The sequence below is a fragment of the Saccharothrix sp. S26 genome (assembly GCF_021390395.1).
Taxonomy (GTDB): Bacteria; Actinomycetota; Actinomycetes; order Mycobacteriales; family Pseudonocardiaceae; genus Actinosynnema.
On sequence record NZ_JAJUWT010000009.1, the window covers coordinates 56,932 to 114,602 of the forward strand.

Here is a 57,671-nt window from a genome sequence, read left to right on the forward strand (position 1 = left end):
GGGTCGGCGACGTAGACGTGGGCGAGCTGGTGGTCGGCCACGGCGAAGGCGCGCGAGGTCCACGGGTCCAGCAGCTCCATGCCGGCCTGGGTGTAGACCTCCAGCAGCCCGGCCCGGCGCAGCGCGCGGTTGACGTCCACCGGCCGGCGCGCCTCCGTGATGCCGTACTCCGACAGCGCCACGACGGTCGCGCCGGCCGCGTCCGCGTCGGCCAGGAGCGGGGCGAGGGCGGCGTCCACCTCGGCTGCCGCCCGAGCCGCCTCCGGACCGGACGGGCCGAACCGCTGGAGGTCGTAGTCGAGGTGGGGCACGTAGACGAGCAGCAGGTCGGGCCGCTCGGAGGCGAGCACGCGGCGGGCCGCGCCCACGATCCACTCGCTGGACTTCAGGGCCGCGGTCGGTCCCCAGTACTGGAACAGCGGGAAGTCGCCGAGCTCGCCGACCAGCTCGTCGTGCAGCGCGGGCGGGCGCACGTAGGCGTCGGGCGACTTGCGGCCGTCGGCGTGGTAGATCGGGCGCGGCGTCACGGTGATGTCGGTCGAGGCGCCCATGGCGTACCACCAGCAGATGTTCGCGGCGCGGTAGCCGGGGTGCGCGCGGCGGGCGGTCTCCCACAGCTTCTCCCCCTGCACGAGCCGGTTGTGCTGGCGCCACAGGTGGACCTCGCCGAGGTCGCGGAAGTACCAGCCGTTGCCGACGATGCCGTGCTGGGCCGGGGTGAGCCCGGTCAGCAGCGTGGACTGGGCGCTGCACGTCACGGCGGGCAGCACGGTGCCCAGCTCGGCCTGCCAGCCCCGGCGACCGAGCCGGGCGAGGTTCGGCATGTGCGGCAGCAGGGCGGGTGTCAGGCCGACCACGTCGATGACCACCAGGGGGTTCATGTCACGCTCCGTTCGCGAGGTGGTCGGTCGCCCAGCGCAGTTCGGCGGCGATGCCCGAGGCCAGGTCGGGGCCCGCGCCGGGCAGGACGGTCCAGGTGTAGGTCTCGACCTCGACGTGCGGCATCGCGCCCGCGCCCGCCCGGACCGCCTCGACCGCCGTCAGCAGCACGTCGGTGGTGGAGGTGAGCGGGGCGGCGGGGCGGGCGTGCAGCGGCACGTGGAAGTGCACCCGCCACGGGTGCGTGGCGGGCAGGTCGTCGAGCGCCTCGGGCAGGTCGTCGGCCGCGAGCACGCCCTCGGGCGCGTTCTCGCGGACCTGGTGCAGGTAGCGGGGCTCGACGAACGCGGCGATGGCCTCGCGGCCCTCGTCCGTGCCCGGTTCGGCGACCTCCAGGGCGGCCGACGCCTGCACCTTGACCACGGACAGCCCGCTGCGGTGGATCGCCGCGACCGCCTCCGCCGGGTCGGCGAACGACACGGCGAGGTGGCAGGTGTCGAGGCAGAGGCCGACGTGGTCGTGGTCGACGCGGCCGGCCAGCCAGTCGACCGCGTCGGCGACGGTGTCGAGCACGCACCCCGGCTCCGGTTCGACGGCGAGCCTGATCGGCCGACCGTGCCGTGCGGCCTGCGCGCGCAGGAACCGGGTCAGCTCGTCGAACGAGTCCCGCGCCCCCGCGTCGTCGTCGCTCGTCCACGGCTCGCGCCAGGCCAGCGGCAACGTCGAGATGCTGCCGTAGGACGCGGAGTCGGGCAGCAGGTCGGCCAAGGCGGTGGCGCACGCGATCGTGTACGACAGGCGTCGCGGGTCGGTCCAAGTCGGGTGGTAGACGGAGTGCTTGACCACCTCGTGGTGGAACCCGCCGTACGGGAACGCGTTGAGGGTGCTCACCTCCAGTCCCCTGGCCCGCAGCTCGCCCGCCAGCCGGAGTCGGGCCGCCGGGTCCTCGGCGAGGCCGCGGGCGACCGGTTCGGCGAGCCACAGGCCGAGCGCGAGCACGTCCGCGCCCAGCTCCTCGCGCACCGGGACGGCGTAGCGGTCCAGCTGCGCGACCACCCCGGCCAGGTCTTCGGCCGGGTGGACGTTGGTGCAGTAGGCGATGGGCGTCACGGGCGCTCGCCCCGCAGCACGGAGTTGCCGGCGAAGGTCTCCCCCGGCGTGACGTCGTCGAGCACGAGCCGTCCGCTCTGGCCGTAGAAGTCGAGCGGGTTGCGCCACAGCACCTGGTCCACGGCGGCCTCGTCGAACCCGGCCGCGAGCATGGCCAGGCCGGTCTTGTGCGTCTTGAGCGGGTCGGACCGGCCCCAGTCGGCGGCGGAGTTCACCAGCACCCGGTCGGTGCCGTACTCGCGCAGGATGGCGACCATGCGCTCTTCGTCCATCTTGGTGTCCGGGTAGATGGAGAAGCCCATCCAGCACCCGGAGTCGGCCACGGCGCGGACCGTCGTCTCGTTCAGGTGGTCCACGAGCACGCGTTCGGCCGGGAGTCCGGACTCGCGGACGAGGTCGAGCGTGCGCGCGGTGCCGGCGGCCTTGTCCCGGTGGGGCGTGTGCACCAGGGCGGGCAGCTCGTGGCGGATGGCGAGTTCCAACTGGCGCGCGAACGCCTCGTCCTCCTCCGGGGTCATCGAGTCGTAGCCGACCTCGCCGACCGCGACCACGCCGTCCTTCTCGAGGTAGCGGGGCAGCACGTCCAGCACGGGCGCGCAGCGCGGGTCATTGGCCTCCTTGGGGTTGAGCGCGAGGGCGCAGTGGTGCCGGATGCCGAACTGCGCGGCCCGGAACCTCTCCCAGCCGATCAGCGAGTCGAAGTAGTCGGTGAACGACCCGACGTTCGTGCGCGGCTGGCCCAGCCAGAACGCGGGCTCGACCACCGCCCGCACGCCGGCGGCGTGCATCGCCTCGTAGTCGTCGGTGGTGCGGGAGGTCATGTGGATGTGCGGGTCGAAGATGCGCATCAGTCTTGGCTCCTCAGCAGGTAGAGCGCGTCGTCGGGCACCGTCCGCCCGGCGGCCCGGCGTTCCTCGGCGAACGCGGCGACCATGCGCTCCAGTTCGGCGTCCGCGCGCCGGTCGAGCCCGGCCACGGCGGCGAGGGGAATGCCGAGGAACAGGCACTTGAGCACGCCGTGCCGCCACGTGTGCGCGTCGAGGTGGGTCGCGGCGAACGGCCCGAGTGCCGCCGCGACCAGCCGGGTGTCGTTGCTGCGCAACGCGTCCTTGACCAGGTCGACGCCGGCCTCGGGTACCTCGTCGCCCACGGAGGCGAGCGCGCGCAGGACACCGCGCCGTTCGGCGTCGTCGCCGTGGCGGTACAGGTCGGTCAGCTCGGCGGCCAGCTCCTCCGGCCCGGTGACCGCGGCCAGGGCCGCCAGCAGCCTGGTGCGGGCCCGGTCGTCCACGGTTCCGCGCACGACACCGTGCGGGTCGGAGTCGGGGCTCACCGGAGTGCGGCCGACCTTCCGGCCGACCGCGGGGAAGAGCGTGCGGACGGTCGTCGGGTCCGACCGCACCGAGCGCACGGCGTCGGCCAGCCACGGGTGCGGTAGCGCGGCTCGCAGCGCGCTCAGGGCCCGGCGTGCCACCTCGGGTGCGGCGTGGCTGTGCCGGGGCAGTTCGACGGCGGCCAGCCCGGTGTAGCCGATCTCCTCCAGCGCGGCGAGGGTGGCGGGCAGGTCCAGCGAGCCCTCGCCGAACTCCAGGTGCTCGTGCACGCCGGGCAGCATGTCGTCCAGTTGCACGTTGAGCAGCAGGTCGCCCGCGCGGCGGACGCAGTCGGCGGCGTCACGCGGTTCGACCGCGACGCAATGGCCCACGTCCAGGGTGATGCCGAGCAGGGCGGGCGAGCCGAGTTCCTCGCGCAGTCGCAGCGCTTGGTCGAGGCGTTCCACCAGCATGCCGGGCTCGGGCTCCAGCGCGAGCGGCACGCCGTGCCGGGCCGCGCCGTCCAGCACCGCGGTGACACCGGCCTTCATCCGCTGCCACGCCTCGTCGTCGTCCACGCCGGCGGGCACGATGCCGGACCAGAACGAGACGCAGTCCGCGCCGAGGTCGGCCGCGATCTCCAGCGCCCGGAGCAGGAAGTCCACCCGGACGTGCTGCTCGTCGCTGACCATGGTCGGGTGGTGCTTGCGCCGCCGGTCGAGCAGGAACCGCGCCCCGGTCTCCACCACGACGCCCAGGCCCAGGCTGTCCAGCCGGGCGGCCACCTTCTTGACCTGCCGGCCGACATCGGGTGCGAACGGGTCGAGGTGGTGGTGGTCGAGCGTGAGCGCCACCCCGGTGTAGCCGAGGTCGGCGATCACCGAGAGCGCGTCGTCCAACCGGTGGTTGGCGAACCCGTTCGTGCCGTAGCCGAGGTAGAACGTCATGTGGGGCCTACTTTCCGGCTCAACGCGCGGGCGAGGGGCAGGACGAGCGCGAGCGCCGCGGCGGCGCGCGGCGAACCGCCCCTGGCCGCGAGGGCGCACTGCAACGGCACCATGCCGTGGATACCGGTCTTCGTGGCGGAGCGGACCGCGGTCGCGCCGGGGTCGCGCACGGCGGCCAGTTGGGCGCGGCCGACCGTGGCGGCGTACGCGGCGGCGCCGACGACCGCGCCCAACCGGTCCCGCCAGGTCCGGCCCGGTCGGGCGAGGACGGCCGCGGTGGTCGCCGCGGTGCCGCCGAGCACCGCCTTGGCCGTGCCCGCCGCCGCGCCGTGCACCTCGCCGCAGGACAACACCGTGACGCCGAGGGTGTGACCGGCCATGACGGCGGCCGCGGGCAGCGCGCTCGCCGCCCGTTCCCGGCCCGCGCCCAACAGCACGTCCAGCCCTCGGCACGCGGCCATCGCCAGCGGTCCGGCGGCGGTGTCCTTCAGGACCGTGTCGTAGGACCACACCGCCGCCGCCAACGGCACCGCGACCGCCAGCGAGTCACGGCCGCCCGCCCACGCGGCCAACCCCAATCCGGCCGCGCTGAGCGCGGTGGCGGTGGTGAGCGCGGCACGTGGGCTGATCCGGCCGGAGGGGATGGGCCGCTCGGGGCGTTCGGTCGCGTCCAGCGCGCGGTCCGCCCAGTCGTTGAGCGCCATCCCGGACCAGTACAACGCCACCGACGACAGCGGCAGCAGCAAGCGCCTGCCGCGCAACGGCGCACCGGACGCCGCCGCACCGGCCAGGGTGTCCCCGAGCACGGTCAGCGCGGCCGGCGCCCGGACCAGCTCCGCGTAGGCCCTCACGCCAACTCCCCCGCCCACCGGTACAGCTCGCGGGTCTGCTCGGCGAACCGGTGCTCGTCGCTGCCCAGCGGGTCCTTGAAGAAGAAGCCGAGCGCCCCCAACGCGCCCACCCGGCCGGCCGCGTGGGCCGCCGCGACCAGCCGGGTCAGGTCCAGCACGAGCGGCGCGGCCAGTGCGGAGTCGAGCCCCGTCCAGGTCAGTTGCAGGGACATGCGCGCGCCGAGGAACCCCTCGAACGACACGTGGTCCCACGCCGTCTTCTGCTCACCGAGGTCGGGCACGTTGTCGATGTGCAGCGGTGCGGTGACGCCCTCGCCCAGCAACACGGCCAGCCCGCGGGCCTTGGACTCCAGCTTGCTGCCGGCGTGCGCCGGGTCCTCCAGCGTCGCGCCGTCACCGCCGCCGAGCAGGTTGGTGCCCGACCAGGACCGCACCCGCAGCGCCCGCGCGGTGAACATCGGCGCGAGCACGGTCCTGAGCAGCGTCTCCCCCGTCTTGCCGTCACGTCCCGCGTACGGCAGGTGTTCGCGGCGGGCCAGCTCGTCCAACGCGGGCAACGCCACGCCGGTCGACGGGGTGAAGTCCACGAACGGGCACCCGGCCGTGAGCGCCGCGTACGCGGCCACCGAACTGGGCGGCAGCACCGACCGCGCCGGGTCGGCCAGGGCCTGCTCCAACGCGGCCAGGTCGCCGTGCTCCGGCGCGACCGGCACCGGCGGCTCGGTCGAGGACACGTTGACCACGACCACGCGGGCCAGGCCGTGCCGCTCGCGGAAGTCGGTGATGTCGGCGGCGAGCCGGCGGGCCGCCTCCGCCTGGCTGCCCCGGTGGGTCACGGGGTGGTAGCCGGGGCGGATCTCGGCGTCGGCCGCGTTCAGGCCGTCCGCGACGGCGGCGAGCAGCCGGTGGGGCAGCACGCCGCCGGCGACGAGCTGCTCGGCGCGCTTGAGCAGCGGTGTGTCGACCACGTCGTGCCCGCCGACGACCAGGTGGTGCCAGCCCGGCATGGGCACACCGGCCAGCTCCGGTCGTTCGGTGACGCACCCGGTCGGCGGCGCCAGGCCCGCCCGCAACGCCAGCAGCCCGCTCGTCGCCGTCGTCGCGACCGATCCGCGTGCCCCCATCAGCCACAGCCCGGTGGGTTCGTCCGTCATTGGCCACCCTCCTCCGCCCGCTCACTCACGAATCCGGTCACCGGCCGGTGCCGGGACGCGGACGTCCCGGCACCGGCCGGGTGGGGTGCGGTCCGGCAACCGCCCCCACGTCCAGCCGGCCGGAGCCACACCGGCTCCGGCCACTGCCCTCGGCTACCTCACCTGCCCGCGCAGCGCCGCGATCACCACGTCGGTGTCGGCGACGAGCAGGTCGCGCACGGTCCGGTCACCCACCTTGCGGGAGACCGAGGTGCGGAAGCCCTCCAGCTTGTCGATCGCCTTGGCCGTCTTGCCGTCGAACAGCAGCCGGCGGGCGTCGTCCAGGTCGCGGTCGAGCCCGCGCGCGGTGGACGACGGGATTCGCCGTTCCGCCGCGAACCGGTCGACCAGGGCCTGCAGGTCGGGCAACGAGGTGGTGACCGTGAACGACACCACCACGTCCCGCTTGTTGCCCGCCTTGTCCGTCGCGGTCAAGGTCAGGGCGTGCGCGCCGAGCGCGAGCGTGTGCAGCGCGACGCTCGTGCCCGACGTGATCGGCTTGCCGTCGAGCGCGGCGGTGACCGAGGCGACCCCGGAGACGGTGTCGTCGACCTGCCACGCGACGACCCGGTCCTCGGCGTGGCCGTAGCTCACCCCGTCGTGCAGCCCGGTGACCTTCACCGCCGGCGCGCTCGCGTCGACCTTGACCGACACCGAACCGGCCGCCGACCGGTTGCCCCGCACGTCGGTGGCCCGGTACTCCACCGCGTGCGTGCCGTCCCCGGTCACCCGCACCGGCGCGGTGTAGGGCCGCCAGTCGCCGCCGTCGACCCGGTACTCCGTGCTCGCCACGCCCGAACCGGCGTCGACCGCGGTGATCGTCACGGTCGGCGAGGTGGTCCACCAGCCGCCCGAGCCGTCGGGCTGGGCCGGGTCGACGGTCGCGGTGACCTCCGGCGCGGTGGTGTCCACGCCCGACACGCGGAAGTAGTCGAAGTCGACCGTGACCGGGCCGTTGGTCTGCGACGGGCCGATCGCCATCAGGCCGAACTTCGCGTCCGGCACGTCGTTGGTGACCGGGTCGCCCAGCGACGTCCACGTGGTGCCGCCGTCGCTGATCTCGGCGCTGTAGCTGTTGCCCGCCTTCTTCAGCCTCAGGTGCCACCACCCGCTCTCCGGTGTGCCGATGGCCAGGGCCCGGTTGCCGCCCGAGCCGAACTGGCCGTTGTTCTCGGCCACCAGCTCCGCGCCCAGCGTCACGGCCTGGCCGGGCGCGTTGCGCGCGACCACGTCGAACTTCACGTAGTCGTCGTCGTTGGCGTACACCATGAACCCGGCGAGCTGCCACTGCTCGACCACCGGCGCGGCCATCCGCGTCTCGATCGTCCAGTCACCGTCGGGCGCGTCCTGGAGGACGAAGTTGCGCGGGTTGTCGTTGGACCCGCCGTTGATGTCACCGGGCAGGGTGTCGATGCTGAGCAGGCCGCCGGCCACCCGCATCGAGCCCAGGTCCGGCCGCACCACGGCGTCCCAGCGGCAGCCGTCGAGCCGGTCGCCGTCGAACTCGTCGTTCACCGGGACGTCCCGGCCGGGGTCGGCGCAGGTGATCGGCGGCATCGGCGCGTTGCGCACGACCACCGGCGTGGACACCTTCTTGGACCGACCCGCGGTGTCGGTGACGGTGACCGACGCCTGGTAGGTGCCGTTCGCGGCGTAGGTGTGCTGCACCGTGGTGCCGGTCGCGGACGTGCCGTCACCGAGGTCCCACGCGTAGGTGAACGGCGCGTCGTTCTCCGCGTCGGTCGCCGTCGCGGTGAGCTTGGTGGTGAACGGCGCGGTGCCGGTCGCCGGGTCGGCCGTGACGACGACGTGCGGCGCGGCGTTGACCGACACGCCCTTGCCGATGAACGTGAACGAGTCGAGCGTGAACTGGTTGGCCGGGCCGCGGGACACCGCGACCAGCTTGAACGTGCCGCCGGGGTCGGTGACGGCGACGTCGGGCGCGGTGGCGTACCGGTCGAGGCCGCCGGTGGCCGGCACCGCGATCGTGGCCAGGAGGTCGCCGGTCGGCGAGTCCTTGCGCAGTTCGATGGAACCGCCGGCGGCCGTGGACGCCACCCGTGCGGTGACGCGGTCGATCTGGTGCAGGTTCACCGGCTCGAAGGCGATCCAGTCGCCGTCTCCGAGGTCGCCGACCCGCTTGCCCGACTCGGCGGCCGCGTCGGCCGTGACGAGGACCCCGGACGACTGCTGGTGGAACTCGGCCTGCTTGTGCTTGGGCTGGATCACCGCGAGGTCGCGGCCGACCAGCGGCGGCAGGGCACCCGCGCCGCCGTCGGTGTAGGACGCGTCGACGGAGTAGAAGATGTCCGCGTCGGCGTGGCCCTCGTCGACCAGGGTGGCGAACTCGCCCTCGCAGGCGTTGATCTGGTCGATCGGGTGGGCGTGCGCCTCGTGGCCGAGCGCGGGTTGCAGGACAGCCTTGGCGCAGTTCGGCTCGCCGTCCTCCGGGTCGGTGATGTCGAGGTCGAAGGCGACCTTGTCGCCGAAGTCGAAGAACCCGCCGTCGACCGGTGCGGTCATCCTCACCGCGGGCGCGGTGTTGCCGACCGTGACCTGCACGTTGGTCACGCCGCTCTTGCCCGACGCGTCGGTCACGGTGAGCTGCGCGTTGTAGACGCCGTTGGACTGGTAGGTGTGGGTCGGTTCGGCCTCGGTGGACGTGCCGCCGTCGCCGAACGTCCACGCGTAGCTCAGCGGCGTGTTCTCCGGGTCGGTCGACTGGGTGCCGGAGAACTCGACCGGCAGCGGGGCCTGGCCCGAGGACGGCGTGGCCGTCGCCTTCGCGGTCGGTCGCCGGTTGCCCTGGGTGTAGTCGATCCGGTAGATGCCGGAGTCGGGGTTGTCCCGGCCGTAGCCGCCGCCCCACTCCACGATGTACATGGCGCCGTCCGGGCCGAACTTCATGTCCATCGGGGCCAGCGTCGTGACGCTCTTGAGCCACTCGTTGATCTTGAGCAGGCCGCCCTGGTCGTCCTGCGAGAACGTCCAGAACCTGTTGCGCGCCCAGTCGTAGAAGAACGGCTTGCCGTCGTAGTACTGGGGGAACTTCACGTCCGATTGGAGGTTCGGGTCGAACTCGTAACGCGGGCCGGCCATGGGCGCCTCGCCGCCGGTGCCCATCTCGGGGAACTCGTCGCCCTCGGCGCCGTTGCCGTACCAGACGTCGGCGGCCTTGGCGGCGGGCAGGTTCGTCAGGCCGGTGTTGTTCGGCGAGTCGTTGACCGGCTTCGCGCAGTCGAACTTGGCCTTGGAGGTGTTGGTGGCGAAGTCGAAGTCGTTGAACGGCGTGTTGTTGCCGACGCAGTAAGGCCAGCCGTAGTTGCCCGGCTCCTTGATGACGTTCCACTCGACCAGGCCGCCGGGACCGCGCGAGGGGTTGTCCCCGCCGGCGTCCGGACCGTAGTCGGCCATGTAGAGCGTGCCGTCGGAGGCGACGTTGAAGCGGAACGGGTTGCGGAAGCCCATGGCGTAGATCTCGGGCCGGGTCTTCTCCGTGCCCGGCGCGAACATGTTGCCCGCCGGGATGGTGTAGGTGCCGTCCGGCTCCGGGTGGATGCGCAGGATCTTGCCGCGCAGGTCGTTGGTGTTGGCCGAGGTCTTCTGCGCGTCGAACAGGTCGTGGCCGGGGCGCTCGTCGATCGGGGCGTACCCGCTGGACTGGAACGGGTTGGTGTCGTCGCCGACGCCCACGTAGAGGTTGCCGTTGGGGCCGAACTCCAGGTAGCCGCCGGTGTGGCCGGGCTCCTCGCGGCGCGAGGCGGGCACCTCCAGCAGGACCTTCTCGCTGTCGGGGCGGATCACGTCGCCCTCGACGGTGAACCGGGACAGCCGGTTGATCTCGGCGTTGCCCGCCGGGGAGTAGTACGCGTAGAGGTGGTTGCTGGTGGCGAAGTCCGGCGCGAGCGCCAGGGACACCAGGCCGTCCTCGCCGCCGCTGTAGACGGGCAGCGACAGCGCGGTCGACGTGGCGCCGGAGGCGGGGTCGTGCACCCGGATCTGGCCGAGCAGCTCGGTGAAGAACACCCGGCCGTCCGGCGCGATGTCGAGCGTGGTGGGCGCGCGGGTGCTGTCGTCCAGCGTCACCTTCTCGAAGCTGGTGTCGACGGTGGCGCCGCAGTCCGACGGCACGACGCCGGCGGCGGTGCGGATGCCGCCCAGGACGTGCGCGACGAAGTTCGACTCGGTGTAGTCGGCGGCGTTGTGGCCCATGCCGGTCGCCCAGACGCGGCCGCCCTCGGCGTCACGGCACCAGCTGATCGGGTGGTCGTGGCCCATGGCCTCGGAGCCCGGGTCGTAGGTCTTCTCGTCGACCTCGACCAGCGGGTGGACCTTGCCGCGCATGCTGGGCTTGAAGTTGTACCACTCCTCGGCCTTCTGCCAGCGGTCCGGCAGGTGCTTGGTCGACTCGTGCACCTCGTCGACCTGGTAGGAGGTGGCGGTCAGGCCGTTGGCGGAGTGCGCGGTCATGTGCGCGCCGCCGTTGACGAAGTCGTCCCACCACGGGAACGACGACTCGATGTTCATGTCGGTCGCGTTGTGGACCGCGACGATGCCGCCGCCGTTGTTGACGAACTTCTTCACGGCCGCGCGCTGGGCGTCGGTGTCCCAGACCATGCCGCCGTTCTGGAGCATGATGACGACGTCGAAGCCGGACAGGTTCTCGTCGGTGAACTGGTTGGCGTCCTCGCTGTGGACCACCTCGAAGTGGTGGTCGGCGGCGAGCTTCTCGACCATCGCCACACCGGCGGGGATGGAGTCGTGCCGGTAGGCGCCCGCGGCGGTCTTGGTGAACAGCAGGGCGCGGAACTCGGCCGGCGCGTCGTGGCCGGGGTGGGCCGCCGCGGTCGCGGGCAGCAGCCCGGCCACGACGAGGGCGGCCAGCACCAGGGCGAAGACCCTGGGCGAGCGGAATACAGGGGTTCTCACTGTTCTTCACACGCTTTCTGTTCCGCCCGGCGTGCCGGCGCCGGTGTGTTTCGGGTGACGGGCGGTCAGCGGGTGCCGATCACCTCCTTCAGGAACCTCAGGCCGTCGGTGGCGAGCGCGTCCTGGGTGGGCGCGAGCGGTCGCCAGATGGACGCGGCGGTCGCGATGCTGGCGTTCTCGCCGGTGAACGACTCGATGCACAGCGGCCCGGTGTAGCGGGCCTCGGCGAGGGCGGCGACGACGTCGGCCCAGTCCAGGTGGTCGTCGCCGGGCGTGCCGCGGTCGTTGCCGCACACCTGGACGTGCGCGATCCGGTCCCGGGCCGACCGGATCGCGTCGCCGACGTGCTTCTCCTCGATGTTCTGGTGGTAGACGTCGACCGCGACGCCGCACCCGTCGACGGGCAGGCCGTCGAGCGCGGCGAGGGTCTGGCCGATCGTGTTGAGCAGGCTGGTCTCGTAGCGGTTGAGCGGTTCGACGGCCACCCGCACGCCGGCGGCGCGGGCGTGCTCGACCACCGGGGCGAGGTTGTCGCGCAGTTCGGCGAGCCGGTCGTGCCGCTCCCGGTCCGTCATCCGCCACGTGCGGCCGACCGAGGCGTAGGCCGGGCCCGCGATCGCGGCCGAGCCGACCTCGGCCGCCACGTCCACGACCCGCCGCAGGTAGTCCTGGGTGGCCGCGACGGTCGCGGCGTCCGCCGCGACCAGCTCCCGGCCCGGCGGCATGACCAGGCACACGGCGGCCGCGAGCCCGTGGTCGGCCAGCACCCGCGCGGCCCGCGCCGGGTCCCAGTCGCCGACCTGCTCCACCGGGAGTTCGAGCACGTCGAACCCCCAGCCGGCCACCCGCGCGGCCAACTCGGCGAGGGTCGCGTCGCGCAACGGCGACGTCCACACCCACGTGCTCACACCGATCGCGTGCACTGTTCCTCCGTCCGGGCCGGGTCGTCCGGTCACTTCCAGGGCGCGGGGTAGCCGGGCATCGACTCGCAGCCGCACATCGCGTAGTGCAGCGGCGGCATGTCCTGCTTGAGGAAGTCCTGGAGGGTGTCCTGGGTGACCTTCGGCTGCGGCAGCACCCATTCCTTCGGCACCTGCCGGCCGTTGAGGATCTTCAGCGCGGCGATGACCGGGGTGCGCCACTGGTAGGTCGGGTAGGTCGGGGCGACGGCGGTCATCTTCTCGTCCGCCCACAGCCGCAGGAAGTCCTGCTGGTCCTCGCCGACGAACGCCGGGATCGGCACGCCCGCGTCCTGGAACGCCTCGACCGCGGCCACGGCCGTCGCGCCCGCGTCCATCCAGACGCCGTCGATCTGGCCTTCGCGCTGGAGGTAGTCCCCGACGATCGTCTTGGTCTTGGCCGCGTCACCGTCGGTGAACTCGACACCGACGACCTTCAGCTCGCTGCCGGCGAAGATCTCGTTCGCCGCGGCCCACCGCTGCTCCAGCACGTCCACGCCGGGCAGGATGCGCAGCGCGAGCACCTTGCCGCCCGGCTTCACCTTCTCCTTGAGGAACTCCGCGCCGTCCGCGCCGAACGCGAACCCGCCGATCGGGTGGATGAACGTCACCGGGCAGGTGGAGTTGACGCCGCGGTCGAACACGATCACCGGGACGTTGGTCTTGCACGCCGCCTCGATGGCCGGGGTGAGGGTGGCCGTCGTGTTCGGGGACACGATGAGCGCGCTGCACCCCTGCGAGGCGAACGACTGGACGTCGCTGATCTGCTTGTCGTCCTTGGCCTCCGCGTCGAGCACGGTGAACTTGGTGATCTCCGGGTGCAGCTTCACCTCCTCCTGCATGGTCTTGAAGCCGACCTGCCGCCACGGGTTGTCGACCGAGGCGTTGGAGAAGCACAGGTGGTAGCCGCCGCCCGGCTTGGCGTACTTCGCCGTGTCGACCAGCTCGGGCGAGATCATCTGCTCCCACGGCTTGTCGGCCGGTCCTTCGGGCGTGGTGGAGCGGAACTTCAACTGGCGCTCGTAACGCGCCTGGTCGAAGAACTCCGACTTCGCGCCGGCGTCCTTGGCCGCGCCCGTCGTACCGGGCGTGCCGGTGTCGGCGGGCAGGTCGCTGCTGCAGCCGGCCATGGCCAGCAGGCCCGCGACGGCCACGACGGACCACTTCCTGTTCATCGGATCTCCTTGTGCGGCGGGTGCTAGGGACGTGCGGGCTCGGGCGTGCGGGCGGCGCGGGACTTCAGCCGCGCGGTGACGCCGAGGGAGGCGTAGGCGACGGCGGCGATGATGATCACGCCTTGGACGGCGGACTCCAGCGCGCCGGCGACGCCGAGCAGGTTGAGCAGGGAGAACAGCGATTCGAGGGTCAGGGCGCCGGCGGCCGCGGCGACGACGGAACCCCGTCCGCCGCCGAGCAGGACGCCGCCGAGGACGACGGCGGTGATGGCGCGGAACTCCAGTCCCTGGCCGACCTGCGCCGACACGCCCGCGAACCCGCCGAGCAGGATCGCGGCCAGCGCCGCGAGCAGCCCGGACAGCGCGAACGCCAGCACCTTCAGGCGGTCGACGCGACCGCCGGCCAGGCGCACCGCGTCCTCGTTGTCGCCGACCGCGACCAGCGTGCGGCCGGTGCCGCCGCGCATGAACAGCACCGCGGCGACGAGGACGGCCAGCAGGATGACCACCGACCACGGCAGGAGGCCGAGGACGGGCAGGTCGACGCCGCCGCGGCCGAACACCCGGAACGACGGTGACAGCGCGCCGCGCGGTGCGCCGCCGGTCCACAGGAACACCGCGCCGTCGAGGATGAGCAGCATCCCGAGGGTCACGATGAACGACGGCACCAGCAGCTTGGTCGTGACCAGCCCGTTGACCAGGCCGACCAGCAGGCCGAAGCCCAGCAGCAGCGCGATCACCCACACGGTGTTCGCGTCGTCGCCTTCGATCAGCCGCGCGGCGATCACCACCTCGGCGGTGACCAATGAGCCGACCGACAGGTCGAACCCGCCGGAGACGATGACGAAGTACTGGCCGATGGCGAGCAGCACCAGCGGCGCGGCGCGCTTGAGCAGCGCCAGGTAGCCGGCCGGTTCGGCGTAGGCGGGGCCGGCGAAGGCCAGCGCCACCAGCAGCACGGCCAGGACAGCCAGCACGGGCGCGGTGCCGTCCGCCAGGCGGGGCCGCCACGTGGTCGGCGCGTTCACGCGGACCTCCTGGTGAGCTTGCGGCGGGCGTAGAGCGCCACCGCGACGATGAGGACGATGCCGCGCACGACGTCCTTGAAGAACGGGTCGACCGCGAGGTCGTCGAAGATGGTGTCGAGGGTGGCCAGGATGAGGACGCCGCCGATCGTGCCGACGACACCTCCCCGCCCGCCCGCCAGCGCCGTGCCGCCGAGCACGACGGCCGCGATGGACTCCAGGTCGTACCCGGCGTCGGTGCCGACGTACGGCGCACCGGACCCGAGCCTGCTCGCCAGGAACACACCGGCCAGACCGGCGGCCACGGCGCACAGCACGTGGGCGGTGACGATCGTGCGGCCGGTGCGCACGCCCGAGAGCCGCGCCACGTCCACGTCACCGCCGACCGCGTAGGTGTGGTAACCGGGGCGGGTGCGCTTGAGGTAGAACCACGCCGCCGCGGCGACGAGCAGCATGAGCAGCACGCCGATCGGGATCGGGCCGACGCGGTCGAACCCGAGGTGCTGGAACGCGCGCGGCACGCTGCCCGCCGGGCCGGTGTAGTTCTGCTCCAGGTAGCCGCGCAGGATCAGCGCCACGCCGAGGGTCGCGATGAACGCGTTGACCTTGAGCACCGTGACGACCAGGCCGTTGACCAGGCCGACGACGGCGGCGACGCCGAGCGCCAGCAGCACGCCGGGCACGATCATCCCGTCGCTGCCCGCCATGGTCTGGGCCGCCACGAGCGAGCACAGCCCGACCAGGTAGGCCACCGACAGGTCCAGCGACCCGGTGATGATGACGATGGTCTGCCCGACCGCGACCAGCCCCAGCACGGTGCTGCGGGTCAGGATGTTGAGGATGCCGCCCTGGTCGAGCAGCACGCCGCCGTTCAGACCGACCAGGACGCTGCCCGCGACGAGCAGCGCCACCAGCGCCAGGTAGACGGTCACCGTGGGGGTGAGGCTGATCCGCCGGGCGCGGCGCCGGGTCGCGCCGGTGGTCAGCTCGATCTTCTCGTGCACGACGCTCACGCCACTTCTCCCCTGCCGTGCCCCGTGGCCAGGCCCATGACGGCTTCCTCACCGGCGCCCGCGGGCAGCTCGCCCGCGATCGCGCCCTCGTGGACGACCAGGATCCGGTCGCTCATCCCGATCAGCTCCGGCAGCTCGGAGGAGATCATCAGGATCGCGACCCCGCTGCGGGCCAGCTCGCGAAGCAGCCGGTGCACCGCCTGCTTCGCGCCCACGTCGATGCCCCGCGTCGGCTCGTCCACGACCAGCACGCGCGGTCCGACGGCGAGCCACTTGGCCAGCACGACCTTCTGCTGGTTGCCGCCGGACAGGTAGCGCACCTCCTGGTGCTCACCCCGAGCCACGACCGCGACCGACTTCAACAGCTCGCCGAGGTCCGACTTGCGCCGCCCCGGGCCGCCGGTCAGCGCGGCCCGGCGGACGAGCAGCGCGTTGTCCCGGATGGACTGCCGCAACGCCAGCCCTTCGCCCTTGCGGTCCTCGGTGACGTAGCCGATGCCCAGCCGCACGGCCGCACGCGGGTCGGTGATCCGCCGCGTGACGCCGTCGACCTCGAGCGTGCCGGTGGTGAACGGCTCCACGCCCCAAATCGCCCGCGCGATCGCCGACCGCCCGGAGCCCTGCAACCCGGCGACGCCGACGATCTCACCCGCCCGCAGCTCGAACGTGATGCCACGGACCCGGGCGTTGCCCGCGCCGCGCAACGCCAACCGCACGTCACCCAGCTCGCCCGGGGTGGCGCGGTCGGGGTAGAGCGCGTCGAGCGAGCGCCCGACCATGTGGCGCACGAGCTGGTCCGACGTCAGCTCGGCGGTGAGGGCGGTGGTGACGAACGCGCCGTCCTTGAGCACGGTGATCCGCTTGCTGAGGTCGAACACCTCGCGCATCCGGTGCGAGACGTAGAGGATCGCGATGTCCCTGGCCCGCAAGCGGTCGACCAGGTCGTACAGCAGCTCCACCTCGTGGTCGGCCAGCGCGGCGGTCGGCTCGTCCATCGCGAGCACCCTGGCGTCGGTGGACAGCGCCTTGACGATCTCCACGACCTGCTTCTGCGCCACCGACAACCGGGTCACGGTCTCGGCCGGGTCGATCCCCTCCTCACCGAGCCAGTCCAGCAGGCCCTTGGTGTCCGCCTCCATCTTGCGGCGGTCCACCTGCCCCCGGCGGACCGGTTCGCGGCCGAGGTACACGTTCTCCGCGACGGTGCGGTGCTCCAACAGGGTGAACTCCTGGTGGATGATCGCGATGCCCGCGGCCTGGGCGTCGCGGGGCGTGGCGAACACGACCGGCTCGCCGTCGACCTCCACCCGACCGGAGTCCGGCCGGTGCACGCCCGCCAACACCTTGAGCAGCGTGGACTTGCCCGCCCCGTTCTCGCCCATGAGCGCGTGGACCTCGCCCGCGCGCAGCTCCAGGTCCACCCCGCGCAGCACGGGCACGCCGAGGAAGCTCTTGGTGATCCCGGTGAGGCGGACGACGACATCACCGGCGGCGGTCATCGGTCCACCTCGGTCCACTCCCCCGCGGCCGCGGCGGACCGCAGGACCGCTTCGGTGATCCGGACGGTCCGCAGGCCGTCGGCGAACGTGGGCAGGCCATCCGGCCGATCCTCGTCCAGCACGGCGCGGTAGGTGTCGGCGACGAAGGCGTCGAAGCAGTCCTGGTAGCCCTGCGCGTGCCCGGCGGGCAGGCGCGCGTACCGGGCGGCGGCGGGCGAGAGGGTCTGCGGGTCGCGCACCAGCACCTGGTTGCCGCCGCGGCCGCCGACCCACAGCCGCTCCGGGTCTTCCTGGTCGAACGCGTAGCTGGCCTCGGTGCCGGAGACCTCGACGTGCAGCCGGTTCTTGCGACCGGCCGCGACCTGCGAGACCACCAGCGTGCCGAGCACGCCCGCCTCGGTGGCGAACTGGACGACCGCCGCGTCCTCTGTCGGCCTGCTCGACGGTCGCGCGTGGACGGTGGTCGTCTGGGCGGACAGCCGGTGGATCCGGTCGCCGGTGACGAACTCGACCAGGTCGCACCAGTGCGAGCCGATGTCGGCGAACGCCCGGGACGGTCCGCCGACCACCGGGTCGACGCGCCAGTCGTCGTCGGTCGGCCGGGACAGCCAGTCCTGGAGGTAGCCGCCGCTGACCGTGGACACCGCGCCGGCCTGGCCGTCCGCCAGCCTGGACCTCAGCTCCCGCACCATCGGGTGGAACCGGTAGACGAACGGGACCGTCGCCACCCGGCCGGCGGCCACCGCCGCGTCGGCCAGGCTCGCGGCCTCGACCCCGTCGACGGCCAGCGGCTTCTCGCAGATGACGTGCGCGCCGGCGGCGAGCGCGGCCCGCACCGCTTCCGCGTGCCGGGCGTTGGGCGTGCACACGTGCACCACGTCGACCCCGGCTTCGGCGAGCAGGGCGTCGAGGTCCGGGTACCCGCGCTCGGCGCCGACGGTCCGCGCGGCGCGATCCGCGCCCTCCGGCGTGCTCGCCACCGCGGCGACGACCGACGCCCCCGCGCGGCGGGCCGCTTCGGCGTGGACGCGGCCCATGAATCCGGCACCCACCACGGCGACGCGCGGTGTCCGAGTCTCGGCACGACCGCTGTCGGCCGCTTGAGTTAGGTGGGTCACAGTCATGTGGCGAACCGTAGGAGCGGTAATGGCGGATGTCAATCAAAAGTCGGACAGGTTTCGACGACAGCCGCCGTAAGTCCGTCCCTTCTGGTTCAATTGCGGTGTGAAAGAAGACGGTCCCCCGCTCGGCGCCGCATCTCCCGGGGAGCTGCTGCGCCTGCTGCGCGACGGCGTGCCCCGCACTCGTTCCGAGCTCACCTCGGTGACCGGCCTGGCCAGGTCGACCGTCAGGGCGAGGCTGGACGCGCTGCTGGACGCCGGGCTGGTCAGCGACGGGGGCAACGAGGCGTCGACCGGCGGGCGACCGGCCGGGCGGTTCGTGTTCAACGCCAGGGCCAGGGTCGTGCTCGCCGCCGACGTGGGCGCGACCCACGCCACCATCGCGGTGACCGACCTGACCAGCTCGCCGCTGGCCGTGCGCCGGTTCGGGCTGGACATCGCCGAGGGACCGGACGTGGTGCTGCCCCAGCTCATCGCGGGCTGGCGGTCGGTGCTGAAGGACGCCGACCTGACCGCGACGCGCGTGGCGGGCGTCGGCATCGGCCTGCCCGGCCCGGTCGAGCACTCCACCGGCCGGCCCAACAACCCGCCGATCATGCCGGGCTGGGACGGCTACGACGTCCCCGGCCACATCGGCGCGGAGCTCGGCGTGCCGGTGCTCGTGGACAACGAGGTGAACCTGATGGCGCTGGGCGAGCACACGAAGTGCTTCCCGGAGGCCGAGCACCTGATCGTGGTCAAGGTCGCCACCGGCATCGGGTCCGGCTTCATCAGCAACGGCATGCTGCACAGGGGCGCGGTCGGCGCCGCCGGCGACCTCGGCCACATCCTCGCGCCCAACGCGGGCGACGTGCCGTGCCGCTGCGGCAACACCGGCTGCCTCGAAGCGGTGGCGAGCGGGTCCGCCATCGCGGCGGAACTGCGGGCCAAGGGGATCGACGCGCGGACGAGCGCCGACGTCGTGGCGCTGGTCCGGGCGGGCAACCTCGAAGCGGGCCAGGCCGTGCGGCAGGCGGGCCGCGCCATCGGCGAGGTGCTCGCCGCGTCGGTGAGCATGTTCAACCCGTCGCTGATCGTCGTCGGCGGAACGGTCGCGCTCGCCGGGGAGATGCTGCTCGCCGGCGTGCGGGAGGCGATCTACCGACGTTCGCTCCCACTGGCCACCGAGAACCTGCGCATCGTGCCGTCCCAGGCGGGCGACGACGCAGGGGTGCTCGGCGCGGCGGCGATGGTCGTCCAGTACGTGCTCTCGCCGGACGTCGTGGACCGGCAGTTGGCCTGACCGGCGGGGCTGCACCCCGTGGCGTTACCCGACCGACCAGGAGGCGCGCTGTGACACCGGAAGCCACCGCCCGTGCGCGGCCGACGCGCGAGGTCGTGGCGTGGAGCCGCGGCATGGTGCAGCCGGCCCTGCGTGCCGCCGTCGACACCCTGCCCGCCTCGGTCCGGCGGGTGGCCGGGTACCACCTGGGGTGGTGGGACGAGCACGGCGAGCCGACCGACGCGGGCGGCGGCAAGGCGATCCGCCCGGTGCTGGCGCAACTGGCCGCCGAGGCGGTCGGTGGTGCGGCGGGTTCCGCCGTGCCGGCCGCCGTGGCGGTCGAGCTGGTGCACAACTTCACGCTGCTGCACGACGACGTGCTCGACGGTGACCTGATGCGACGTCACCGCCCGGCGGCGTGGCGGGTGTTCGGCGTCCCGGACGCCGTGCTGGCCGGGGACGCGATGCTGGCGCTGGCCTTCGACGTGCTCGCGGGCAGCGGGCACCCGGCCGCGCTGGCCGGTGTCCGGGTGCTCAACGCGGCGGTGCTCGGCCTCGTCGACGGCGAGCAGACTGACCTCGCGTTCGAGACCCGGCACGACGTCGAAGTGGCCGAGTGCGTGGCGATGGTGGAGCGCAAGACCGCCGGCCTGCTGGCCTGCGCCTGCGGCCTGGGCGCGTTGTTCGCCGGCGCCGGCCCGGCCGAGGTCGCGTGCCTGCGCGACTTCGGCCTGCACCTGGGGGTGGCGTTCCAGCACGTGGACGACCTGCTGGGGATCTGGGGCGACGCGGCGGTGACCGGCAAGCCGGTGCACGGCGACCTGTGCGCCCGCAAGAAGTCCCTGCCGGTGGTGGCCGCCCTGACCTCCGGCACGCCGGCGGGCCGTGCGCTCGCCGCGCTGTACGAGGGCGACGGCCAGGCGGTGGCCGCCGACCCGGCGCACGCGGCACGCCTGGTGGAAGCCGCCGGCGGCCGCGCGTGGAGTGAACAGCAGGCCGCGCTGCACCTGGACCTGGCGTTGCGCCGCCTCGACTCGATCACCCCCGCGCCCCGCGCGGCCGCGGAACTGGCCGCCCTGGCCCACCTGATCGTCCACCGCGACCACTGACCGCAGCACGACCTCCGCGACAGGCCCAGGCCGTGCCCTTTCCTGACTGTGGTCCTCCGAACCACCTGCGTGGCGGCACGGTGGAGCACGGCAGGTCGGGACGTTGGGCGACTCCCAGCGCCAGTCGAGGTGCCCCGTGGGCCCGGTCGATCAGTGGGCGACGTTGTGACCCGCCGGTCGGCAGAGGGTGGACGGCGAGGCTGCACGGCCAGGTCGCGCGAGGCACGCGAACGGTGGGGTGCGCTGAGGGCTGTTCACCGGGCGAGGCGTCGTCGGTTGGCCTGCGCCGGCGTGATGGCCGAAGGTGTTCCACGCTGACCGAGGCGGCCGTTGTCGATCGGTGACCACGGAGTCCACCCGACGGCCGAGTCCCGGCAGGTGCCGGGCATGTCCTTCGCCGGCAGAGAGAGGGTCATGGTGGCGTGGTGGGGTGTCCGGACGGTTGTCGCGCTCGTCCTGGCCGCGGCCGGTGGGGCCAAGACGGATACCAGGGCAAGCGTGTACGACGCACCGCATCTGTCCGGGTTGGACTTTGCGGAGCCGTATCGTGGGCAAGGGCGGCATATTCGAAGGTTCCGACCTGACGTACCGGGCAGGCGCCGCGGAGATACGCCGCCAATGGAACGACGTCAAACAAGACTCCATCACCAGGGTGATCGAAGCACCCTGACCGCAACGGCGCTCGCCGGCCCGGTAGGAACAGGCACGGGCGGCTGACCCGCGCGCACGGGACACCGATGGGGTCTTCCCAAGGAGTACGGCGAGACCCGGGCGGCCGGCATGGTGGAGGCGCTCATGTGGGACAAGCCGTGATCGCAACAGATCTCGCCGAGCGCGTCCGCGCCTTCACGGTGTACGACCGGCGTCCCCCTGGGTCTGGTGGTCGTCGAGGTGCCAGATCTCCCGCATCGGGGCCCACCAGTGGCCGGAGCCGGGTTCGGCCAGGGATTCCTGGCAGGGGTCGGTCAGGGTCCACCAGCGCTGGGTGTCGGGGTCGGCGGCGATGCGGGCCTGGTCGGCGGCGTGGTCGTCACCGGTGTACTCGTAGTAGCCGAAGAGCAGGTCGTCGTGCAGGAAGATGGTGAAGTTGCGGATGTTGTTGTCGAGCATGGCGCGCTCGACGGAGGGCCAGACCTCGGCGTGCAGCCTCTGCCTGCACCGCCGACGACCTGCTCCAGCCGAACCTGTCCCGCGGCGCCATCTCGGCCATCCGCCCCGCGCCCGGCTACGTGGTGACCGGGTATGAGGCGGACGACCTCTCCGGCACGTCGTGGCGGTTCACCACCGCCACCCCGGACCTGCGCGCCACCGGCGCCCCACGGCCGCATCCGCTCACTGCGCGTGGAACCGGACCCGGGTCGTTCGTTCCGGGTGATCAACGTGGTCGACGGCCTCGCCCTGGACAGCGGCGGCACGGTGCCGTCGGGCGCGATGAAGGTCTGGTCGCCCGACGACAGCCCGAACCACCAGTTTCGCCTGACCGCCGTCGGTGAGGGCTACTACAAGCCGGTCAACCGCGCCAACGGTCCCGTCGTCGACGGCGCGGGGGCGACGCGGTCGGTTCCGGCTCGCCGGCGAGGCAGTGGGCCGACGACGGCAGCGACGACCTGAAGTGGAGGCTCGCGAGGGTGGCCACGCGGTCAGCCCGTACCACGATCGGGTGAGATCGCCGCGAAAATGTACGGAAACACTGTTCCCGTACCTCGGTTGAATATGACGAGCCCCGAAACCACCCCCGCCACCCCCACACCCCACCGCCGCAGGTGCCCTCCTCAGCCACGAGCCGGAGGAGGCCCCGGTTGCGCGGACGATGCACCCCGCTCCACGTCCCTGAACCCGCTGCCGCAGCCGTGCCACCGCCCCCGCCGCTCCACTGTGGCTTCCGCACGCCCGCCGTGCTCGCCGTGCTCGCCGTGCTCGCCGTGCTCGCCGTGGCGACGGAACCGCGCCCACCCCTCGTCCACCGACGGGCGAGAACCCGGAATTGTCGGGGGTGGCTGCTAGCTTGCCCGCGGGTTCAGGCAGTGCGTGATGGGGAGGGCACAGTGGCAGAGGTGGCGTTGCGGCCGATCGAGGATGCCGACCTCGATGCGCTGTTCGAGCACATGCGTGACCCGGAGTCGGTGCGGATGGCGGCGTTCACCGCCAAGGATCCCGACGACCGCGAGGCGTTCGACGCCCACCTGGCGAGGGTGAGGGCGGCTCCCGACACGACGTTGCGGGCGGTGGCGGTGGACGGGCGGTTCGTCGGCACCATCTCCAGCTTCGTCATGGACGGCGACACCGAGATCACCTACTGGATCGACCGCGCGGTGTGGGGCCAGGGGGTCGCCGGACGAGCCCTGGCCCTCTTCCTCGACGCGCTCCGGGTCCGGCCCCTGCACGCCCGCGCCGCCAGTGACAACCTCAGATCGCTCGCCGTCCTGCGCAAGGCGGGGTTCGCGGTGGTCGGCACCGAGGTCTCCTACGCCTCCGCCCGTGACGCCGAAGTGGAGGAGACCATCCTGCGCCTGGACCGGTGACGGCGCCCGCTCAGCCGCCGGTGGAGAAGGCGGCGTCGAAGGAGGCCGTGGGCGGGTCGAACGCGTTGCGGCGGACGAACTCCAGGGCTTCGGGCGCGCCGATGAGGCGGTCCATGCCGGCGTCCTCCCACTCGACGCTGATCGGGCCGTCGTAGCCGATGCTGTTGAGCATCCGGAACGACCGCTCCCACGGCACGTCGCCACGCCCGGTGGAGACGAAGTCCCAGCCGCGGCGCGGGTCGGACCACGGCAGGTGCGAGCCGAGGCGGCCGTTGCGGCCGTCGCCGACCTGGCGGCGGGCGTCCTTGCAGTCGACGTGGTAGATCCGCTCGCGGAAGTCCCACAGGAAGCCGACGGGGTCGAGGTCCTGCCAGACGAAGTGGGAGGGGTCCCAGTTGAGGCCGAACGCGGGCCGGTGCCCGATCGCCTCCAGCGCGCGCACGGTGGTCCAGTAGTCGTAGGCGATCTCGGACGGGTGCACCTCGTGCGCGAACCGGACGCCGACCTCGTCGAACACGTCGAGGATCGGGTTCCAGCGGTCGGCGAAGTCGGCGTACCCGGCGTCGATCATCGACGGCGGCACGGGCGGGAACATCGCGACGGTCTTCCAGATCGAGGAGCCGGTGAACCCGACGACGGTCGACGCGCCGAGCCTGGCGGCGGCCCGGGCGGTCGCCTTCATCTCCTCGGCCGCCCGCTGGCGGACGCCCTCGGGGTCGCCGTCGCCCCAGATGCGGGAGGACAGGATGCCCTTGTGCCGCTCGTCGATCGGGTCGTCGCACACGGCCTGGCCGGTGAGGTGGTTGGAGATCGTCCACACCTTCAGGTCGTGCTTGGCCAGGATGGCCAACCGGTCGGCGACGTAGTCGTCGTCTTCGGCTGCTCGCCAGGGGTCGAGGTGGTCGCCCCAGCAGGCGATCTCCAGGCCGTCGTAGCCCCAGCCGGCGGCCAACCGGGCGACCTCCTCGAACGGCAGGTCGGCCCACTGGCCGGTGAACAACGTGATCGGACGCGCCATGGTGTTCTCCTCTCAGACGTCTCGCCAGGTGCCCGACGTCGCGCTCGCCTCGACGGCGGCCAGGACGCGTTGCACCTGGAGCCCGTCGGCGAACGACGGGGTGGGGTCGGTTCCAGCGGCCACGGCGCGGACGAAGTCGACGGCCTGGTGGGTGAACGCGTGCTCGTAGCCCAGGCCGTGGCCGGCGGGCCACCAGGCGTCGACGTAGGGGTGCTGCGGTTCGGTGACGACGATGCGGCGGAAACCCGCGACCGCGGCGTCCTCCGCGCCGTCGTAGTAGTGCAGGACGTTCATGTCCTCGAAGTCGAACGCCAGGCTGCCCGCGGAGCCGTTGATCTCGATGCGGATGGCGTTCTTGCGCCCGTTGGCGAACCGGGTCGCCTCGAACGAGCCGAGCGCGCCACCGGTGAACCGGGCCAGGAACAACGCCGCGTCGTCCACCGTGACCGGCCCGGTGCGGTCGGCCACGGCGGTGCCGGACAGGCCGGAGTGCTCGGCCGCCAGGGGCCGTTCGGTCACGAACGTCTCCAGCGTGCCGGACACCTCGCGGATGGTGTCGCCGAGGATGAACTGGGTGGCGTCGACGATGTGCGCGCCGATGTCGCCCAGCGCCCCGGAGCCGGCCCGCTCCTTCTGCAACCGCCACGACAGCGGCGCGGCCGGGTCGACGATCCAGTCCTGGAGGTACTGGGCGCGCACGTGGTGGATGCGACCCAGGCGGCCCTGCGCCACGAGGACGCGGGCCAGGGACAGGGCGGGCACGCGCCGGTAGGTGAAGCCGACCATGGCCCGCACGCCGCCCGCGGCGGCACGGGCCGCCGCTTCCGCCATCGTCTCCGCTTCGGCGACGGTATTGGCCAGCGGTTTCTCGCACAGCACGTGCTTGCCGGCGGCCAGGGCGGCGACGGCGATCTCGGCGTGCGTGTCGCCGGGCGTGCAGATGTCCACCACCTGGACGTCGTCGCGCTCCAGCACGGCCCTCCAGTCGGTCGCGGCCTCCGCCCAGCCCAGTCGCTCGGCGGCGGCCTCGGCGCGGGCCCGGTCGCGGCCGCACACGACGGCCATGACCGGGCGCGCGGGCAGGTCGAAGAAGCGGGGCGCGACGCGCCACGCCTGGGAGTGGGCGGCTCCCATGAAGGCGTGGCCGATCATCGCGACGCCCAGTGTCGTCGTCGTCAACGCGGTGATCTCCTAGGACTCGAAGGCGGTGGGCAGGTAGCGGTCGACGTTGTCCTTGGTGACGACCGGGGCGTAGAGCTCGACCTGGCGCGGCACCTCGACCTCGACCAGGTCGCCGAGGCTCTTGCCCTGCACGGCCAGGCGGGCGAGCCGGATGCCGTCCGCGCCCTGGGTGGACGGGTAGACCACGGTCGCGCGGTGCAGGCCGTTGCCCGCCTTGATCTCGCGCATGACGTTGGCCGAGCCCGCGCCGCCGACCATGAAGAACTCGTTGCGGCCGGAGTTCTTGATCGCCGCCGTGACGCCGACGCCCTGGTCGTCGTCGTGGTTCCAGATCGCGTCGATGCGCGGCGCGGCCTGGAGCAGGTTCGCCGCGGCCCGTTCGCCGCTCTCCACGGTGAACTCGGCGGCGACGCGGTTGCCGACCTTGAGCCCGCAGTCGCCGAGGGCGTCGGCGAAGCCCTTGCTGCGGTCCTGCGTCAGGGGCAGGGAGTCGATGCCGGCGATCTCGGCCACGACCGCGCCGGACTTGCCCGAGAGCTCCTGGCAGATGTAGGTGCCGGCGGACACGCCCATGCCGTAGTTGTCGCCCAGCACGGTCGAGCGCGCGGCGAACGGGCTGCCGAACTCGCGGTCGACGTTGATCACCGTGATGCCGGCCTTCATCGCCTTGAGCGCCACCGGCGTGAGCGCCGCGCCGTCGAACGGCAGCAGCACGATCGCGTCGACCTTGTCGTTGATGAACGTCTCGACCTGGCTGATCTGGAGGTTGACGTCGTTGGTGCCCTCCACCACCTTCAGCTCGACGTCGGAGTACTTCGCCGCCTCCGCCTTGGCGGCGTTGGTGATGGCGGCCATCCAGCCGTGGTCGGCGGCGGGCGCGGAGAAGCCGATGACGACCTTGTCGCCGGGCTCGTCGTTGGCGACCCGGGCGCCACCCTGGTTGCCGCTGCCGGCAGCGGGCTCGGGGGTGTTGCCGGTGCAGGCGGTGAGCGCGAGGCCGACCGACAGTGCGGCGATGAGGCGGGTTGTTGCCTTGCGTGACATGGTTGTGCTCCTCGGAGTGGCGGCGGGGTGGGTCGGGGGTCAGGCCCCGCTGCGGCGGGCCAACCGTTGCTGGAGCAGGACGGCGACCACGATGATCGCGCCCTTGGCGACGGCCTGGGCGGAGATGGACAGGTTGTTGAGGGTGAACACGTTCGACAGCGTCGTGAAGATCAGGACGCCGAACACGGTGCCGGCGATGGTGCCGCGACCGCCGGAGAGCAGGGTGCCGCCGATGACCACGGCCGCGATGGCATCCAGCTCGTACAGCCCGCCGTGGGTGGAGCTGCCGGTGGTGGTGCGGGCGATGAGCATCACCGCGGCGATGCCGCAGCAGACACCGAGCAGCGTGTAGAGCAGCACGGTGTGCCGCCGCACGTCGATGCCGGCCAGCCGGGCGGCCTCGGGGTTGCCGCCCACGGCGAACGTCCGCCGCCCGAACGTGGTGCGGTTGAGCACCACCCACCCGACGACCGCGACCACCGCGAAGATCACCACCAGCACCGGCACGCCGAGCACCGACGCGTCGAAGAACGCGGTGAAGCCCGGCACGTCCACGATCTGGGTCTTGCGGTTGGAGATGATCTCGGCCAGGCCGCGGGCGGCGGCGAGCATGGCCAGCGTCGCGATGAACGCCACGATCCGCCCGTAAGCGATGAGCAGGCCGTTGACCAAGCCGCAGCCCGCGCCGACGGCGAGCGCGGCGAACACGACCACCAGCCAGTGGGTGTCGTTGGCCATGGACTGCGTGGCCAGGGTCGTGGCCCAGACCGAGGACAGCGCGACGATCGCGCCGACGGACAGGTCGATGCCGCCGCCGGTGATCACGAACGTCATGCCGATGCTGACCACGCCGATCACGGCGGCCAGGCGCAGGATGGTGAGCACGTTGTCGACGTCGGCGAAGCGGTCGCCCGCGGTGGCCACGCCGACCAGGCACAGCAGCACCAGGGCGACGACGAGGCCGGTGTTGCGGCCGGCGGCGGACCCGAGCAGCGCGGTGACGCCGCGCTTGGCGTGGTTCGCGGTCGGCGGCCGGTCCGCGGTGGTCGCGGCGGTCTTCCCGTTCATGCGGCGGTTCCTTCCATGACCAGGTCGAGGACCCGGGATTCGTCGATCTCGCCGGCCGGTCCCTCGTGGACGACCCGTCCTTCGCGCACCACCAGCACCCGGTCGGCCAGGCCGAGCACCTCGTCGACCTCGCTGGACACGACCACCACGGCCACGCCCCGCGCGGCCAGGTCGCGGATCAGCTGGTAGATCTCGCTGCGCGCCCCGACGTCGACGCCCCGGGTCGGCTCGTCGAGCAGCAGCACGCGGCACTCGCGCAGCAACCACCGCGCCAGCACGACCTTCTGCTGGTTGCCGCCGGACAGGGTGCGCACCGCCCGGTCCACGCCCGGTGGTCGGACGTCCAGCGCCGTGGTCAACTCCTGCGAGCGGGCGCGCTCCGCGCCGTTGTCGAGGAAGCCGAAGCGGGCGAACGCCGACAACGTGGACACGGTGATGTTGCGGTACACGGCCTGGTCGAGCAGCAGCCCCTGGCTCTTGCGCTCCTCAGGGCACAGCCCGACCCCGGCGCGCACGGCCGCGCCGACGCTGCCGCGCCGCAGCCGCCTGCCGTCCACCTCGACGGTGCCGTCGGTCGGCTTGCGCGCGCCGTAGACGGCTTCGAGGATCTCCGAGCGGCCCGACCCGACCAGACCGGCGAGCCCGACGACCTCGCCCGCCCGGACGGTGAGGTCCACGCCGGAGAACCGGCCGCCGGCGGCCAGTCCCCGCACCACCAGCACGTCGGGCGCGGACGGGTCGACCGGCACGCGCGGCGGGAAGTCGTAGGCCACGTCACGGCCGGTCATGAGCCTGATCAGGTCGGGGGTGCGGGTCTCGCGGGCGGGCAGCCCGGTGGCCACCGTGCGGCCGTCCTTCAGCACGGTCACCCGGTCACCGATCTCGCGGATCTCCTCCATCCGGTGCGAGATGTAGACGATCGCCACGCCCTGCGCGGTCAGCTCCCGGATGACGCGGAACAGCGTGCGCACCTCGTCCTGGTCGAGCACGGCCGACGGCTCGTCCATGATCAGCAGCCGTCCGTCGCGGGACAGGGCGCGGGCCATGCTGACGATCTGCTGGTTGGCCGCGGACAGCCGGCCGACGTCGCGGTCGGGTGGGATGTCGGGGTGGCCGAGCCGGTCGAGCAGTGCCTTGGTGCGGCGGTGCGCCTCCGCGCGGCGGGTGAACCCGGCCGTGGACAGCTCGTGGCCGAGGAAGACGTTGTCGGCCACGGACAGCCCGGCCACCAGGTCGAGCTCCTGGTAGATGGCGGCCACGCCGCTGCGCATCGCGGCGGTCGGGTTGTCGAACGACACGACCTCGCCCTGCCACCGGATCTCGCCCTCGTCCGGGCGGTGCGCGCCGGCCAGCACCTTGATCAACGTCGACTTGCCCGCGCCGTTCTGGCCGAGCAGGCAGTGCACTTCGCCGGCGCGCACGTCGAAGTCGACCCCGCCCAGGGCCGTCACGCCGGGGAAGCGCTTGACCACGCCCCGGACGGACAGCAGCGGCGCTGTCGTGGTCGTCATACGGTTTCCTCCTGTGCCAGGGGCTTGTCGACGGGCTCGACGAGGACGGGGTCGCGGAACACGCGGTCGAGGACCTGCGACGCCCCGCCGCGCACGGAGCCGGAGAAACCCAGGGGTGAGAACGCGACCCGCGTGCCGCCGCCGTCGCGGGCGAAGACGTGGCCGCGCAGCTCGTCGCGCAGGGAACCGGCGATCCACGGTCGCAGCGCGGCGAAGTAGCCGCCCAGGACCAGCACGTGCGGGTTGAAGACGGTGACCAGGATGCCCGCGCCGACGCTGAGCCACCGGTCGACCTCGGCGATGGCGTCCAGCACCCGCGCGTCGCCCGCCGCGGCCCGGTCGCCGATCTCGGCGAGCCGTCGTTCCAGGTCGGGCAGCGGGTCCTGTTCCGGGTCGTGCGCCGACGTGTGCGGCGGCTCGTGCCCGGGAACGGCGGCGAGCAGCGCGTTGAGGCCCACGGCGGCTTCCCAGCAGCCGGTGTGGCCGCACGCGCACTGCGGTCCGCCCTCGCGGACGCGCATGTGCCCGGCCTCGCCGGCGAAGCCCCGCGCGCCCCGTAACAACCGTCCGCCCACCACGATGCCGCTGCCTATCCCGGCCGCGCCGGTGACCAGGATGAGGTCGCCGTCGCGGTCCAGCCCCTGCGCCTCCACCTCGGCCAGCGCGGCGAGGTTGGCCTCGTTGTCCAGCAGGACCGGGTACGGCGGCTCGCCGAGCAGCCGGTTGATCTCGGCGACCACCGGGACGTCGGTCCAGCCCAGGTTGGGTGCGGCGCGCACCACGCCGGTGTCGGCCTCGACCAGGCCGGGCACGGCGATGGCGACGCCGACCGGGTGGACCCCGACGCCGAGCAGCGCGGTGTCGAGCAGCCGGGCCAGGCGGGACAGCACCAGCGCCGGGTCCATCGCGGCGGTGTCCAGCGCGATGCGCTGCCGCGTCACCACCTGACCGCGCAGGTTGAGCACGAGCACCGACAGGTAGCCGACGTTGACCTCGGCGCCGACCGCGACGACGTGCTCGCCGTCGAGCCGGATGATCTGACCGGGCCGCCCGACGGTGGCCCGCTCGGTCTCGCCCTCCCCCACCAGGCCGCGGTCGACGAGCTCGGCGACCAGGCTGGACACGGTGGTCTTGTTCAACCCCGTCTCCTCGGCCAACCGCGCCCGTGAGCGCGGCCCGTGGTCGCGCAGGTGCGACAGGACGACGGAGAGGTTGTGCCTGCGGACCGTGACGTGGTCCGCGGTCGATCCGCCCGCGCGCGGACGAGTCGGCCCGTTCCTCATGGCACTCCTCGGTTTCGGACAGGGGGACGTGGGCGAGCGAACCCGGGCAGGGTGAGACGGCCTGAGCGGGTGGGTCGGGTGCGTCAGGCGGGGTGGGGCGGGCAGGTCGCGGGGGGTGGCAAGCCGGGCGAGGTGAGGGTGGGTTGGGCCTGGGGCGGGTGAGACCGGGGTCGGTCTCACCCGCGCCCGTCAGATGTCCTGCAAGGTGTCGTCCCGGCCAGGTCGGGGCGTGTACCGGCCGGTGGCCTCGACGTTGCCCGCCACGTCGATCGACCGGTACTCCACGTACTGCTTGCCGTTCGGCTGGACCCGGATCTCCTCGCCCCGGTGGACCTGCCACTTGCCGCCGGAGATGCGGTACTCCGTGCGGGCCACGCCGGAGGTGGCGTCGGAGGCGGTGAGCTGGACGCGGGAGGCCGACGAGCCGCGCTTGGCCTTCGTGACCGGTGGGGCGGTGTCGACCTTCACGTCGACCGACTGCTCGGCGGAGGTGTTGCCCGCCGCGTCGGTCGCCCGCACGGAGACCCGGTGGCGGCCGTCGCCCACGGGCACCGCGCCGGTGTAGGGCCGCCACGGGCCGCCGTCGAGCCGGTGCTCCAGCACCGGGCCGCCGGACGCGTCGTCGGTGGCGGTCGCGGACACCAGTGCCCGCTGCGTCCACCAGCCCTCGGGCCCCGGCGCGTTGTCCGTCTTCACGGTGAGGCGCGGCGCGGTGCGGTCGACCCGCACGGTCACCGTCTTCTCCGCGGAGACGTTGCCCGCGGCGTCGGACGCGCGGAACGCGACCACCCGTGCACCGTCGTCGGCGAACGACAGGGGCGTCGTGTACTGCGCCCAGGCGCCGTCACCCACCCGGTACTCGACGCGCACCGGGCCGCTGCCGTCGTCGGTCGCGGAGGCGGTGACGGTCACCGGAGCGGTCCACCACCCGCTCGCACCCGGCGCGGCGGGGTCGGTGACCACCGACAACGTCGGCGCCGTGTGGTCCGTGCTCACCCGGAAGTGGTTGAACTGGGCGGGCTTGGCCGCGGTCTGGCCGCCGCCGAGGGCGAACAGGCCGATCCGGGCCCCGGTCAGGTTCGCGTTGACCACCGGTTCCAACGACGTCCAGGTCCGCCCGTCCGCGCTGTAGGAGCCGGTGTAGGTGGAGCCGGACTTGGCCAACCTCAGGTGCCACACGCCACCGGTCAGGCCGCCGACCCCGGGCTGCGGCTGGCCCACCACGTCACCGCTCTCCGACCGCAGCTCCACCCCGCGCTGGACGGGCGTGCCCGCCTCGTTGGTGGCGATGTGGTCGAGCTTGACGTAGTTGGCGTCGTCGACGTAGGCGATCAGCCCCGCCTGCTGGTAGCGCTCGTCGAGCGCGGACGCGTCGACCTCGGTCTCGATCACCCAGTCGCCCTCGGGTGCGCGCTGGAGGATGAAGTTGGCCGGGGCGTCGGCCGAGCCGCCGTAGATGTCGCCGTCGCTGGTGTCGATGCGCAGGCTGCCGTCGGCCACGCCGTAGCGGGTGGGGTCGGGCCGGACCACCGCGTTCCAGCGGCACCCGTCCAGCGCCGTGCCGGCGAAGTCGTCGTTCGGTTCCACCGACGCGGTGTCGTCGGGGGTGAGGGTGAACCAGTCGAACTCGGCGTCGACCACCGGGCGGTCGCCGCCACCGCCCACGAGCGAGAGCAGGCCGACCTTCGGGTTCACCAGGCCCGCCAGCGACTTGGTCTGCGGCATGTCGGTGAACGCCTGGCCGTCCGCGCTGTAGGACGCGGTCAGGTTCTGGCCGTCGCTGGTGAACCGGACCCACACGGTGTCGGGGTAGGCCGCGCCCAGCGGCGCGGTGTTCGAGTCGCCGACCTCGTTGGGCTGCCCGGCCTCCTCGCGGATGAACTGGAAGATCCGGTTCGCCGCGTCGTCGGAGTCCGACCGGCCTTCGAGCACCATCTTCGCGTAGTTGTCGTCGTCGCCGTAGATCACCAGACCGGCCTGCTGGTAGGCGCGCCGCGCGGGCAACCGCACCTTGGCCGTGGCCTGGAACGGTCCGGACGGCAGGTCCTGGAGCACGATGTTGGGCGTCGTGTTGGTGGTGCCGTAGATGTCGGACGGCGCGGTCGGCAGCACCAGGTGGCCGTCGCGCACCGCGAGGTCCTGGTTCTCCCGCACCACGGTGGTCCACCGGTCGCGGTCGAGCGCCGTGCCGAGGAAGTCGTCCGAGCGACCGGCGAAGCAGGTGACGTCGGGTGCGCGGACGGTGATCTTGACGGTCTTCGTCGCGCTCGCGCCGCGGGAGTCGGTCGCGGTGACCTTGGCGTTGAACGTGCCCGCCGCGGTGTAGGTGTGGCTGACCGTAGCGCCCGTGGCCGTGCCGCCGTCGCCGAACACCCAGCTGTAGCCGATCGGGGTGTCGCCGTCGGGGTCGGTGGCGGACGCGGTGAAGTCGACCTTCAGCGGCGCGGTGCCGGACGTGGTGCTCGCCGACGCCTCCACCGCGGGCCGCTGGTTGTGCGTGACGCCACGACCGGCGAACTCCAGCCAGTTGACGTTGGCCAGGTAGCTGGTGGTGGTGCTGCCCTGCGGCCTGCGGGTGACGAAGTACAGCTCGGAGGAGGCCGGGACGTCGTCGGCGATGTCGGCGGTGACGGTGGTCCAGTTCTGCCAACCGCCCGTGCCGGCGAACGTCGCCGTGCCCGCGAGCGGGCCGTCCGGCGCGCCGACGCGGACCTCGATCCGACCGCCCTGCGACCCCGAGGCCACGCGGAACCGCACCTGGTCGATGCCCTGGAGCGTGGCCGGGCGCAGCGAGAACCAGTCGCCGTCGGTGATGAACCCGATGTTGCGGCCGCCGCCGGTGTCGGTGGTGTCCTCCTCCTGCACGCCCGCCGCGTCGTCGCCGACGCCGTCCGCGGTGCGGCCGGTCCCGGTGTGAAACTCGGCCTCCTTGTGCTTGGGTTGCAGCACCAGGATCGACTCGCCGGTCAGCGGGGACGCGCCGTCGCCGCCCTTGTCGGTGTACTTCGCGGTGAGGACGCCGAAGATGTTCGCGCCCACGTGGCCCTCGTCGCCGGACATCAGCGCCAGGCCCTCGCAGCCGCGGTACTGCTCGTAGCCGTGGGAGTGCTCGTCGTGGCCCAACGCGGGCTGCACGACCACGTTCTGGCAGTCGACCGTGCCGTCCTCGGCGTCGGTGACCGTGACGCGGTAGGAGACCTGGTCGCCGAAGTCGATGAAGCCGCCGTTCGCCGGCGCGGTCAGCGTGACCACGGGCGGGGTGTTGCCGACCACGATCGACACGTTGGCGACCGCGGACCTGCCGCCCTGGTCGGTGACGGTGAGCCGGGCGGTGTAGTCGCCGTTGGCCGTGTAGGTGTGGCTCGGCGCGGTCTCGGTGCTGTCGGTGGTGCCGTCGCCGTCGAAGTCCCAGGCGAAGGTCAACGGGTCGCCGTCGGGGTCGCGTGACCCGGCCGAGTCGAACCGCACGGTCAGCGGCGCGTGCCCGGAGGTCTTGTCGGCCTTGGCGACGGCGACCGGGCTCCGGTCCCCGCGCACGTAGTCGATGCGGTAGACGCCGCTGTCGGCGTTGTTGCCGCCGAACCCGGAGCCCCACTCGATCAGGTAGAGCGAGCCGTCCGGGCCGAACTGCATGGCGTGCGGCCGGTTGAACGGCATCCCCGGCAGCATCCGGCTGATGTCGGTGACGCCCGTGCCCGCCTCGTCGAGCTGGAGGGAGAACAGCCTGTTGTCGTTCCAGTCGCCCCAGATCGCCTTGCCGTCCCAGTAGGCGGGCCACTTGTGCTCGGAGGCCAGGTCGGGGTCGTACCGGTAGGTGCCGCCCGCCATCGGCGCGCCGCTGCCGCCGATCTCGGGGTTGCCGGTGCTGGTCTTGCCCTGCCAGATCTTCGTGCCGATGGCGGCGGGCAGCTCGGTGATCCCGGTGTTGTTGGGCGAGTTGTTGACGGGGTGCGCGCAGTCGAACTGCTGGCCGGACGCGCCGGTGGCGAAGTCGTAGTCGACGTACGGGGTGTTGTCGCCGACGCAGTACGGCCAGCCGTAGAAGCCGGGGCGGTCGACGATGTTCCACTCGACGCGGCCGTCCGGACCGCGCCGGGGGTCGCTCTGACCCGCGTCGGGGCCGTAGTCGGCGACCTGGAGCTTGTTGGTCAGCGGGTCGAGGCCGATGCGGAACGGGTTGCGGAAGCCCATGGCGAAGATCTCGGGCCGGGTCTTGGCCGTGCCCGGCGGGAACATGTTGCCCGCCGGGACGGTGTAGGTGCCGTCGGGCTGCGGGGTGATGCGCAGGATCTTGCCGTTGAGGTTGGCGCTGTTGGCCGCGGAGCGCTGCGAGTCCCAGGCGGCACGGCCGGCGCGCTCGTCGAGCGGCGAGTAGCCGTCCGAGGCGAACGGGTTCGTGTTGTCACCGGTGGTGATGTAGAGGTTGCCGTCGTTGTCGAACTCCAGCGCGCCACCCGCGTGGCAGCACTGCTCCCGCTGGGTCGTGACGGTCAGCAGCACCTTCTCGCTGCCGGGCACGATCACGTCACCTTGCAGCGTGAACCGCGAGACCCGGTCGACGGCCTCCGCGCCCGCGGGCGAGTAGTACAGGTAGAGCTGGTTGTTGGTGGCGAAGCCCGGGTCGAGCGCGATGCCGAGCAGGCCGAACTCCTGTCCGGTGTAGACGTTCAGCGTGCCCGCGGTGACCACCGCGCCGTCGCGCCGGACGATGCGGATCGCGCCGTTGCGGTCGATGTAGAACACGCGGCCGTCGTCGGCGATCGCGAGCTCCATCGGGTTGGCGGTGGTGTCGTCGAGGGTGACCTTCTCGTAGGCGTTGGTGCGGGTGGCCGTGCAGTCGGCGTCGACCGCACCGGCCGCGGTCTGGATGCCCTTGAGCAGGTGTTGCAGGAACGCCGGTTCGGCGTAGGAGTCGTCGCCGTGGCCCAGGCCCGTGTACCAGGAGCGCCCGCCGCGGTAGTCCTGGCACCAGGCGATCGGGTGGCTCGACCCCATCGTGCCGCCGGTGTAGCTGGTCTCGTCCAGCTCGGCCAGCACGTGCACGTCGGCGGACGGGTCGGCGCGGTAGTTGTACCACTCGTCGGCGCGTCGCCAGGTCCGCGGCAGGTGCGCGGTGGACGGGTGCGCCGGGTCGGTGACCTTCACGGTCGCGTTCTGCGGTTCGGGGTGACCCGCGAAGTACGCGCCCACCAGGTCGCCGTACCAGGCCCAGTCGTACTCGGTGTCGGCGGCGGCGTGCACGCCCGCGAACCCGCCGCCTGCCTCGATGTAGCGCTCGAACGCGGCCTGCTGGGTGGCGTCGAGGACGTCGCCGGTGGTGGAGAGGAACACCACGACCTCGTACTGGGCGAGGTTGGTGTCGGTGAACGCGCCGGCGTCCGCGGTGGCGTCCACGGTGAAGCCGTGCTCGACGCCGAGTTGGCGGATCGCGGCGACACCGGTGTCGATCGACGGGTGGCGGAATCCCGCGGTCTTGGTGAAGACGAGGGCCTTGAACGTCTCGTCGCCGTGGCCCGGGTGGGCCTGGGCCGGTGCGGTCAGCGTGACCAGCGACCCCAGCAGGGCCACCACGACCGCGGTGATCGACCACCGTCTCCGGCCGTGCCTGGACGATCTCGTCATTGAGGCCTCCCACCGGACCGCGGGCAGCGCCGCTGATCACAGGATTCGTCTGTCGGGTAAACAAACTAATGACGCGTTTTCCGGGGGGTCAAGGTCGCCGGCATGTCCACAACTCGCCAATCCGCGACCTGCCGGAAAAGGGCGACTAGCGCATTCGGCGGATTTACTCGACCGCTGGGTGACCGGACACTTCGCGCGCACGTGCACGTCACCCGCGCGGTGACGAGGTCGACGATCCCCCGCCGGGCAACGGTGTCGCGGGATCGCGCGCGTCCGGTCGACCAGCGGCGTGCCGTCGAAACCGGTACCGACCGCCGCGCAGTCGGATGAGTACTACTCATCCGGGTGGCGGATGCCTCGACCCGGACCCTCGACGGCCGCGTCGACACGTCGTGCCGGCCCGGCCGGTCGGGAGGTTCGCAAGTAGTACCTGCGCATCCCTTGACTTCGGCGACGTGCGACCGCTGTCATTGTGCGTCGGAGGCGGTCGGGTCATCGGCCGCAGAGAGTCAGACCCATCCGGTCCGACGCTCGCCCTTGGACGTCACCGATGGGGGTGCCACGACGCTGTGGAGCGGTCCATGACAACCATGACCAGGTTCGAGCGGGCGGAGCTGACCATGTCGTCCGACGTGGACGACGTGGAGCCGGAGCCCACGGACGCGACACGGCACCTGCTGCGGCTCATGCGCACCGGGGCGATCGACGAGGCCATCGCCAGGGAGTTGGGCGTCAGCGTCCGCACCGTGCATCGGCGGATCACCCGCCTGCAGAACGCGCTGGGCGTGCGTTCGCGCTTCCAACTGGGCGTGATCGCGTGCGAACGGGGCTGGGTATGACCTCACCCGACCATCACAGTCCACTTCGGACTTTTCCGCGGGGCGGCCGGGCCGCCTCCCGACGACCGCGTGCCGGCGTCCACGTGCCACCAGGGAGTAATCGATGAGACGAATGTTGCGCGCCTTGGCCGCGGCGGTGTTGCTGTTGCCGCTCATCGTCGGCACGGCGCTCGTGACGGCCGGTCCGGCGTCGGCCGCCACGTTGACCAGGGTCACGAACTTCGGGGCCAACCCCACCAACCTCAACATGTACGCCTACGTGCCGGACAACGTGGCGGCGCAGCCCGCGCTGCTGGTCCTGGTCCACTACTGCGGCGGATCGGCCGGCGCGATCTTCAACGGCAACGGCCGGGACTTCGCGACGGCCGCCGACCGGTACGGGTACGTCGTCGTCGTGCCGGAGGCCACCCGCGAGGGGCACTGCTTCGACGTGTCCACGCAGGCGGCGCTCACCCGTGGCGGCGGCAGCGACTCCACCGGGATCATGTCGATGGTCTCGTGGGCGCGGCAGCGCTACAACGTCGACCCGGCCCGGATCGTGGTCAGCGGCTTCTCGTCGGGCGCGATGATGGTCAACGTGCTGGCCGCGCAGTACCCGGACGTCTTCTCGGCGGGTTCGGCGTTCTCCGGTGTCCCGGCCGGCTGCTTCGCCACCGGCAACGGGTCGCTGTGGAACAGCCAGTGCGCCGGCGGGAACGTCGTCAAGTCCGCGGCGGAGTGGGGTGCGCAGGCCCGTTCGATGTACCCCGGCTACACCGGCCGCTACCCGCGGATGCAGCTGTGGCACGGCACCACCGACACGACCCTCGCCTACCCGAACTTCGGCGAGGAGATCAAGCAGTGGACGAACCTGAACGGGCTGAGCCAGACGCCGTCGTTCACCGACCACCCGCAGTCGAGCTGGACGCGCACCCGTTACGGCGACACGAGCACCCGGGCGACGGTCGAGGGCATCAGCATCTCGGGCACGGGCCACACCCTGCCGCAGGCGGGGATGTTGGCCTACGCGATCTCGTTCCTCGGTCTCGACGCGGGCGGCGGCGGTGGGGCCAAGACCGGCGTGCTGCGCGCGGTGGCTGCCGGGAAGTGCCTCGACGTGCCCGGCCAGACCACCACGCTCGGCACTCGGCTGCAGATCTGGGACTGCTGGGGCGGCCCGAACCAGCAGTGGACCTCCACCGCGGCGGGTGAGCTGACGGTGTACTCGGGGAGCACGGCCCGGTGCCTGGACGCCGAGGGCGCGGGCTCGACCGCGGGGACGGCCGTGATCATCTGGTCGTGCCACGGCGGGGCCAACCAGAAGTGGCGGCTCAACACCGATGGCACGGTGACCTCGGCCCAGTCGGGGCTGTGCCTGGAAGTCGCGAACTCGGCCACCGCCAACGGCTCCCCCGCCCGGCTGTGGACGTGCAACGGCCAGGGCAACCAGCGGTGGACCCTCGGGTAAGCCGGTACTCCCGGCCCGGACGGCGGTGAGCCGGTCGACTCCTCGACCGGCTCACCGCAGCACCGTGGGCCGGCCCGGGAGCGGAAGCCAGGCGGTCGGGGCCGCGTTCACGACTGGCCGGCCAGCACTTCGGCGTGCAGCGCGGGGTGGTTCGCGGCGAGGTGGTCGAGGATCCTGCCGATCGGCGTGCCGTAGTTCTCCTGCTTGACCTGTTGGCCGCGCACGGTCAGCGGGCCGCCGGGGATGACCTGCCAGCCGCGGTGCAGTGCGACGACCGACCAGGCGTCGTCGCAGATCGGGGAGCCGGAGGAGCCGCCGGAGGTGTCGGTGAGGTAGCTGAGGTGGTCGGCGGTGCCGGTGACGACGTAGTTGTTGCGGAAACCCAGCCGCATCGGGTTGCCGCCGGGGTGTTGGAGCACGTTGACCCGCTCCTCCAGTTCCCGGTCCGGTGGTTTGAGCAGCGGGCCGGGGCGCAGCCGCAGCGGTGGCCGGGGCGGCGGGTCGGGGGCCAGGCGCAGGATCGCGTAGTCCAGCTCGCGGTCCGCGGCCACGCACTCGACCGATGACGTCTCGTGCGTGGCCGAGTCCAGGCGGTAGAAGTCGAACACCGCCTTCGCGGTCCGGCCCTGCAGGGCGAAGTCGACATCACTCGCGATCTTGGTGTCCAGCCCGATCCGGGCGTTGACCACGTGGTGGTTGGTGATCAGGAGCCCCGGCCCGATCATCCAGGCGGTCCCGTCCCCCACCTCCGGAGCACCTCCGGCCACGGTCGACGGCTTGCCGTCGAAGTACCGGTGCACGACCACCTTGGCCACCGATCGCGCCACCTCGACCCCGACGTGCAGGAAGTCGACCGCGAGCGTGTCGTCCTTCCCGATCACGACCTCGAGGTCGCCGTCGGTGGCCGGCAGCGCGGCCACCCCACCGGAGACCTGCCCCGGCACGTCGGTGGGCACGGTGCCGGGCCGGGCGGCACCGTCCGGGGAGACGATCTCCAGCGCGCGGCGGAACACCATCTCCTCGGGCAGGCCACCGGCCAGTGGGATGGCCTGGTTGAGCCATTCCCACATCGGCACCTCGCCCGACGCCAGGGCGCGGGTGGCGTTCATCCGGTTGAGCAACGAGATGAGGCGGGCCAGCCGGTTGCCACCTTGTACCGCCACCGCGACGAAGCCGGGCGACATGGTCGAGGTCAGCACCTTCAGCTGCTCGTCGTCGGCGAACCCGGCGGCGATGGCCGCGTCGCGGACCTCGGCGAGGGCCTGGGGGCTGAGGTGGGCGAAGGTCATGGCGTCCTCCTGACGTCGGGGGCGCGGACGAGGGTGTCGAGGACCAGGCGCGGCATGTCGACGCCGGCGACGGCCTGGTCGAGGCCGATCGCGATGGCGCGGCCGGTGCGCCCGGTGCGCACGACCTGCCGTGCCGGCCCCACGAGGTCCGACCGCCGGCCGGGCAAGCCCACCTCGTCGGCGAGCCTTGCCAGCGCGGGTTCCGCGTCACCGGAAATCTGCGCCAACACCTTGGCCACCGCGTACGGGTCCGCGATGAACACCCCGGTGTCGCCTGGGGTCTGGTCGCCGACCTCGGCCGCGGCGTGGTGGATCACCGACTCCTCCTCGGTGCCCGCCACGTGCAGGACGAGGTTCGGGGCGGCCACCAGCTGCGCGCGGCCCAGCTCGCCGAACCGGGTGGCGAGGTGGTGGCCGAGGTCGCCGGCCGGCTCACCGAACGCGTGCAGCCACCCGACCGCGTCGGTGAGCACACCCACCGCGCGCGTCGGGTCGCCGAGCAGGTCGCAGGCGCGCACCGCCCATCGAGCAGCCCTGGCCATGCCGGAGGAGTCCTCCTGCCCGGCGCGGACCTCGACCGCGAGCTCCGCCAGGTCGACGTCGACGGAGCGGTCGCGGTCCAGCGCGGTGGCGATGGCGTCGCGCAGCGCGGTGTCCGCGCCCCTCACGTCGCCCACCGCGTGATGCCCAGCCTGGTCCGCAGCTGCGCCGCCAGGTAGTCGACGTACCGGGGGTCGTCGTGCCGTTCGAGCTGCTCGACCAGCGGCCGGTAGTGGCCGTGCCACCGCGCGCGGGAGGCGATGTACTCCGCCATGGTGCGCTTGCCGTACCCGGTCGGGCCGTCGGTCGTGGCGACCGGAGGACCGTCGCCCCGAGCGATCTCGGGTCATGGCCCGGCGCAGGGCGTCCCGGTCGGCGAACGGCGAGCCTTCGGGCATCCCGACGTCGTCGGTCGAGGCCGCCGGCCACTCGATCGTCCCGTCACGCAGACCCGGGATGGTACTCAGGTGCACCTCGGCCAGTTCCCCGGCCGGGTCGACCGTCTCCACCACGGCGATGAGCAGCTCCGGGGTGGGCTGCGCCGGCGCTTGGTCGAGCCAGAACCGCACCTTGGAGTAGCTGTCGGCGTTGGCGGGCGCGCGGGGCAGCACCTCGGGCCCGAACAGGCCGCGGACGGTCCCGGGGAACGGCGGCTCACCCACGTGGTCCAGGACCAGGTCGGCGAGCTGCGTGTACTGGTCGGCGGTCAGCACCACGGCGGCCACATCCCGTCCGGGTCACCACTCGCCGAGGAGGTCGATGACGCGTTGCTCGAACACCGAGCGGTTGGCGGTGGACTCTTCGCCGGTCAGGGTCTCCAGTGCCGTCGTGGCCCGCTCGCCCAGGCGGTGGAGTTCGGCCTCGGTGTGGGGGTAGAGCAGGTCGAGGCCGCGCTTGTCCCCATCGGAGAGGTTGAGCCCGTCGCCGGTCGGGGCGCACGCGCTCGGGTCGCTCTTGTAGAAGAACGGCTGGAACCGGTAGAGCATGACCGACTTCGGGTCGAACGGGCCCGCGATCACGTCCGGCGACTCGACGGTGCGCAGGTTGTGGTCGACCTTGTTGCGCGGCCAGTTGTTCGGCGGGCCGCCGAGGTAGGTGTAGATCCCGGGCCGGCGGCCCTGCGCGTCGGGGACGAACACGCCGCGGTCGTCGCGGGTGGGCACGTAGCCGGGGTCGTCCTCCCAGCGGAACTCCTGCTCGCACGTTCCGCGCAGGTTCTGGTGGGCGTGGTGGAAGGCGAGCGCGTGCAGGAACTCGTGGCGGACGGTGCCCTGCCAGCGGTCGGGCCTGTGCGTGGCGAACCCGCCGAGGTTGAGGCTGCGCTGGCCGGGTCCGCCGCCGATGCCGTTGAGCGGGTCGCTGATCGTGCTGTCGGTGCTGTCGGTGCCGACGAGCGACCAGAAACCGCCTTTGTCGAAGCTGACCCGGATCTCGGCCGCGTAGGCGGTGTCCGTGGTCTTCCACCGCCGGTACTTCCCGCCCGACTCGCCGAAGTCGAGGCGGAGGTTGCACGCGTCGGTGATCTGCCGGGTGGCGTCCGCGACGTCCTTGTGCAACGCGTCGTCACCGTCGAGGAACGCGACGCGGACCGCCGTTCCCGGCCGCCACCGCGCCAGGTCGGAGATCAGGAACTCCAGCCCGTCCTGTTGTCCCTTGCGCTTGCGCCACGCGTCGCGCACCTCCATCGCGGCCACGACCGCGTCGGGCAGGGAGTCGAGCACGACATCGGTCTCTTCAGCGTTCACGGTCGCCTCCGGGGGTTGGCCCTTTGCCTATAGGTGTCGCCGTTGACCATCGTCCGGTTAGGCCCCCTCCCTCATCCGAACGGGTGAACTTGCACTCCACCGCTCACGGCCCGCTGTGAACCTGGGCCCCGGCCACGCTCCGAGTCACCCGTTGGTGCAGCCGAGCACCTTTCGCATACGCGCACCGGCGCCGTTCCCGGCCGTGATGAATAACGCACGACAACGCGACCAAGCGAGTACTGCTCGGCATGACGGCGCTTATCGAGCCGATGTCGCAAAGCCGGCGGACGGCCCGCGATACGCCACCCGCGTGAGCGATGACCGACACCCGCGGTCGGGCGAACAGCTCCCCGAGTACACCCGAACGGCCCACGTTGCGCCGTTCGGGCCGCCTTTCCGGACATTCGGGTGCCACCGGGTCGGGCACGCCGCGAAAATCGTGGTTCCGCCGCCCAAAGGAGAAGTAAGTAACCTTTTAACGTGACGTCCGACCGAGACCTAAAAATGGCGTAAATATCGCCGACCGTCCTCGACAGGAATGCGCGGCGGTCCCACGATTCCGGTAGTTGTTCGGCGGGTGCCCGTCGGTGGCGCCCTCCCGCGAGGAGGCGTGATGGAAGCCAAGCGGATCATCGTCGGTGTGGACAACTCGGCGGCGGGGAGAGCCGCCTTGGAGTGGGCGTTGCGGCACACGCGGGACGGCGGGGTCGTGATCGCGGCGTCGGTGTGCGGCTTGCGGACCCCGGGTGGCAGCACGGACCTCTTCCACAGCGCCCGGCGGCGTGCCGTCGAGGACGCCTTGGCGGGCATCGGGTCCAACGGGAGCGTGCGCGTGGAGCGCTCGGTGCTCGACGGGGAGCCCGGTCCCGCGTTGGTGGAACTGGCCGGGGAAGCCGACAGCCTGGTGCTCGGCCGCCACGGCTACAACCGGGGCGGCGTCACCGTGCTCGGGTCCGTCATCCGGCACTGCCTGGAGCACGCCACCTGCCCGGTCGTCATCGTGCCGGCCGGGCAGGTGGTGACGGTCTGACCGGTCGCCGAGGCGGCCGGGACCGGGCGCGGGCCCGGTGGGGCGGTGGTCCGTCCCACCGGGCCGCTCGGCTCAGCCCAGCAGGCAGAGCAGGGAGCAGGCGGTCGCCGAGGACCACGCCGAGTAGGACGGCGGGGTGTTGGCGGGCGAATTGCGCGGCGTGTAGCTCGCCTTCGCCTGGTTCGTCATCGGGAACAGGGTCAGCACGGCGTAGGTCGAGCAGTAGAACCGCTTGGTCTCGCCCGGTTGCAGGGTGAAGGTCCCGGCCGCCGCCTCGCACGCGGGCTCCTCGTAGTCCACGACCCGCGCGCCGGTGATGGCCACCGGGCCCTGGTTGGTCACCGTGATCCGCCAGTAGGCGGTCGCGTTGAGCAGGCCCAACGTACCCACCGGGGCCTTCTTGGCCCACGGCCCGGACCCGTTGGGGCCGCAGTGGGACGCGGTCTTCGAGGCGCAGATCTCCTTGTCCACCGTCACGACCGGCTGGCACGCGGCCCCCGGTGCGACGGGGACGGTCACGGTGTTGGAGCTGAACGCGCCGGTGGTGTCGGTGCCGGTCGCGGTGTTCGCCACGTCGGCCACGGCGCAGTCGGCGCTGATCGTGGTGCGCAAGCACACCTGCGGCGGGTCGCCGGTGAAGTCGACGACCAACCTCGGCTGGTTGCCGCCGCCGAAGTCCGCGCCGTTGTTGAGCACCAGCGTGGTGGTGACGGAGATCGTCGGGTGCGCGGCCGGCGAGACGCCGCTGAGGTCGACCGTGCCGTCGGGCGCGAACCCCGGGGTGGCCACGGTCGCGCCGTCCTGGTCGACCACGGTCACGCGGGACGCGCCGAAGTCGACGTTGCCGGGCGTGACGCCGACCAGCCGGGCGGAGCCGTACCCCCGCACGTGGCCGGACGCACCGTCGCAGTAGAAGTCGCCCGGGGTGAGCGAGACCTGGCCGCCGGAGCGCACGCACGGCGACGCGCCGGTGAGCGGGTCCATGGAGAACAGCACGCCCGCGTCACCGAGGCCGATCATGCAGCCGGTCGGGGGGTCGTAGGTGTAGCCGTAGTCGCGCGTGACGCCGCCGTTGACGGTCGGGTGGGTGATCGGGTTGGGCAGGCCCGCGCACGTCGACGCGGTGGTCCAGTCGTGGCAGATCGCCGCGCCGGCGTAGGGGCCGCCCCAGATCGCGAGGTAGCTGCGGATGTGGCCGTTCGGGTCGGTGATCACCTCGGGGTTGAACGCGATCACGCCGGCGGGCAGCCCGGCCGCCGAGGACGGGGCGGGCAGGGGCGAGCCGTCCAGGGCGTAGCAGGTCGTCACGCCCGGCGAGGACCCGGTCAGGGTGGAGCAGGCGCCGACCTGCGCGCCCGTGGTGCTGTAGGCGGTGTACGCGTTGTAGGTGTAGTTGCCGGCCGCACCGATGGGTCGCGGCGAGGCCCACCCCGCGCAGGCCGTGGAGGTGGCGGGGTCGAAGCAGCCCATGGCCGCTTGGCTGCCGGTGCCGGGCCGTGACGAGGAGGCGAACACCTTGCCCGCCACGACGGTCATCGCGCCGTAGAACCACGGGTTGCCGGGCTGGTCGCCGCTGGGCGGGACGATCGGCGCGTACGGCTGGCCGGGGCACGCGGTGCGGGTGGCGACGTTCCAGCACAGGACCGCGCCCGTGCCGGCCAGGCCGTAGAGGTTGCCGCCGACCTCGACGAAGCCGGCCGTGTTGTTCGCGCCCGAGATGCCACCGGGGGTGGCCAGGGGCCAGTAGCCGCAGTTCGCCCCGGCGGCGAGGTCGAGGCAGCCGACACCGACCGACGAGGTGGTCGCGGCGGTGTACAGGACCTGGGACGGCGCGGCGGGGTCGCGGAAGTACTGGTGCGCCATCGGGCTGCTGATGTCACCGGTCGCGCCGCTGCCCAACGGCCCGGGGGTGGTGTTGAGCGGCTTGGGCCACGGCCCGCCCGCGCACGTCTGCCCGGAGGCCAGGTCGATGCACACCACCTTCGGCGTGGCCGGGGCGGCGTGGTGGTAGATGTTCCAGGACTGGAGCGCGCCGGTGGGCGTGCGGTGCAGCAGCGGGGTGAACCCGTCGCCCCCGGTCGCCGTGGTGCTCGCCTGCACCGGCGGCGTCAGCAGGCCCGACAGCGACGTCCCGTCCGGCCCGGCGACCGGGTTCTGCGCGCGGACCGCGACGACGCCGGACGCCGGTTCGGTGGCCTGGAAGGTGCTGCCGTCGGTGGACCACGACGGCGTCCACCCCGGCGGCACGTCCAGCGAACCCGTCACGTAGGACTGGCCGGGGCCGACCGCGTCGGTGATGGTCGCGGGCCCGGTGCCGGTGCCGTTGTTGTCGTAGGCCACGACCCAGGTGGCGGTGGCGCCGTGATCGGCCGGTGCGGACACGCCGCTGACGGACTTCGTCAACGTCGACGTGGCGGCGGGAGCGGGATCGGCGGCCGCCGCGGGAACCGCCAGGGTCGCTGCGACGAGTGCGCCCGTCGCCGACCAGGTGACCACACGTCTTCGCATGATGATGCCTCGTTTCGCAGTGCCGGTGCCCGGTCGTCGTCGACCGGACCCCAGGCACGCTAAGGATCTGCCTCGATGAAGGGGCGTCTCGTCACCCTCCTGCGGCGCACGAGCATTCCGACAGCGCAGCACCCGGCGGGACCGCCGTACCGGCGCGGGTCATTCCACCTGGTGGTCGCATGCGATTTCACCCGGATGTCTCCGCATTCGGCGTACCGCGATCGGTCGCGCGGGAGTAGCCGAGGAGGGCGATCCGTCAGGCGTAGTCGGCGAAGACCCGGCGCTCGACGCCGTCGACGGTGATGAAGCCGCCGTGCGGGAGGATCCACTGCGGCCTGGTGTGCCCGAACGGAACGCCGACGCAGACGACCGCCTCCGGGTTGTAGCGGCTCACCACCTCGACCACCGCGTCGCGCTGTTCGGCGCGCAACCGCGCCCGCTGCGCAGCGGGCGGTCGTCGGGTCAGGTCGGACACCGGCGGCCGGGCCACCAGGACCGCGTCGACCTCGCCGAGGATCCCGCGTTCACCGAGCGAGCGGACGATCCAGCCGACGTTGCGCGCCGGGAGGTGTTCCTCGGAGGTCTCGAGCAGGAGCACGCCGCCTCGCAGGACGCGCGACGACGACGGGAACCGTCCCGCCGTCAGGATCCATTCGATCACCTCGAGGCAGCCGCCCCAGGCACGACCGGTCACCGACCGGGCGGGCCCGTGCCAGCTCCACGGCTCGGTCGCCTCGCGTTCGCCGAACGCCTCCAGCGCGCGTGGATCGGCCCAGTCGACCCCGACGTCCTCCGACTCGCCGGGATCGGTGATCTCCAGCCGCTCGCCGGTCAGCAGGGCGGCCCGCAGCGACCTGGCGTGGATGTCGTCCACGCGCGGTCCGGGGCCGAGGTGGACCTGGGACGAGCCGCCGTAGAAGCCGGCGATGCCGTTGGCCCACAGCCAGTGGTGCAGGTTGGTGTTGTCGCTGGTGCCCAGGAACGGCTTGGGGTCGGCCCGGGCGAGGTCGGCGTCCAGGTGGGGGATCACGGTGATCTGGTCGTCGCCGCCGACGACGGCCAGGATCGCGCGGATCCGGGGGTCGGCGAAGGCCGCGTTGACGTCCGCCGCCCGTGCCGCCGGGCTCGCGCCGACGTCCCGCGTCGTCGGGTACTCGACCGGGACGAGGCCGGTCACCTCGGTGAGCCGCCGCATCGCCTGCTCGTGCACCGCGGGGAACGCCCCGGCGGCCGCGAACGACGGCGAGAGCACCGCGATGCGGTCTCCCGGTCGGGCTTTCGGGGGGTGGACGAGGTCGAGTGCCACGTCCGTGATCCAAACAGGTCACCGCCGAACCCGCAGGGCATTTACCGGCCCGCGCACGCACGCGGATCGACGCGGACGCAGCGGGTCAGGCTCGGGTGGACGGCGTGGCGGTGAGGTCGAGCGTCATGAACTCGCTCGTCGGGTCCGGGCGGTAGTCGGCGAACGGCGGGCAGGGCACGAAGCCGTGGCGGGCGTAGAGGCGGCGGGCCGGGGCGAAGAAGTCCTGGGTGCCGGTCTCCAGGCTGAGCCTGCGGTAGCCGCGCCGGCGGGCCTCCTCGACCAGGAACGCGAGCACGCGCGCGGCCACGCCCCGGCCGCGCGCCTCCGGCCGGGTCCGCATCGCCTTGATCTCGCCCTCGTCCGGGGAGAGCTCCTTCAGCGCGGCGCACCCGAGCAGCACGCCGTCGCTCCACGCCGTCCAGAGCGACACCCCGGGCTCGCGCAGTCCCGCGTGGTCCAGGGCGTGCACGCTCTCGGCGGGTGAGGTCGCGTACATGTCGGCGAGGTGCTCGGTGATCAGGTCCCGGACCGGACCGCGGGTGAGGTCGTCGGGTTCGATCGTCAGCGCGAGCACGGCCGGCGTGCCCGACAACGCGTCCTGGTGTCCCATATCGGGGATACTATCCCCGATATGGGACACAATGAAGGTGGCGCCGGCCACGACAACCGGCTGGAGCTGCGCCTGGCCGCCCGGCTCGCCGAGCTGCGCGCCGAACGGGCGTGGTCGCTGGAGGAGCTGTCCCACCGGTCGGGTGTCAGCCGGTCGACGCTGTCCCGGTTGGAACGCGCGGAGATCAGCCCCACGACGGCGGTGCTGGCCAGGCTGTGCGCGACCTACGAGCTGACGATGTCACGGCTGCTGGCCGAAGTGGAACCGGCGGCCTCACCGCTGGTGCCGGCCGATCGGCAGTCCGTGTGGCGGGACGACGACGCCGGCATGACCCGCAGGTCCGTGTCGCCGCCCTCGGCCGGGATGCGCGGCGAGGTCATCGAGGTCACCCTGCGCCCCGGCGCGGACATCGCCTACGAGGGCTCCCCCGTGCCCGGCTTGGAGCACCACGCGTGGATCCTGGAAGGCGCGGTGGAGCTCACCGTCGACGGCACCGCGCACGCGGCCCGGGCCGGCGACTGCCTGCGCTTCCGGCTCTGGGGCAGCTCCCGGTGGCGCTGCCCCGGCCCCGACCCGGCCCGCTACGTGCTGGCGATCGTCCTGCCGTGACCCGACGCCGGTGGGATCGGCGCGTTGTCGCTCATAGGGGTGAAGTCGGTGGATGTCGCGGTTCTGCCGGGAAACCGGGGTCGACCGCGCAGGCGCAACGGAACGAGGAGCCGACATGAAGCGACGGATGGCGACCGTGCTGGCGACAGTCGCATTGACCTCGGGCGCGCTCGGAGGCGCCGCGGGTGCTGCGATGGCGCAACCGCAGAAAGTCACGGTGCTGGCGTGCTTCCTGGGCGGAGGTGTCCCGCTGCCCACCGGGGAGAACGATTCCTTGGTGTGCAACGGCGGTGAGCACGACGGCGCACCGGTGGAGATGCCGGAGCAGCCCTCGGCGTAGCGCGAACGACATCGCGTCACGGCGGTGACCATTTGTTCTGTTGAGTCGAGTGGAATACGTGCCCTGTTCGAGTGAAGTGCGCCCGTCGAAAAGGTCTCGCCGACGCGCTTGCTGGTAAGACGGTCGACCTTGGTCCGCTTCTCGGCGGGAGAACCGCCGACGGTCGACAGTGAGCAGGATTCCAGTGCTCGATCAGGTGTCACCCAGCACGACCGCGACTCCGCCGGGCTCCGCCCCGGTCGGCAAGGATCCCCTCCGGTGGTCCGCGTGGCGCGAAGCGCTGTGGATCTTCCTGCTGAGCCGGGTGGCGATGGTGGTGATCACCATCGTGTCGGTCGCCCGGCCCGGCGGCTTCCAGTGCCTGTCGCAGCTGCGCGAGTGTGCCAAGCAGTGGCACCGGTTCGACATCGGGTACTACCTCCAGATCGCCTCGCACGGCTACTGGGACCCGAGGCAGCCGGTGGTGTGGCCGCCGGACGGGGTGCGCACGGAGTTCCCGGAGGCGGTGGTCTTCTTCCCGTTGTGGCCCAAGCTGCTCGGGTGGCTGTCGGTCCCGTTCGGCCGCACGTACTGGCACGCCTACTACGTCGGTCTCGTGCTGGCCAACGTGCTGGCGCTGGTCGCCTTGTGGCTGTTGTACAAGCTGGTCGCCGAGCACTTCGGCACGCACACCGCCCGGTGGTCGGTGTTCTTCCTGGCGTTCAGCCCGTTCTCGGTCACCTTCGCCGCCGGCTACGCCGAGGCGCTGTTCGTGCCGTTGACGCTGGCGGTGTTCCTGCTCGTGCGCCGCGAGCGCTGGCTGCTCGCCGGCGCGCTCGGCGCGGTGGCCACGCTGACCCGGCCCAACGGCGTGCTGATCGTCATCGTGTTCGCCGTGGCGCTGGTGCACCGCTTCGGGTGGCGCGACCTGCTCACCCGGCGCGAGCCGGGCACCAAGCTCAAGATCGTCGGGTCGGCCGCGATCGTCCCGCTGGGGCTGCTGGCCTACGTGGCCTACCTGTGGCTGCGGTGGGACGACCCGCTGGCCTTCTCCCGCTGGCAGCACGACTACTGGCACCGCAGCCCGCACTGGCCGTGGGAGCCGATCATCCAGGCGATCGGCAACGTCCTGCGCTCCAACAGCCCGAACAACGACACCGACTCGCTGTGGGAGCTGCTGTTCCTGCTCCTGCCGCTGCTCGCACTCGGCCTGACGTGGAAGCGGCTCCCGCCCGACCACCTGCTGTTCGCCGTCGCCGTCTTCCTCATGACGGTCAGCATGTCCGCCGGGCCGGTGGAGCCGCTGTCGTCGGTCGGCCGACACCTCGCCGGCGCCTTTCCCGTCGCCGTCGCCTACGCCCTGCTGGCCAGGAACCCGCGGTGGCAACAAGTCCTGCTGGTGCTCAACCTGGCGTTCTTCGGCCTGTTCACCGCCTATTTCGCGGTCGGGCGCTGGATGGCGTGACGCGGACCCGGGCAGGCCCGAAGGCCAGGCCGTGCGGTGCGCGGACTGGCCTTCGGCCGCGGCGATCAGGAGATGGAGAAGACCGAGGCCCACTTCTGGCTGGTCGAAGTGGCGGAAGCGGTGTTGGCGGTGACCGCCTGGCCCGCGGTCGCGTTGCCGTCCAGCGAGAAGCCGTTGGCCGCGTTGGTCAGGGTGTACGTGCCCACGGAGTTCTGCGTGACCTGCCAGCGCTGGTTGGCACCACCCAGGTAGAGGGGCTGCAACGAGATCTGGCCGCCGGCGGTGGTCGGCGCGGTCAGGTAGAGCGGGACCAGGCAGCTGTCGAAGATCCGCGCGGTGCCGTCGCCGTTGGCGACGAACTTCCAGCGCTGCGAGGCCCGGGACGTGTCCAGCGCGGCGAACTCGGCCACCGATGGGACGCTCCCGCTGCACGTCCCGCCGCGCTGGAGGGCGACGCCGCCGCCGTTGCTGAGCGCATGGTAGGCGTTGTCACCGACCACGGTGGGGCCGTAGTTGATGGCGAACGAGTCCAGCGCGGTCAGCGCGGCACCGGTGGTGGACAGCGGCGGCACGGCCGTCGGGCGGACGTTCTTGAACCAGTCGGCGAAGGTCGAGGGCGCGTGCGAGGCCAGGGTGGTGATGGTGCGGTCCCAGCTGCCGTCCACCTGGTTCCACAGTCGCAGCAACGCGCCGTCCACGTTGCCCTGCACGTGGTCGCCGGTCTGCCAGCCCGCGGCGTGGGTGAACGGGTAGGACGAGCCGTCGGAGAACACGTAGCGCTGGTCGCCCAGCAGGTAGGCCGCCACCGAGTCGGCGAAGCCCTCCGTCCAGGCGCAGGTGGCGGACGACGCCGTCGCGATGTAGTGCGGGTTGCAGTTGGTGACGTTCGGCCACGTGCCGTTGTAGAGCCGGTGCTGGAAGAAGTGACCCGCTTCGTGCAGCACCGTGTGCTCGGAGTCCGGGTCGGCATCGCTGAGGTAGACGTTGTTCGACAGGTCGTACACCGGGCCGTAGGTGGAACCGGTCTGCCATCGCACCGTCAGCGTCGTGCAGGTCGCGGCGTTCGTCTCGGCGGTCGTCCAGCACGGGGTGGTCGAGTTGACCCGGCGCGACCAGAGCAGGTTGACCGTGTCGAAGGCGTGCCAGGCGCGGGAGGCGGTGGTCGGTTTGACCACGCCGAGCGCGACGCTCGCCGACACGTTGGTCTGGGTCGGCGTGTTGTGGGTGTAGACCGTGCCGGAGGAGTCGGTGACCCGCCACACCTGGTTGTTGCGCGTGGCGAAGCGCACGAACAGGTGGTCCATCGCGGTGGTGGTGACCGGCGTGTGGCAGAGGTTGAACGAACCGTCGGCCCCACCGGTCAGCTGGGTGCCGGTGTTGAGCTTGTGGTCGGTCTCGGTCGACGTCTCGCGGCCCCAGAGCTCGACCGAGGCGTTGCGGGCGGCCCTGGTCAGCGTCGGCTTGGTCGGGCCCGCCTCGGCGGACTGGTAGTCGAACTGCAGGTTGCCGCTGAGGCAGATCGGGCCCGCGGCGGAAGCGGTCGTGGAGAGCGGCACCATGACGCCCGCTGCGAGCACCGCCGGTGCCACCAGGCGGAGCAGGGCGTTGGGTCTGTAGGACATGAGCGTCCTTCCGGGGAAATGTCCGGATCCGCCGAACAGCGGACCTGGGGTGAGGGAGGAGGCCGAGTCTTCCGGCTCGGTCTGCGGCTGGCGCCGTCAGAGTGACGGGGCCTGGGTGGGCCGACAACAGATTCTCGGTTCGGCACCACACCTCCCACAAGCGCCACAAGGGTCACGACTCCGGTCGGGAATTCGCGACTACGCCCGAAAAGGGCGGTCGGCCCGCTACTGGCGGCGGGTGGTTTTCCGGCGAGTACTCCACCGGGGGAAAGGCGGGTTCCTGACGGCGGCACCGCGGCCTTCCGGTGTTCCTCATCCGACGCGACGCGCGGCGGGAATTCGACCCCACGGGGATGAAGGACCGCTCCGGTGGAATAACCGACCTTGTTCCCGAAACGATGCCCGAAAAGGGTTGCCGAGAGTTTCCGGGCCGCTGCACCGATCGACCGGAGCGGGCCGCCGTGCCGAGGGTGCCGTTACCACTCGGCGGGCGGCCCGGGGCCGACCTGCCACCGATCACACGGCGCTCCGCACCTCGCCGTCCACCGCCGGCAACTGGTGGGCGACGTCCTCGGCGACTGCTGCTGCGCCGCCCGACCCGCACGACCCGAGCTCGATCGGCAGACCGGCGACCACGGGGCCGGTCACCACGGGACCTCGCCGTGCTCGCCGAAGAACCCGCCCGTCGGGCCGTCCGCGGCGAGGGTGGCCAGCCGCACCACGACCGCCGCGCCCTGCTCGACGGTCTTGTCGCCGGTGTGCCTGTTCAGGTCGGTGGACACGTAACCCGGGTCGGCCGAGTTGATCTTGATCGGGTGGTCGCGCAGCTCGGCGGCGTACTGCACGGTCAAGGCGTTCAACGCGGTCTTGGACGTGCTGTACCCGAGCAGCGTGGGCACGCCCGGTTTCGGCTCGGACCCGGCGGTGAGCGCCAGCGAACCCAGGAAGCTCGACAGGTTCACCACCCTCGGCGCCGGTGAGCGCAACAGCAGCGGCAGCAGCGCGTTCATCACCCTGACCACGCCGAAGACGTTCGTCTCGTACGTCGCGCGCACCTGGTCGACCTGGGCCGTCGCCGCGGTGAAGTTGCGCTCCGCGATGACGCCCGCGTTGTTCACCAGCACGTCCAGCCGGCCGAACTCCTCCTCGATCCGGTGCGCGGCGGCGGCCACCTGCTCGTCGTCGGTGACGTCGAGCTGGAGGAACCGCACGTCACCGTGCTCGGCGAGTTCGTCGGCCGCCTGCTTGCCGCGCACCTCGTCCCGGGCGCCGAGCAGCACCACGCACCCGAGGGCCGCGAGTTGGCGGGCGGTCTCCCTGCCGATGCCCTTGTTGGCACCGGTGATCAACGCGATGGTGGGGTTGTCCGGCACAGCAGAACCTTCCTCGTCGATGTGCGATTTCCGGCGCCGGCTCAGCCGACCGGCACCGCGCCGCGGTGGTCGAGCAGGCGGCGGTACACCGTTTCCTCGACGGCGGCGACCAGTCGTCCGGCCGTGGTGAGCGTCGCCTTGACCCGCAGCACCTGCGAACCGTACTGGTCCTCCTCCGACGTGCGCGTCACGGCGTAGGTGTGCCGGCGCACGTCGTACCGGCCGAGCACCGCGCCCAGGGGAAGGTCACCCTGGGCCAACGACTGCCGGGCGCTCCACGTGAGCCGCGGTTCGACCACGGTGGCCCGCACGTCGGCCAGCACCAACGGGTCGCCCGGCAGCGCGGCCCGCAGCAGGCCGCGCCGGTGCAGCGCGGTGGTGCCGGGCCGCAGCTCCAGCGCCGCGACCTGCTCGGCGGAGACCTCCAGGCGTTCCTGGGACAGCAGCACGTAGTCCACCGGGCTCTGCAACCAGCGGGCCACCACCTGGGTGAAGCTGTCGGTGTCGCGGATCCACGCCGCCAGGACGCGGATCGCGCGGTCGAGGTCCATCGCGTCGTCCATGTGCGCTCCCCGGCTCCCCGGCTCGCTCATCGCGGTGGCAGCTCGACCGACTGACCGTGCCGGAAGACGTCCAGCGGGTCCCACTTGGCCTTGACCCGCTGCAACCGCGGGTAGTTGGCCCCGAAGTACAGCTCCGCCCAGCTGCGGCCGGAGCGGTTGCGCGCCGGGTCGTTCAGGTCGATGTCGGCGTAGTTGACGTAGCAGCCGTCGGTGACGTCGTTGGGCACCGGCACGCCGCCGGTGGTCCGGTAGACGTCCTCGTAGATGTCGCGCAGCCAGGCCACGTTCGCCGCGTCCGCGGCCGGGTCGGGCCAGTAGGCCTGGTACAGCAGCTTGATCACCGAGTCGCGGTGCGGGGTCGCGGTGTCCCCCGGCGCCACGGCGTTGACCCGGCCGCCGTAGGAGCTGGCGACCACCAGCGCGTTCGGGTTGGCGAAGTCGGTCCGGCTGAGGTGGCGGTACAGCGCGGCGATCTGGTCGTCGGGCAAGCCGCGCCGCATGAAGGCGGACTTGAAGTCGCCCCGCAGGGACGGGTTGGTCAGCATGCTGTTGGTGACGCCGAGCCTGGTGGTGGCCTGCAGCCACGGCAACCGCTGGGCGGTGAACTGCTCCGCCATCGGACCGAACTCGCCCAGCGGCTGGTTCAGCGGGACGGCCGCCACGTCCACGCCGTCGGTGACCTCGGCGACGAACCGCTCCAGCTTGGCCAGGGCGTCCGGTGCCGAGGCGGTCATCTGCGTCGTCAGGGCGATCCGGTCGCTGGACCGGTGCCCCAGGGCGAGGAACGACAGCAGCCCGCCGTACTCGCCGCCGGGCGCGCTGTTGCGCTCGTGCCAGCCACCGTAGTTGCGCACCAACCTGGTGAAGCGCGCCTCGGTCATGTCCGCCCACTTCCACGACAGGGCGTGGAGGTAGACCTCCGCCGGCGGGCTGGGCAGCAGCGCGCCGGGGTCCCCGGTGGCGCCCGGCGTGCGGAACCAGAACCTCGTCACCACGCCGAAGCTGCCCCCGCCGCCGCCGGTGTGCGCCCACCAGAGCTCCCGGTTGGGGTCGCTGGGCGAGTTGGTGGCCACGACCGCCCGGGCCACGCCGTCCGCGCCGACCGTGACGACCTCCACCGCGTGCAGGTAGTCGACGGTCAGGCCCAGTTCGCGGCACAGCAGACCCCAGCCGCCACCGGTGACGTGACCGCCCATGCCGACCGAGTAGCACATGCCCGCCGGGATGGTGACGCCCCACTTGCGGTACAGGGTGTTCACCACGTTCAGCACGGTCGCGCCCGGTTCGACGTAGAAGGCGCGGCGCTGCTCGTCGTAGCCGACGGCGTTGAGCTGCGACAGGTCGATGACGACCTGGGTGGCGCTGTTGTAGACGAAGTCCTCGTAGCAGTGCCCGCCGCTGCGCACCGTGATCCGCTTGCGGCCCGACACGGCGTTCTGCACGGCGGCGACCACCTGGCGGGTGTTCACCGGCAGGGCCACCGCCTGCGGCGCGGCCACCCAGCGCTGGTTGTTGCCGCGCACCAGGTCCGGGTAGCGCGACGCCTCCGGCGTGACCACGATCAGGGCGTCCTCGGGTGCGGCGGTGGACGCGGGCGCGCTGGTCGCGGCGGCCGCACCCAGGGTGGTGAGTGCCCCGCCGACGAGGAACGCCCGGCGCCCTACGCCGCCGTGCTGTCGCTTTTCCACGTGCTCCTGTCCCCCTGTGCTCATCGGATCCCGTCCGACTTCGTGGCGGTCGGCGCGCCGGAACGGTTGCGCGCGACCCACTGCCGGGAAGCCACGCCGGCCGCGGCGACACCGGTGAAGTGCGGGGCGACCTCGGTCGCGATCAGCTCGTAGCTGCGCCGCGCCTGCTCGGGGGTGGCCCACTCCTGCGAGGTCACCAGCAGGCCGCCGAAGCCACCGCTGCTCGCGGACAGCTTCTCCACCGCCTCGATCGCGTCGTCCACCGAGCCGACGATGATCGAGCCGCGTTCGACCAGGCTCTCCACCTCGCGCCCTTCGGGCAGGGTGACCGGCACCCCGATCGTGTCGCGGAAGTACTCGTGCTGCCAGCGGATGACCCCTTCGCGCGCTTCGGCGACGGCCTGCTCGCGGGTCTCGGCGACGTGCGCGGAGATCGCCAGCCGCCACTGGGCCCGGTCCATGCGCTGCCCGTGCCGTTCGGCCTCTTCCTCCGCCACGGCCCACAGCGCGCTCAACGGCGGCGAACCGGGCGGGTTCGTGGCGAAGGTCAGCGGCGCGAGGCCGTAGCGGCCCGCCAGCCGCATGCTGCGCTCCGAGCCCGAGCCCGCCAGCGCGACGACCAGGCCCGCGGGGTCGCGCGGCCGCAGGTGCAGGTGGGCGTCGCGCAGCCGGAACCAGTCGGTGTCACGGGTCAGCGGCTCGTCGCTGCGCAGCAGGTGCAGCACGGCGTCCAGCGACTCCACCATCATCCGGTGCCGGTCGGCCGGGTCGATGCCCAGCATGTGGCCGTCGGAGGCCAGTACGCCGGCGCCGACGCCGAACATCACCCGGCTGCGGCTCTGGTGGTCCAGCTGCGCGATCCGGTTGGCCACCATCAGCGGGTGGTGGTAGGGCAGGCTCACCACACCGGTGCCCAGTCGGATGCGGCTGGTGCGCTCCACCGCCGCAGCGATGAACAGCTCCGGCGAGCTGATGTTGGCCCAGCCGCCGGAGTGGTGCTCGCCCACCCACGCCTCGTCGAAGCCCCACCGGTCGAGCTGCTCGACCAGCTCCAGGTCCCGCCGCAGGGTGATCGCCGGGTCCTGCCCCGGCCGGTGGAACGGCGGGAAGAACCCGCCGAACTTGGTGACCATGATTGCTCCTCGGTGGCGTTGTCCCCAGGTCACCGCAGGTCGACCCGGATGTTGTCGTGCATGGCCCGGCAGAACGGGCAGCGCTGGAAGGCTTCCCGCAACACCGCCTGCCGCAGCTCGGCGTCCAGGTCGAGCCCGTCCACGGTCACGTCCGCGCCCAGGCCGAGCGCGCCGTCCGCGTCCTGGCCCAGGTCGACGTCCACGCGCACGCGGTAGCCGCTCGCCTCGACACCGCGCGTCCGCAGCACCAGGGCGAGCACGCCGTGGAAGCAGATCGCCCAGGCCGCGGCCAGGAGCTGTTCGGGGTTGGTGCCCACCTGACCGTCCCACGGTCCGGGGACCGGTGGGATGTAGGGCAGGTCGAACACGCCGTCGTGGGCGCGGACGCGGCCGACGCGGGGCTCGTCGGACTCCGCGCCACCGCGGTACAGGACGGTTCGGAGGGTTTGCACGGTTCCGTCCTCTCAGGACACCAGGATGGCGAAGTACGGGTCCAGGCCACCGGCCAGGATGGCCAGCGACTGCACCGCCGCGAAGGCCTCGTCGATGGTTCCCGAGGACACCCCCGGGATGTTGGAGAACGTGCCCTCGGCGGTCTGGCACGTCTGCAACCACCGCACCACGGCCTCGCGGTCGGCCGGCTCGCCGCCGAGGATGAACAGCGCGGCGACCGCGTGGTAGGTGGCGATCAGGCTCTCCCGGCTGGACAGGTCGTGCCGGAAGCCACCGCCCGGCCCTTGCGCGTCGCGCAGCCACCGCACGGCGTCGTCCCGGTCGGGCAGCGCCAGGCCGAACAGCGCCAGCGTGCCCGCCGCGCGGTAGATGGAGTACACGTCGGCGGGTGTGCCGACGCGCTGGCCGTAGCCGCCGTCGCCGGTACGCGAGCGCAGCAGGTAGTCCACGCACGCGTCGATGTCGCGCGGTTCCGCCTTGAGCGTGTGCAGCGCGACCACGGCGAGGTTGGTGTGGAACAGGTCGCTGATGAACCCCGGCACCACGCCGAAGCCGCCGTCCTGGTTCTGGCACGCGCGCAGGTGCGCCACGCACGCCTCGCGGTCGCCGAAGTCGTCCACGCCGAGCAGGTCCAGCGCGTTGATCGCCAGGTAGGTGTTGAGCACGTCCGACGGGCCGCCCGGGTACTCGCCGAACATGCCCAGCGGGGACTGGGTGGAGCGCAGCCAGTCCGCCACGCCGTCCGGGTCGGGCACCTCACCGCCGAGCACCTTGAGGTTGGCGATCGAGTGGTGCGTGCCGAACACCGACGGGGTGCGGTCGGGCTGGCTGCCCAGCGGCGAGCGGCGGTGCGTCCAGCCGAACCCGTAGTGCGGGGTGTAGGCGGCGCCGATCACCGCGAGGTGCCGTTCCCGGTCCATCACGGAGGTCAGGTCGACCGGCGGCAGGTCCGCGATCCGGGTGGCGACGAGGTCGGCGCGCGGCACGTCCGCGGTCGGCAGCGACGGCGACCCGGCGGGCGCGGCCTGCGGCAGCGCCTCGGTCACCACGTCGCCCGCCACCTGGAACGCCCATGACGCCAGCGCCTGCGACTCGGGGAACTTGTTGTAGAGCCGCAGGAAGCTGCTCGCGCCGAAGTAGGAGATGCCCGCGGTGCGGCGCGAGGGCAGCATCAGCCGCTCGAACGGGCCGACCGGGTTGCCGGGAGGCGTCCAGAAGTAGCCCTCGCCGATGAACACGCCGCCGTGCGCGTCGTCGTGCAGCGTGCGCAGGTAGCGGGCGGCCCGGCCGACGGTGTCGTGCCCCGCGCCGTGCACCGCGGCGGCGGCGATCACCAGCCAGGCGTTGGTGCGGCTGGTCTTGATCGGGATCGCGGCGTTGAGCAGGGTGATGAACTCGCGGTGCACGGTGATCCGGCCGTCGAGGTCGCAGTGGTCCCAGTAGCCGTCGAACCGGCTGTCCCACAGGTGCGCCTCGAGGAACGCGAACACCTCCCGCG

The 57,671-nt window shown here is 72.4% G+C and carries 46 protein-coding genes (2 of these 46 only partly in view); 10 read left to right on the forward strand and 36 right to left on the reverse strand.

Annotated features, from left to right (window positions below; translation table 11 throughout):
- From LZG04_RS16015 to LZG04_RS16080, 13 genes are all read right to left on the reverse strand, one after another.
- Nucleotides 1-881: the 5' portion of an alkaline phosphatase family protein gene (locus LZG04_RS16015; RefSeq protein ID WP_233817693.1), read on the reverse strand. 517 nt of this gene lie to the left of the window's left edge; only the first 881 of its 1,398 coding nucleotides appear in the window; its start codon is at nucleotides 879-881; the stop codon falls past the left edge of the window.
- A gap of 1 nt (nucleotide 882) precedes the next feature.
- A complete protein-coding gene (gene eboE, locus LZG04_RS16020) occupies nucleotides 883-1,989 on the reverse strand; it encodes a metabolite traffic protein EboE (protein ID WP_233817695.1) in 1,107 nt (368 codons plus the stop codon).
- The gene (locus LZG04_RS16025; protein WP_233817697.1) at nucleotides 1,986-2,837 is read right to left on the reverse strand and encodes a TatD family hydrolase; all 852 of its coding nucleotides are present in this window, start codon (nucleotides 2,835-2,837) and stop codon (nucleotides 1,986-1,988) included. The genes eboE and LZG04_RS16025 overlap by 4 nt, the downstream gene beginning before the upstream one ends.
- The gene (locus LZG04_RS16030; RefSeq protein WP_233817699.1) at nucleotides 2,837-4,249 is read right to left on the reverse strand and encodes an EboA domain-containing protein; all 1,413 of its coding nucleotides are present in this window, start codon (nucleotides 4,247-4,249) and stop codon (nucleotides 2,837-2,839) included. The genes LZG04_RS16025 and LZG04_RS16030 overlap by 1 nt, the downstream gene beginning before the upstream one ends.
- Nucleotides 4,246-5,100, reverse strand: coding sequence for an SCO3242 family prenyltransferase (locus LZG04_RS16035; protein ID WP_233817701.1), 855 nt, complete (start codon nucleotides 5,098-5,100; stop codon nucleotides 4,246-4,248). Before LZG04_RS16035 ends, LZG04_RS16030 begins: the two co-directional genes overlap by 4 nt.
- Nucleotides 5,097-6,254 (reverse strand): inositol-3-phosphate synthase, encoded by a 1,158-nt coding sequence (locus tag LZG04_RS16040; RefSeq protein ID WP_233817703.1) that lies wholly within the window; start codon nucleotides 6,252-6,254, stop codon nucleotides 5,097-5,099. Before LZG04_RS16040 ends, LZG04_RS16035 begins: the two co-directional genes overlap by 4 nt.
- 153 nt (nucleotides 6,255-6,407) lie before the next feature.
- The gene (locus tag LZG04_RS42565; RefSeq protein WP_308199116.1) at nucleotides 6,408-11,222 is read right to left on the reverse strand and encodes a ThuA domain-containing protein; all 4,815 of its coding nucleotides are present in this window, start codon (nucleotides 11,220-11,222) and stop codon (nucleotides 6,408-6,410) included.
- A 65-nt stretch (nucleotides 11,223-11,287) separates the two neighbouring features.
- Nucleotides 11,288-12,145 carry a sugar phosphate isomerase/epimerase gene (locus LZG04_RS16055; protein WP_233817705.1) on the reverse strand — a complete coding sequence of 286 codons (858 nt, stop codon included), beginning with the start codon at nucleotides 12,143-12,145 and terminating at the stop codon, nucleotides 11,288-11,290.
- 29 nt (nucleotides 12,146-12,174) lie between these two features.
- Nucleotides 12,175-13,356 carry a substrate-binding domain-containing protein gene (locus tag LZG04_RS16060; protein WP_233817708.1) on the reverse strand — a complete coding sequence of 394 codons (1,182 nt, stop codon included), beginning with the start codon at nucleotides 13,354-13,356 and terminating at the stop codon, nucleotides 12,175-12,177.
- 23 nt (nucleotides 13,357-13,379) lie between these two features.
- Nucleotides 13,380-14,384, reverse strand: coding sequence for an ABC transporter permease (locus tag LZG04_RS16065; RefSeq protein ID WP_233817710.1), 1,005 nt, complete (start codon nucleotides 14,382-14,384; stop codon nucleotides 13,380-13,382).
- Nucleotides 14,381-15,373, reverse strand: a complete 993-nt coding sequence (locus tag LZG04_RS16070) for an ABC transporter permease (RefSeq protein ID WP_374202828.1) — start codon at nucleotides 15,371-15,373, stop codon at nucleotides 14,381-14,383. The genes LZG04_RS16065 and LZG04_RS16070 overlap by 4 nt, the downstream gene beginning before the upstream one ends.
- Nucleotides 15,374-15,390: 17 nt before the next feature.
- Nucleotides 15,391-16,893 (reverse strand): sugar ABC transporter ATP-binding protein, encoded by a 1,503-nt coding sequence (locus tag LZG04_RS16075; protein ID WP_233817712.1) that lies wholly within the window; start codon nucleotides 16,891-16,893, stop codon nucleotides 15,391-15,393.
- Entirely contained in the window at nucleotides 16,890-18,017 is a 1,128-nt protein-coding gene (locus tag LZG04_RS16080) for a Gfo/Idh/MocA family protein (RefSeq protein ID WP_267936566.1), read from the reverse strand. The genes LZG04_RS16075 and LZG04_RS16080 overlap by 4 nt, the downstream gene beginning before the upstream one ends.
- Before the next feature lie 100 nt (nucleotides 18,018-18,117).
- Here LZG04_RS16080 and LZG04_RS16085 point away from each other — a divergent pair, with 100 nt between their 5' ends.
- Together LZG04_RS16085 and LZG04_RS16090 are read left to right on the forward strand one after the other, a co-directional pair.
- Nucleotides 18,118-19,296 carry an ROK family transcriptional regulator gene (locus LZG04_RS16085; RefSeq protein WP_233817716.1) on the forward strand — a complete coding sequence of 393 codons (1,179 nt, stop codon included), beginning with the start codon at nucleotides 18,118-18,120 and terminating at the stop codon, nucleotides 19,294-19,296.
- A gap of 50 nt (nucleotides 19,297-19,346) precedes the next feature.
- Complete coding sequence (locus LZG04_RS16090) at nucleotides 19,347-20,384, forward strand: family 2 encapsulin nanocompartment cargo protein polyprenyl transferase (RefSeq protein ID WP_308199118.1); 1,038 nt, start codon at nucleotides 19,347-19,349, stop codon at nucleotides 20,382-20,384.
- 846 nt (nucleotides 20,385-21,230) lie between these two features.
- Here LZG04_RS16090 and LZG04_RS16095 read toward each other — a convergent pair.
- On the reverse strand, nucleotides 21,231-21,530 hold the full coding sequence (locus LZG04_RS16095; protein WP_267936650.1) for an L-rhamnose mutarotase: 300 nt from the start codon (nucleotides 21,528-21,530) through the stop codon (nucleotides 21,231-21,233).
- 195 nt (nucleotides 21,531-21,725) lie between these two features.
- On the opposite strand from LZG04_RS16095, the gene LZG04_RS16100 reads away from it, so the two are divergent.
- Both LZG04_RS16100 and LZG04_RS16105 read left to right on the forward strand, forming a co-directional pair.
- A complete protein-coding gene (locus LZG04_RS16100; RefSeq protein ID WP_233817720.1) occupies nucleotides 21,726-21,995 on the forward strand; it encodes an RICIN domain-containing protein in 270 nt (89 codons plus the stop codon).
- Nucleotides 21,996-22,429: 434 nt separating this feature from the next.
- Nucleotides 22,430-22,906 carry a GNAT family N-acetyltransferase gene (locus LZG04_RS16105; RefSeq protein ID WP_233817722.1) on the forward strand — a complete coding sequence of 159 codons (477 nt, stop codon included), beginning with the start codon at nucleotides 22,430-22,432 and terminating at the stop codon, nucleotides 22,904-22,906.
- 10 nt (nucleotides 22,907-22,916) lie between these two features.
- Here the strand turns inward: LZG04_RS16105 and LZG04_RS16110 are convergent, their stop codons facing one another.
- The 7 genes from LZG04_RS16110 to LZG04_RS16140 all read right to left on the reverse strand — a co-directional run bounded on the left by LZG04_RS16110 (nucleotide 22,917) and on the right by LZG04_RS16140 (nucleotide 35,634).
- Entirely contained in the window at nucleotides 22,917-23,924 is a 1,008-nt protein-coding gene (locus LZG04_RS16110; protein ID WP_233817724.1) for a sugar phosphate isomerase/epimerase, read from the reverse strand.
- A 12-nt stretch (nucleotides 23,925-23,936) separates the two neighbouring features.
- Complete coding sequence (locus LZG04_RS16115) at nucleotides 23,937-25,076, reverse strand: Gfo/Idh/MocA family protein (protein WP_233818101.1); 1,140 nt, start codon at nucleotides 25,074-25,076, stop codon at nucleotides 23,937-23,939.
- Between the two features lie 39 nt (nucleotides 25,077-25,115).
- Nucleotides 25,116-26,150 carry a substrate-binding domain-containing protein gene (locus tag LZG04_RS16120; RefSeq protein ID WP_233817726.1) on the reverse strand — a complete coding sequence of 345 codons (1,035 nt, stop codon included), beginning with the start codon at nucleotides 26,148-26,150 and terminating at the stop codon, nucleotides 25,116-25,118.
- Between the two features lie 39 nt (nucleotides 26,151-26,189).
- Nucleotides 26,190-27,218 (reverse strand): ABC transporter permease, encoded by a 1,029-nt coding sequence (locus tag LZG04_RS16125; protein WP_233817728.1) that lies wholly within the window; start codon nucleotides 27,216-27,218, stop codon nucleotides 26,190-26,192.
- Nucleotides 27,215-28,729, reverse strand: coding sequence for a sugar ABC transporter ATP-binding protein (locus tag LZG04_RS16130; RefSeq protein ID WP_233817730.1), 1,515 nt, complete (start codon nucleotides 28,727-28,729; stop codon nucleotides 27,215-27,217). Before LZG04_RS16130 ends, LZG04_RS16125 begins: the two co-directional genes overlap by 4 nt.
- Nucleotides 28,726-30,012 (reverse strand): ROK family transcriptional regulator, encoded by a 1,287-nt coding sequence (locus LZG04_RS16135; protein WP_233817732.1) that lies wholly within the window; start codon nucleotides 30,010-30,012, stop codon nucleotides 28,726-28,728. Before LZG04_RS16135 ends, LZG04_RS16130 begins: the two co-directional genes overlap by 4 nt.
- A 189-nt stretch (nucleotides 30,013-30,201) precedes the next feature.
- Entirely contained in the window at nucleotides 30,202-35,634 is a 5,433-nt protein-coding gene (locus tag LZG04_RS16140; RefSeq protein WP_233817733.1) for a ThuA domain-containing protein, read from the reverse strand.
- A gap of 581 nt (nucleotides 35,635-36,215) precedes the next feature.
- Here LZG04_RS16140 and LZG04_RS16145 point away from each other — a divergent pair.
- Both LZG04_RS16145 and LZG04_RS16150 read left to right on the forward strand, forming a co-directional pair.
- A complete protein-coding gene (locus LZG04_RS16145) occupies nucleotides 36,216-36,473 on the forward strand; it encodes a LuxR C-terminal-related transcriptional regulator (RefSeq protein WP_233817735.1) in 258 nt (85 codons plus the stop codon).
- Nucleotides 36,474-36,576: 103 nt separating this feature from the next.
- A complete protein-coding gene (locus LZG04_RS16150; protein ID WP_233817737.1) occupies nucleotides 36,577-37,920 on the forward strand; it encodes a PHB depolymerase family esterase in 1,344 nt (447 codons plus the stop codon).
- 107 nt (nucleotides 37,921-38,027) lie between these two features.
- On the opposite strand, the gene LZG04_RS16155 is transcribed toward LZG04_RS16150, so the two are convergent.
- The 4 genes from LZG04_RS16155 to LZG04_RS16170 form a co-directional block, all read right to left on the reverse strand.
- Nucleotides 38,028-39,209, reverse strand: a complete 1,182-nt coding sequence (locus tag LZG04_RS16155) for a trypsin-like peptidase domain-containing protein (RefSeq protein WP_233817739.1) — start codon at nucleotides 39,207-39,209, stop codon at nucleotides 38,028-38,030.
- Nucleotides 39,206-39,877, reverse strand: coding sequence for a hypothetical protein (locus LZG04_RS16160; protein WP_233817740.1), 672 nt, complete (start codon nucleotides 39,875-39,877; stop codon nucleotides 39,206-39,208). The genes LZG04_RS16155 and LZG04_RS16160 overlap by 4 nt, the downstream gene beginning before the upstream one ends.
- Nucleotides 39,874-40,023 (reverse strand): hypothetical protein, encoded by a 150-nt coding sequence (locus LZG04_RS16165; protein ID WP_233817742.1) that lies wholly within the window; start codon nucleotides 40,021-40,023, stop codon nucleotides 39,874-39,876. The genes LZG04_RS16160 and LZG04_RS16165 overlap by 4 nt, the downstream gene beginning before the upstream one ends.
- Nucleotides 40,024-40,486: 463 nt before the next feature.
- A complete protein-coding gene (locus LZG04_RS16170) occupies nucleotides 40,487-41,494 on the reverse strand; it encodes a hypothetical protein (RefSeq protein ID WP_233817744.1) in 1,008 nt (335 codons plus the stop codon).
- Nucleotides 41,495-42,107: 613 nt separating this feature from the next.
- Between LZG04_RS16170 and LZG04_RS16175 the strand changes: the two genes are divergently transcribed.
- A complete protein-coding gene (locus LZG04_RS16175) occupies nucleotides 42,108-42,524 on the forward strand; it encodes a universal stress protein (RefSeq protein WP_233817746.1) in 417 nt (138 codons plus the stop codon).
- A gap of 72 nt (nucleotides 42,525-42,596) precedes the next feature.
- Here the strand turns inward: LZG04_RS16175 and LZG04_RS16180 are convergent, their stop codons facing one another.
- The 3 genes from LZG04_RS16180 to LZG04_RS16190 all read right to left on the reverse strand — a co-directional run bounded on the left by LZG04_RS16180 (nucleotide 42,597) and on the right by LZG04_RS16190 (nucleotide 46,948).
- Entirely contained in the window at nucleotides 42,597-45,032 is a 2,436-nt protein-coding gene (locus LZG04_RS16180; protein WP_233817748.1) for a hypothetical protein, read from the reverse strand.
- Nucleotides 45,033-45,288: 256 nt separating this feature from the next.
- On the reverse strand, nucleotides 45,289-46,338 hold the full coding sequence (locus tag LZG04_RS16185) for an LD-carboxypeptidase (RefSeq protein ID WP_233817750.1): 1,050 nt from the start codon (nucleotides 46,336-46,338) through the stop codon (nucleotides 45,289-45,291).
- Between the two features lie 85 nt (nucleotides 46,339-46,423).
- Complete coding sequence (locus tag LZG04_RS16190; RefSeq protein ID WP_233817752.1) at nucleotides 46,424-46,948, reverse strand: GNAT family N-acetyltransferase; 525 nt, start codon at nucleotides 46,946-46,948, stop codon at nucleotides 46,424-46,426.
- Between the two features lie 21 nt (nucleotides 46,949-46,969).
- Here LZG04_RS16190 and LZG04_RS16195 point away from each other — a divergent pair, with 21 nt between their 5' ends.
- The 3 genes from LZG04_RS16195 (at nucleotide 46,970) to LZG04_RS16205 (ending at nucleotide 49,341) form a co-directional block, all read left to right on the forward strand.
- Entirely contained in the window at nucleotides 46,970-47,557 is a 588-nt protein-coding gene (locus tag LZG04_RS16195; protein ID WP_233817754.1) for a helix-turn-helix domain-containing protein, read from the forward strand.
- A gap of 115 nt (nucleotides 47,558-47,672) precedes the next feature.
- Nucleotides 47,673-47,897 (forward strand): hypothetical protein, encoded by a 225-nt coding sequence (locus LZG04_RS16200; protein WP_233817756.1) that lies wholly within the window; start codon nucleotides 47,673-47,675, stop codon nucleotides 47,895-47,897.
- A 184-nt stretch (nucleotides 47,898-48,081) separates the two neighbouring features.
- Entirely contained in the window at nucleotides 48,082-49,341 is a 1,260-nt protein-coding gene (locus LZG04_RS16205; protein ID WP_233817758.1) for a glycosyltransferase family 39 protein, read from the forward strand.
- A 65-nt stretch (nucleotides 49,342-49,406) separates the two neighbouring features.
- On the opposite strand, the gene LZG04_RS16210 is transcribed toward LZG04_RS16205, so the two are convergent.
- The 8 genes from LZG04_RS16210 to LZG04_RS16240 all read right to left on the reverse strand — a co-directional run.
- Nucleotides 49,407-50,963, reverse strand: a complete 1,557-nt coding sequence (locus LZG04_RS16210; protein ID WP_233817760.1) for an RICIN domain-containing protein — start codon at nucleotides 50,961-50,963, stop codon at nucleotides 49,407-49,409.
- Between the two features lie 516 nt (nucleotides 50,964-51,479).
- The gene (locus LZG04_RS41785) at nucleotides 51,480-51,611 is read right to left on the reverse strand and encodes a hypothetical protein (protein ID WP_267936575.1); all 132 of its coding nucleotides are present in this window, start codon (nucleotides 51,609-51,611) and stop codon (nucleotides 51,480-51,482) included.
- Nucleotides 51,608-52,336 carry an SDR family oxidoreductase gene (locus LZG04_RS16215; protein ID WP_233817762.1) on the reverse strand — a complete coding sequence of 243 codons (729 nt, stop codon included), beginning with the start codon at nucleotides 52,334-52,336 and terminating at the stop codon, nucleotides 51,608-51,610. The genes LZG04_RS41785 and LZG04_RS16215 overlap by 4 nt, the downstream gene beginning before the upstream one ends.
- A 41-nt stretch (nucleotides 52,337-52,377) precedes the next feature.
- Nucleotides 52,378-52,899 (reverse strand): hypothetical protein, encoded by a 522-nt coding sequence (locus LZG04_RS16220; protein WP_233817764.1) that lies wholly within the window; start codon nucleotides 52,897-52,899, stop codon nucleotides 52,378-52,380.
- A gap of 26 nt (nucleotides 52,900-52,925) precedes the next feature.
- Nucleotides 52,926-54,587 carry an FAD-binding protein gene (locus tag LZG04_RS16225; RefSeq protein WP_233817766.1) on the reverse strand — a complete coding sequence of 554 codons (1,662 nt, stop codon included), beginning with the start codon at nucleotides 54,585-54,587 and terminating at the stop codon, nucleotides 52,926-52,928.
- Between the two features lie 20 nt (nucleotides 54,588-54,607).
- Nucleotides 54,608-55,720, reverse strand: coding sequence for an LLM class flavin-dependent oxidoreductase (locus LZG04_RS16230; protein ID WP_233817768.1), 1,113 nt, complete (start codon nucleotides 55,718-55,720; stop codon nucleotides 54,608-54,610).
- 29 nt (nucleotides 55,721-55,749) lie between these two features.
- Nucleotides 55,750-56,172: an OsmC family protein gene (locus LZG04_RS16235; protein ID WP_233817770.1), complete on the reverse strand. Its 423-nt coding sequence runs from the start codon at nucleotides 56,170-56,172 to the stop codon at nucleotides 55,750-55,752.
- A gap of 12 nt (nucleotides 56,173-56,184) precedes the next feature.
- Nucleotides 56,185-57,671 carry the 3' portion of a prenyltransferase/squalene oxidase repeat-containing protein gene (locus LZG04_RS16240; RefSeq protein WP_233817772.1) on the reverse strand. The gene runs 736 nt beyond the window's last position, so only the last 1,487 of its 2,223 coding nucleotides appear in the window; its start codon lies off the right edge, out of view — the gene reads right to left on this strand; its stop codon occupies nucleotides 56,185-56,187.

What these genes read in the sequence shown, in the direction of transcription:
- LZG04_RS16230 (WP_233817768.1), bottom strand. Translation starts at nt 55,720, where the DNA reads ATGGTCACCAAGTTCGGCGGGTTCTTCCCGCCGTTCCACCGGCCGGGG.
- LZG04_RS16080 (WP_267936566.1), bottom strand. Translation starts at nt 18,017, where the DNA reads ATGACTGTGACCCACCTAACTCAAGCGGCCGACAGCGGTCGTGCCGAG.
- LZG04_RS16040 (WP_233817703.1), bottom strand. Translation starts at nt 6,254, where the DNA reads ATGACGGACGAACCCACCGGGCTGTGGCTGATGGGGGCACGCGGATCG.
- LZG04_RS16210 (WP_233817760.1), bottom strand. Translation starts at nt 50,963, where the DNA reads ATGTCCTACAGACCCAACGCCCTGCTCCGCCTGGTGGCACCGGCGGTG.
- LZG04_RS16200 (WP_233817756.1), top strand. Translation starts at nt 47,673, where the DNA reads ATGAAGCGACGGATGGCGACCGTGCTGGCGACAGTCGCATTGACCTCG.
- LZG04_RS16145 (WP_233817735.1), top strand. Translation starts at nt 36,216, where the DNA reads ATGACAACCATGACCAGGTTCGAGCGGGCGGAGCTGACCATGTCGTCC.
- LZG04_RS16115 (WP_233818101.1), bottom strand. Translation starts at nt 25,076, where the DNA reads ATGATCGGCCACGCCTTCATGGGAGCCGCCCACTCCCAGGCGTGGCGC.
- LZG04_RS16140 (WP_233817733.1), bottom strand. Translation starts at nt 35,634, where the DNA reads ATGACGAGATCGTCCAGGCACGGCCGGAGACGGTGGTCGATCACCGCG.
- LZG04_RS16180 (WP_233817748.1), bottom strand. Translation starts at nt 45,032, where the DNA reads ATGCGAAGACGTGTGGTCACCTGGTCGGCGACGGGCGCACTCGTCGCA.
- LZG04_RS16195 (WP_233817754.1), top strand. Translation starts at nt 46,970, where the DNA reads ATGGGACACAATGAAGGTGGCGCCGGCCACGACAACCGGCTGGAGCTG.
- LZG04_RS16060 (WP_233817708.1), bottom strand. Translation starts at nt 13,356, where the DNA reads ATGAACAGGAAGTGGTCCGTCGTGGCCGTCGCGGGCCTGCTGGCCATG.
- LZG04_RS16190 (WP_233817752.1), bottom strand. Translation starts at nt 46,948, where the DNA reads ATGGGACACCAGGACGCGTTGTCGGGCACGCCGGCCGTGCTCGCGCTG.
- LZG04_RS16150 (WP_233817737.1), top strand. Translation starts at nt 36,577, where the DNA reads ATGAGACGAATGTTGCGCGCCTTGGCCGCGGCGGTGTTGCTGTTGCCG.
- LZG04_RS16175 (WP_233817746.1), top strand. Translation starts at nt 42,108, where the DNA reads ATGGAAGCCAAGCGGATCATCGTCGGTGTGGACAACTCGGCGGCGGGG.
- LZG04_RS16165 (WP_233817742.1), bottom strand. Translation starts at nt 40,023, where the DNA reads ATGGCGGAGTACATCGCCTCCCGCGCGCGGTGGCACGGCCACTACCGG.
- LZG04_RS16110 (WP_233817724.1), bottom strand. Translation starts at nt 23,924, where the DNA reads ATGGCGCGTCCGATCACGTTGTTCACCGGCCAGTGGGCCGACCTGCCG.
- LZG04_RS16155 (WP_233817739.1), bottom strand. Translation starts at nt 39,209, where the DNA reads ATGACCTTCGCCCACCTCAGCCCCCAGGCCCTCGCCGAGGTCCGCGAC.
- LZG04_RS16025 (WP_233817697.1), bottom strand. Translation starts at nt 2,837, where the DNA reads ATGCGCATCTTCGACCCGCACATCCACATGACCTCCCGCACCACCGAC.
- LZG04_RS16125 (WP_233817728.1), bottom strand. Translation starts at nt 27,218, where the DNA reads ATGAACGGGAAGACCGCCGCGACCACCGCGGACCGGCCGCCGACCGCG.
- LZG04_RS16220 (WP_233817764.1), bottom strand. Translation starts at nt 52,899, where the DNA reads ATGGACGACGCGATGGACCTCGACCGCGCGATCCGCGTCCTGGCGGCG.
- LZG04_RS16075 (WP_233817712.1), bottom strand. Translation starts at nt 16,893, where the DNA reads ATGACCGCCGCCGGTGATGTCGTCGTCCGCCTCACCGGGATCACCAAG.
- LZG04_RS16130 (WP_233817730.1), bottom strand. Translation starts at nt 28,729, where the DNA reads ATGACGACCACGACAGCGCCGCTGCTGTCCGTCCGGGGCGTGGTCAAG.
- LZG04_RS16120 (WP_233817726.1), bottom strand. Translation starts at nt 26,150, where the DNA reads ATGTCACGCAAGGCAACAACCCGCCTCATCGCCGCACTGTCGGTCGGC.
- LZG04_RS16135 (WP_233817732.1), bottom strand. Translation starts at nt 30,012, where the DNA reads ATGAGGAACGGGCCGACTCGTCCGCGCGCGGGCGGATCGACCGCGGAC.
- LZG04_RS16030 (WP_233817699.1), bottom strand. Translation starts at nt 4,249, where the DNA reads ATGACGTTCTACCTCGGCTACGGCACGAACGGGTTCGCCAACCACCGG.